47 protein-coding genes (1 of these 47 running past the window's edge) are annotated in these 45,292 nt (G+C 45.7%); 9 read left to right on the top strand and 38 right to left on the bottom strand.

Going from position 1 to position 45,292, the window contains the following annotated elements; all coding sequences use genetic code 11:
- The 4 genes from NYE70_RS25445 to NYE70_RS25460 form a co-directional block, all read right to left on the bottom strand.
- Positions 1-425: the 5' portion of a GNAT family N-acetyltransferase gene (locus NYE70_RS25445; RefSeq protein ID WP_341048883.1), read on the bottom strand. It extends 52 nt beyond the left edge of the window; 425 of the gene's 477 nt are visible here — the first part of the coding sequence; its start codon is at positions 423-425; its stop codon lies beyond the left edge, outside the window.
- Positions 426-484: 59 nt separating this feature from the next.
- The gene (locus NYE70_RS25450) at positions 485-1,750 is read right to left on the bottom strand and encodes a mechanosensitive ion channel family protein (RefSeq protein WP_341048884.1); all 1,266 of its coding nucleotides are present in this window, start codon (positions 1,748-1,750) and stop codon (positions 485-487) included.
- Positions 1,751-1,859: 109 nt separating this feature from the next.
- The gene (locus NYE70_RS25455) at positions 1,860-2,048 is read right to left on the bottom strand and encodes a hypothetical protein (protein ID WP_341048886.1); all 189 of its coding nucleotides are present in this window, start codon (positions 2,046-2,048) and stop codon (positions 1,860-1,862) included.
- A gap of 138 nt (positions 2,049-2,186) precedes the next feature.
- Positions 2,187-2,636: a MerR family transcriptional regulator gene (locus NYE70_RS25460; protein ID WP_341048888.1), complete on the bottom strand. Its 450-nt coding sequence runs from the start codon at positions 2,634-2,636 to the stop codon at positions 2,187-2,189.
- A 171-nt stretch (positions 2,637-2,807) separates the two neighbouring features.
- Here NYE70_RS25460 and NYE70_RS25465 point away from each other — a divergent pair, with 171 nt between their 5' ends.
- Positions 2,808-3,659, top strand: a complete 852-nt coding sequence (locus NYE70_RS25465; protein ID WP_341048889.1) for an aldo/keto reductase — start codon at positions 2,808-2,810, stop codon at positions 3,657-3,659.
- 135 nt (positions 3,660-3,794) lie between these two features.
- On the opposite strand, the gene NYE70_RS25470 is transcribed toward NYE70_RS25465, so the two are convergent.
- From NYE70_RS25470 to NYE70_RS25590, 25 genes are all read right to left on the bottom strand, one after another.
- Positions 3,795-4,553, bottom strand: a complete 759-nt coding sequence (locus NYE70_RS25470) for an ABC transporter ATP-binding protein (protein WP_341048892.1) — start codon at positions 4,551-4,553, stop codon at positions 3,795-3,797.
- Between the two features lie 5 nt (positions 4,554-4,558).
- A complete protein-coding gene (locus tag NYE70_RS25475) occupies positions 4,559-6,877 on the bottom strand; it encodes an ABC transporter permease (RefSeq protein WP_341048895.1) in 2,319 nt (772 codons plus the stop codon).
- Positions 6,878-6,901: 24 nt separating this feature from the next.
- Positions 6,902-7,534, bottom strand: coding sequence for a TetR/AcrR family transcriptional regulator (locus NYE70_RS25480; protein WP_341048897.1), 633 nt, complete (start codon positions 7,532-7,534; stop codon positions 6,902-6,904).
- Positions 7,535-7,783: 249 nt separating this feature from the next.
- Positions 7,784-9,253 (bottom strand): sucrose phosphorylase, encoded by a 1,470-nt coding sequence (gtfA, locus tag NYE70_RS25485; protein ID WP_341048899.1) that lies wholly within the window; start codon positions 9,251-9,253, stop codon positions 7,784-7,786.
- A gap of 28 nt (positions 9,254-9,281) precedes the next feature.
- A complete protein-coding gene (locus tag NYE70_RS25490) occupies positions 9,282-10,238 on the bottom strand; it encodes a carbohydrate kinase family protein (protein ID WP_341048991.1) in 957 nt (318 codons plus the stop codon).
- Positions 10,239-10,246: 8 nt separating this feature from the next.
- Complete coding sequence (locus tag NYE70_RS25495; RefSeq protein WP_341048901.1) at positions 10,247-10,669, bottom strand: DUF3237 domain-containing protein; 423 nt, start codon at positions 10,667-10,669, stop codon at positions 10,247-10,249.
- Positions 10,660-11,475: an alpha/beta hydrolase gene (locus tag NYE70_RS25500; protein WP_341048903.1), complete on the bottom strand. Its 816-nt coding sequence runs from the start codon at positions 11,473-11,475 to the stop codon at positions 10,660-10,662. The genes NYE70_RS25495 and NYE70_RS25500 overlap by 10 nt, the downstream gene beginning before the upstream one ends.
- 6 nt (positions 11,476-11,481) lie before the next feature.
- Positions 11,482-12,432, bottom strand: a complete 951-nt coding sequence (locus tag NYE70_RS25505; protein WP_341048905.1) for an alpha/beta hydrolase — start codon at positions 12,430-12,432, stop codon at positions 11,482-11,484.
- 17 nt (positions 12,433-12,449) lie between these two features.
- Positions 12,450-13,256, bottom strand: a complete 807-nt coding sequence (locus NYE70_RS25510; RefSeq protein ID WP_290408219.1) for a Nif3-like dinuclear metal center hexameric protein — start codon at positions 13,254-13,256, stop codon at positions 12,450-12,452.
- Between the two features lie 41 nt (positions 13,257-13,297).
- On the bottom strand, positions 13,298-14,197 hold the full coding sequence (locus tag NYE70_RS25515) for a carbohydrate ABC transporter permease (RefSeq protein WP_290408218.1): 900 nt from the start codon (positions 14,195-14,197) through the stop codon (positions 13,298-13,300).
- Between the two features lie 12 nt (positions 14,198-14,209).
- Entirely contained in the window at positions 14,210-15,133 is a 924-nt protein-coding gene (locus tag NYE70_RS25520; RefSeq protein ID WP_290408262.1) for an ABC transporter permease, read from the bottom strand.
- Between the two features lie 70 nt (positions 15,134-15,203).
- Entirely contained in the window at positions 15,204-16,715 is a 1,512-nt protein-coding gene (locus tag NYE70_RS25525; protein ID WP_290408217.1) for an ABC transporter substrate-binding protein, read from the bottom strand.
- Positions 16,716-16,842: 127 nt separating this feature from the next.
- Entirely contained in the window at positions 16,843-18,435 is a 1,593-nt protein-coding gene (locus tag NYE70_RS25530) for a response regulator transcription factor (RefSeq protein ID WP_341048909.1), read from the bottom strand.
- Complete coding sequence (locus NYE70_RS25535) at positions 18,432-20,003, bottom strand: sensor histidine kinase (protein WP_341048912.1); 1,572 nt, start codon at positions 20,001-20,003, stop codon at positions 18,432-18,434. Before NYE70_RS25535 ends, NYE70_RS25530 begins: the two co-directional genes overlap by 4 nt.
- A 359-nt stretch (positions 20,004-20,362) precedes the next feature.
- Positions 20,363-20,989: a polysaccharide deacetylase family protein gene (locus NYE70_RS25540; RefSeq protein ID WP_341048914.1), complete on the bottom strand. Its 627-nt coding sequence runs from the start codon at positions 20,987-20,989 to the stop codon at positions 20,363-20,365.
- A 34-nt stretch (positions 20,990-21,023) separates the two neighbouring features.
- Positions 21,024-21,998, bottom strand: coding sequence for an aldo/keto reductase family protein (locus tag NYE70_RS25545; RefSeq protein WP_341048916.1), 975 nt, complete (start codon positions 21,996-21,998; stop codon positions 21,024-21,026).
- Between the two features lie 36 nt (positions 21,999-22,034).
- Positions 22,035-23,522, bottom strand: coding sequence for an alpha-N-arabinofuranosidase (locus NYE70_RS25550; RefSeq protein ID WP_341048918.1), 1,488 nt, complete (start codon positions 23,520-23,522; stop codon positions 22,035-22,037).
- Between the two features lie 34 nt (positions 23,523-23,556).
- Positions 23,557-24,414, bottom strand: a complete 858-nt coding sequence (locus NYE70_RS25555; RefSeq protein WP_211022498.1) for a carbohydrate ABC transporter permease — start codon at positions 24,412-24,414, stop codon at positions 23,557-23,559.
- Between the two features lie 11 nt (positions 24,415-24,425).
- The gene (locus NYE70_RS25560; protein ID WP_290408211.1) at positions 24,426-25,295 is read right to left on the bottom strand and encodes a carbohydrate ABC transporter permease; all 870 of its coding nucleotides are present in this window, start codon (positions 25,293-25,295) and stop codon (positions 24,426-24,428) included.
- A 70-nt stretch (positions 25,296-25,365) separates the two neighbouring features.
- Positions 25,366-26,685 carry an extracellular solute-binding protein gene (locus tag NYE70_RS25565; protein WP_211022500.1) on the bottom strand — a complete coding sequence of 440 codons (1,320 nt, stop codon included), beginning with the start codon at positions 26,683-26,685 and terminating at the stop codon, positions 25,366-25,368.
- A 120-nt stretch (positions 26,686-26,805) separates the two neighbouring features.
- Positions 26,806-28,386 carry a response regulator gene (locus NYE70_RS25570; protein WP_341048920.1) on the bottom strand — a complete coding sequence of 527 codons (1,581 nt, stop codon included), beginning with the start codon at positions 28,384-28,386 and terminating at the stop codon, positions 26,806-26,808.
- Positions 28,374-30,191: a sensor histidine kinase gene (locus NYE70_RS25575; protein WP_341048921.1), complete on the bottom strand. Its 1,818-nt coding sequence runs from the start codon at positions 30,189-30,191 to the stop codon at positions 28,374-28,376. The genes NYE70_RS25570 and NYE70_RS25575 overlap by 13 nt, the downstream gene beginning before the upstream one ends.
- 183 nt (positions 30,192-30,374) lie before the next feature.
- Entirely contained in the window at positions 30,375-30,770 is a 396-nt protein-coding gene (locus NYE70_RS25580) for a type II toxin-antitoxin system death-on-curing family toxin (protein ID WP_290408208.1), read from the bottom strand.
- A gap of 1 nt (position 30,771) precedes the next feature.
- Positions 30,772-31,065 (bottom strand): AbrB/MazE/SpoVT family DNA-binding domain-containing protein, encoded by a 294-nt coding sequence (locus NYE70_RS25585; protein WP_341048922.1) that lies wholly within the window; start codon positions 31,063-31,065, stop codon positions 30,772-30,774.
- A gap of 148 nt (positions 31,066-31,213) precedes the next feature.
- Positions 31,214-32,914 (bottom strand): ABC transporter substrate-binding protein, encoded by a 1,701-nt coding sequence (locus tag NYE70_RS25590; RefSeq protein WP_341048992.1) that lies wholly within the window; start codon positions 32,912-32,914, stop codon positions 31,214-31,216.
- Between the two features lie 205 nt (positions 32,915-33,119).
- On the opposite strand from NYE70_RS25590, the gene NYE70_RS25595 reads away from it, so the two are divergent.
- Positions 33,120-33,980, top strand: coding sequence for a helix-turn-helix domain-containing protein (locus NYE70_RS25595; RefSeq protein WP_341048993.1), 861 nt, complete (start codon positions 33,120-33,122; stop codon positions 33,978-33,980).
- Between the two features lie 2 nt (positions 33,981-33,982).
- On the opposite strand, the gene NYE70_RS25600 is transcribed toward NYE70_RS25595, so the two are convergent.
- Entirely contained in the window at positions 33,983-35,482 is a 1,500-nt protein-coding gene (locus tag NYE70_RS25600) for a glycoside hydrolase family 43 protein (RefSeq protein ID WP_341048923.1), read from the bottom strand.
- Positions 35,483-35,647: 165 nt separating this feature from the next.
- Here NYE70_RS25600 and NYE70_RS25605 point away from each other — a divergent pair, with 165 nt between their 5' ends.
- On the top strand, positions 35,648-36,223 hold the full coding sequence (locus NYE70_RS25605; protein ID WP_341048925.1) for a hypothetical protein: 576 nt from the start codon (positions 35,648-35,650) through the stop codon (positions 36,221-36,223).
- A 21-nt stretch (positions 36,224-36,244) separates the two neighbouring features.
- On the opposite strand, the gene NYE70_RS25610 is transcribed toward NYE70_RS25605, so the two are convergent.
- Positions 36,245-36,745: a hypothetical protein gene (locus NYE70_RS25610; protein ID WP_341048926.1), complete on the bottom strand. Its 501-nt coding sequence runs from the start codon at positions 36,743-36,745 to the stop codon at positions 36,245-36,247.
- A gap of 51 nt (positions 36,746-36,796) precedes the next feature.
- A complete protein-coding gene (locus tag NYE70_RS25615) occupies positions 36,797-37,006 on the bottom strand; it encodes a hypothetical protein (RefSeq protein ID WP_341048927.1) in 210 nt (69 codons plus the stop codon).
- A 447-nt stretch (positions 37,007-37,453) separates the two neighbouring features.
- Here NYE70_RS25615 and NYE70_RS25620 point away from each other — a divergent pair, with 447 nt between their 5' ends.
- A complete protein-coding gene (locus NYE70_RS25620) occupies positions 37,454-38,092 on the top strand; it encodes a hypothetical protein (protein ID WP_445323893.1) in 639 nt (212 codons plus the stop codon).
- Between the two features lie 67 nt (positions 38,093-38,159).
- Here NYE70_RS25620 and NYE70_RS25625 read toward each other — a convergent pair whose 3' ends face one another.
- The 3 genes from NYE70_RS25625 to NYE70_RS25635 all read right to left on the bottom strand — a co-directional run bounded on the left by NYE70_RS25625 (position 38,160) and on the right by NYE70_RS25635 (position 39,960).
- Entirely contained in the window at positions 38,160-38,531 is a 372-nt protein-coding gene (locus NYE70_RS25625; protein ID WP_290408203.1) for a hypothetical protein, read from the bottom strand.
- The gene (locus NYE70_RS25630; RefSeq protein ID WP_213654299.1) at positions 38,518-39,351 is read right to left on the bottom strand and encodes an alpha/beta fold hydrolase; all 834 of its coding nucleotides are present in this window, start codon (positions 39,349-39,351) and stop codon (positions 38,518-38,520) included. The genes NYE70_RS25625 and NYE70_RS25630 overlap by 14 nt, the downstream gene beginning before the upstream one ends.
- Positions 39,352-39,459: 108 nt before the next feature.
- Positions 39,460-39,960: a MarR family transcriptional regulator gene (locus NYE70_RS25635; protein ID WP_213654298.1), complete on the bottom strand. Its 501-nt coding sequence runs from the start codon at positions 39,958-39,960 to the stop codon at positions 39,460-39,462.
- A gap of 161 nt (positions 39,961-40,121) precedes the next feature.
- On the opposite strand from NYE70_RS25635, the gene NYE70_RS25640 reads away from it, so the two are divergent.
- Together NYE70_RS25640 and NYE70_RS25645 are read left to right on the top strand one after the other, a co-directional pair.
- Positions 40,122-40,865 carry an NADPH-dependent oxidoreductase gene (locus tag NYE70_RS25640; protein ID WP_341048928.1) on the top strand — a complete coding sequence of 248 codons (744 nt, stop codon included), beginning with the start codon at positions 40,122-40,124 and terminating at the stop codon, positions 40,863-40,865.
- 166 nt (positions 40,866-41,031) lie between these two features.
- A complete protein-coding gene (locus NYE70_RS25645) occupies positions 41,032-41,337 on the top strand; it encodes a hypothetical protein (protein WP_341048929.1) in 306 nt (101 codons plus the stop codon).
- A 444-nt stretch (positions 41,338-41,781) separates the two neighbouring features.
- Here NYE70_RS25645 and NYE70_RS25650 read toward each other — a convergent pair whose 3' ends face one another.
- The 3 genes from NYE70_RS25650 to NYE70_RS25660 are packed head-to-tail and all read right to left on the bottom strand — an operon-like array spanning position 41,782 to position 43,138.
- Positions 41,782-42,141, bottom strand: coding sequence for a DMT family transporter (locus tag NYE70_RS25650; RefSeq protein ID WP_290408749.1), 360 nt, complete (start codon positions 42,139-42,141; stop codon positions 41,782-41,784).
- On the bottom strand, positions 42,138-42,731 hold the full coding sequence (locus tag NYE70_RS25655) for a TetR/AcrR family transcriptional regulator (RefSeq protein ID WP_341048931.1): 594 nt from the start codon (positions 42,729-42,731) through the stop codon (positions 42,138-42,140). The genes NYE70_RS25650 and NYE70_RS25655 overlap by 4 nt, the downstream gene beginning before the upstream one ends.
- A complete protein-coding gene (locus NYE70_RS25660; protein ID WP_290408747.1) occupies positions 42,728-43,138 on the bottom strand; it encodes a YvaD family protein in 411 nt (136 codons plus the stop codon). Before NYE70_RS25660 ends, NYE70_RS25655 begins: the two co-directional genes overlap by 4 nt.
- Before the next feature lie 198 nt (positions 43,139-43,336).
- Here NYE70_RS25660 and NYE70_RS25665 point away from each other — a divergent pair, with 198 nt between their 5' ends.
- From NYE70_RS25665 to NYE70_RS25675, 3 genes are read left to right on the top strand one after another with little or no spacing between them, the layout of a single operon-like run.
- Positions 43,337-43,789 (top strand): VOC family protein, encoded by a 453-nt coding sequence (locus tag NYE70_RS25665; protein ID WP_290408746.1) that lies wholly within the window; start codon positions 43,337-43,339, stop codon positions 43,787-43,789.
- Positions 43,786-44,565 carry a DNA alkylation repair protein gene (locus tag NYE70_RS25670; protein WP_290408745.1) on the top strand — a complete coding sequence of 260 codons (780 nt, stop codon included), beginning with the start codon at positions 43,786-43,788 and terminating at the stop codon, positions 44,563-44,565. The genes NYE70_RS25665 and NYE70_RS25670 overlap by 4 nt, the downstream gene beginning before the upstream one ends.
- Positions 44,566-44,616: 51 nt before the next feature.
- Positions 44,617-45,201, top strand: coding sequence for a TetR/AcrR family transcriptional regulator (locus tag NYE70_RS25675; RefSeq protein WP_341048933.1), 585 nt, complete (start codon positions 44,617-44,619; stop codon positions 45,199-45,201).
- Positions 45,202-45,292 lie beyond the last annotated feature (91 nt).

Here is a 45,292-nt window from a genome sequence, read left to right on the forward strand (position 1 = left end):
GCAAGCGGTGCATCCAAAGACTGAAAGCCGTGTTTCACATAAAAGCGGTTGGCCGCCTCCATCGTTTTTAGCGTCTCCAGATAGCAGGCGTCATAATGCCGCTGCGCAAACAGGAGTGCCGTCCGGAGCAGCTCCGCCGCCGCGCCTGTTCCTCTGGCTTCGGGAAGCAAATACATTTTCTGCAGCTCGCAAATCTTGTTCTCCGGAGAACCGAATTCGGCGATACCGCAGCCCCCCAGCATCTTGCCGCCGGAATCGAAGACCACCCAATATTTGCGACCCTCCTGATTATAGTAATCGGACAGATGACCCAGGCTCTCGTCTTCCCAAGCCAGCCCTTCGCGATTCCCGCCAAATTCGATCAGACATTGACGTATAATAATCTCGATCGTGCTGTTATCTTCTGCCTGAATGCTTCTTATCATCCTAATGCCTGCCCCCAAACTCTAGCTTCCAATTCTATATTCATTCTTCTCCCGGCGCCCTATCCATAATGGACCGATCCTCTGGAGAACTCTCCGCTTTCTTTTAATTGAGCGATATCGTGGCCCGTTGGATTCTGAAAGGCTCGAAGTCCGAATGTCGGAGCAACCGCAAAAATGTGGTCGAAAATATCCGCCTGAACCGATTCATACACTCCCCAGTTGATGTCGTTGCTGAAAGCATAGACTTCCAACGGCAGTCCGTTATCTCCCGGGGCCAGCTGTCGGACAATCAGCGTCATATCCTTATTGATTTTGTGATGATTTTTCAAATACTGATGAATGTATTCCCGGAATACTCCCACATTCGTGAGCTGCCTTCCGTTCACTTTGCTTTCCGTATTAATGCGGTGTTCCGTATTGTAAGCGTTGATTTCATTTATTTTTGTCGTGACATAATCGGTAAGATAGTGAATCTTCTTAAATTCCTCAAGCATTTCCTCGGTACAAAAGCTTATGCTGCTCGTATCGATAAAGACGCTTCTCTTAATCCTTCTGCCTCCGGATACTTGCATGCCCCTCCAATTCTTGAACGAATCCGAGATAAGTGCATAGCTGGGAATCATCGTGATCGTTTTGTCGAAATTCATGACCTTCACCGTGTTCAAGGTAATGTCGATCACGTCGCCGTCCGCGTTATATTTAGGCATTTCAATCCAGTCTCCGACGCGCACCATATCATTCGAGGATAATTGAACGCCGGCCACCAGACCTAAAATGGAGTCCTTAAAAATTAGCATCAGAACAGCCGATAAAGCACCAAGGCCGCTGAGAATAATCAATGGATTTTGGCCAATGAGATTCGCAATGACCACAATGCCCCCGATGATAAATAGAACGATCTTCGCCACCTGGATATATCCCTTAATCGGCCTTATCTTGGAAACCTCAAACGAACGATAAATGGCGTCAAAGGCATTGAGCAGCGCATTAAATACCATGATAGTTACGACAATCATATACGTTGATGCGGCCTTCTCAATCAAAGCCTCATAGGACGGAAAGATCGACGCAGAAGAATAGATGATGATCGCCGGCACGAGATGCGACAGCTTATGGAACACCTTTTTCTCCATAATGATATGGCCCCATGTAAACCTGTTGCTGCGAATAACGTAACTGCCGGTCTTCAGCACGATCCTTTTGGCTATATAATTGGCAAGGATGGAGACCAAGGCGATAAGGACAACCATGATCATATTCGATAAATAAACTATACTTTGATCGCTCATGCCGTATCCGTCTAGTTGATGTTTGATAAAGTCCATTACTTCCTCCTGACCCGATTTATATTAGCCTATTATTATAAATTAGATCCTAGTACGAAGCAAAATGAATGCAATTCCAATTTCTCTCATTAGCTACCGGCAGATTCGTTTATCTGTTGTCGGCTTTCAATTTATCAATATATTGTTTGCCTTCCAACAAGGAAAGGCCTAAAGTTTCCCTTGCCTTTTTAACGGCTTTAACGTCTTCGCCCTCCTGGATTAACTTGCGCAGCTCATCGTTTATTGGATTTTCCGGTAGTCCCGTTTGCCGGGTTAACCGGTCTATGGTATGTTGCATTCCTTTTATCCGGCCTTCCAATTTCCCCACCTTAGTCCATAAATTGATTATTGCAAGAAGAGATATAACTATAAGAAGGTATTCCAAGTATTGCATGGATCCACTCACTCTCCCTCTATACTTAATTAGTTCCTTCCCTCATGCCTTCCGAACGGAAGGCGAGTAAAATACGTCACTATGCATGTGCTGAATTTTGTCCCAGTTGCCGGGATTGGTCGTGTCTGGAGAGCGGTGCTCCAGAATGTCCTGATATAGGGCGGTTTTTTGTTCCAAATGGTCGATGTGCCGTTTGGCTTCCTCGAGCTTAACGAGCGCCGCTTCTTTATGCTCCATCATGAGCGTATAGCGTTGCGGAATGGTCGAATCACCTTCAAGACAAAGGTCGATGTACGTTTTAATGACTTCAATCGGCATCCCGGATTGCTTGAGACATTTGACGCCAAACAGCCAGTTGATCGATTCCTCGTCGAACATCCGAATGTTGTTTTGATTGCGCTGCACGCTCGGCACCAGACCTTTATCCGTGTAAAAGCGTACAGCATGCTCGGTGAGTCCTGTGATCAGAGCGGCTTCTTTAACCGTATGCATGTGAAACCTCCTTGAAAAAACATTTTTGGAAGCGGCTTGACTTCGTGTAACACGAAGGCTCTAGGCTTATTGTAATGCAAACCGGCCGTAAGCGAAATCCTCACACGGTGTCCGACACCAGGGATTCGCGGCCGTTGCAACTCAACAATTAAAGAAATGGGAGGAATTACAATGCAAACCGTAACACTAAACAACGGCGTGAAAATGCCGATCCTCGGCTTCGGAGTATACCAAGTTCCAGATGCTGAAGAATGCGAGAACGCGGTATATGAAGCGCTGATGGCCGGTTACCGCCTGATCGACACCGCCTCAGGTTATTTGAATGAGGAAGCGGTCGGACGTGCGATCAAACGCAGCGGCATACCGCGCGAGGAGCTGTTCATCACGACCAAGCTCTGGGTTCAGGATGCAAGCTACGAGAGTGCCAAGGTGGCGTTTGCCAAATCCTTAAAGAAGCTGAATCTCGACTATCTCGATCTATACCTGATTCACCAGCCGTTCGGCGATTACTACGGCGCTTGGCGCGCGATGGAAGACCTATACCGTGAGGGCAAAATCAGGGCGATCGGTGTCAGCAACTTCCTGCCCGACCGCCTGATGGATCTCATTGTGCATAACGAAATCGTACCCGCCGTCAACCAGGTGGAAACACACCCGTTCTATCAGCAGCTCGAGAGCGCCGCTTTTATGAAAGAGCAGGGAGTGCAGCACCAGTCCTGGGCACCGTTCGCCGAAGGACTTAACAACCTGTTTGGCAACGAAGTTTTGTCCATGATCGCAATGAAATACAACAAGTCCGTCGCTCAAGTCGTGTTGCGTTGGCTTATTCAGAAGGATATCGTTGCCATTCCAAAATCCGTACGCAAAGAGCGTATCGTCGAAAACTTCGATATTTTCAATTTCGAGCTACACCAAGAGGATATGGAGCAAATTACTGCCTTTGATACGGGGAAAAGCCTTTTCACATCGTACCACGATCCAGAACTCGCCAAGAAGATGGGTAACTGGAAGTTTGATTACTAGGATCAAACCGCGAACGGAAACAAACCGTAAACGTATCACGGCATCATCCTCATCTACGAAGAGAAGACAGGGCGGGCCCGCCCTGTCTTCTCTTTACTTAATTCGCATGGAAGCAAACAACCCTTAAGGGCATTATCATATTCCAATTTCCCTCATCTTCACCGTTACTTTCTCGATTCTGTTATCCGGATTACTCCCGTCAAACTTCGGAAGCGTCAGTTCGCTCGCGATGGTGCCGTCGTTCATAAACAGAATTCGCTCCGCCCGTGCGGCAACTTTGGCGTCATGGGTAACCAGCATAACCGAGGTCCCCTCCGCATTGATCTCGGAAAACAGGTCCATGATTTCCTGCGCGGTTTGTGAGTTGAGCGCCCCAGTAGGCTCGTCGCCGAATATAACTTTCGGGCTGTTCATCAGCGCCCGGCAGATTCCCGCACGCTGAAGCTGACCTCCCGAAACCTGGGTAATGTCGCGCTTTTCCAGCTCTGCGATTCCAACTCTTTTCATCAGTGCTCTTGCTGTTTCTGTCATTTTGGCTGCATTTTTACGGTTCCCCCGCATAGACGGAAGAATGATGTTGTCGAGGATATTCAGGTTCTTCAGCATCGTCGGCTGCTGGAACACGAAGCCCATCTTACTTCTCCGTAAATCCGACAACTCCGTTTCCCCAATCTCCGAAATATCCTTGCCGTCGATCATGACCTTGCCGCCATCAATGCCATCCGTCCCGCTTAGCGCAAATAGCAGCGTTGATTTCCCCGAGCCCGAGGGCCCCATCACCGCAACGAATTCGCCCTCGTTAATGCAGGCGGACACACCGCCCAGAACCTGACGCTTCTCTTCGCCCTCCCCGAAGGATTTAACGATCTGATCCCCGATAATGATCTTCTTCATAGTCCCTACCCCTTTATATTTTCGGAAATTTTGATTTGTCCCGCGCCCGATGTACCGATCAGAGTTGCAATCAGCACCGAGCCGATCATCATTAGTGGACTAAGCAGATACGCGGAGAACGGATTAACCGTAAATTGAAATGTCGACGCTCCAAAAGAGGAGATTACCGCGCCCGCAAGCCTCTCACCGAGCGTGTTGGACAGAAGCGTGCCGAGAACAATTCCGATGATCAGAACGAACGCCGAACGGGAAACGTATTGAGCCTGAATATCCGCTTTCGTGAAACCGAACGTCTTCATGACGCTAATGGAATATTTGTCTTTTGTGACAAGCAGCTTCATGAACAACAGTGTAACCAATACCATGATTACAAGTGCAACGACAATTGCGGATTTTGCAGCCTTTCCGACAGAGCCCATCGTCGAGCCGAAGGTCTGTGCAACAAATTCATCGATGTCCGAAACTTTTGCATAACTGAACCGGTCAGCATATTCCGCAACCTTACCGCCGATCAGAGCGGGGTCCGTAAGCTCCGCACAGATCACATACCACATCACATCCGCCGAATGATCGGTAAAAACAGCCTTTGCTGTCTTTCCTCCGTTGGTAATGTCGGAGTAAATGCCGCTTACCGTCAGGTTTTTGTCCTGCCCCTCAACCACCAGGGTGATGATCTCGCCGACCTTTGTTCCCAGTTCGTTGGCGTTCAGGGCTGAAAGAGCAATTTCGTCTGCCGCTGCAGGCGCCCGGCCCTCGGAATATTTGACGGGAAATATGGAGTGGTCGCCGAGCTCAACCTTTATCCGTTCCTCCGAGCCGTCCTTCGTCTTGGCCTGGAATGTTTTCGTGGCAAGCACGACATATTGTAAAATGTCCCTGTCGTCGTTCAACGTTTGTGCAATTTCAGCCGCCTTTTCGGTAATCCGATCGGTCTGTTGAAGGTCCATTCGCATTTCGGCATCGCCTATCCCCATATACTGAGAGAAGCCCTTCGAGGAAATCGTGTTATGTAAATTTTGCGGAACGATGATGATAAATGCCGAAATCATCAGTACTGCAAGCATAGTGGCGTAGAGCTTTTTCCTTGCGAGAACATCCTTCACGCCGAGAAAAATATTCGTGCTGAGCAGACGGTTCCCGCTCAGATTAAACCGCTTTGCTCCTGCAGCTTTTTCCTGGGAAGTGCCAAAACGGATCGCTTCGGCCGGAGATATTCTCCGGAAGCGTCTCAGCACCCCTCTTACATAGCCTATGATGGCAAGAAATACCGCCAGGATACCGATGATTCCGAAGGCTCCCGCCCAGGAAGAATGCTCGCTTTCCCCCATATAAAGCCGTATATTTTCAAGAAGCATTCCTTTGAATACGAAAGAGAGCCCGAACCCTAGAATGCTGCCAGCAGCCGCAACAGCCGCATATTTAGCGAGATAAATCTTCTTGATGTCCGAAATGCGCAGTCCGATGGCCTTCATGACCCCGATTTCACGGTAATCGTCTTCGATTTTGGCAAGCAGCGTAAATCGAATGCACATTAAAGCAATGGCAACGACAAGCAAGCTGACAAGCAGAATTACTCCAATCATCATGCCGTCGGAAATGGCGTTGATCATTTTGAACAAGGGGTATGTAATTGTTGGTCCGTTCGCTTCAAGTCCTGCGGAGGCATAAGCGGTTTCGAAGGCGCCGAGCGCCGACAAATCCTTTAATCTGAACTCAATCAGATACTCCGTACTTCCCAGGTCTTTCATTTCCGCATAATCCTTGCTGCTTACAAGAAATCTCTTTGAAGAGGAAAGCGTGGAGTTCATCTGCGAATCGCGGAGAAATCCCGCCACGATAAATTCTTTTCCGCTGATGACGGCCTGATCGCCGATCTTTGTGCTATTGTCCTTCATATAACTTAACGGCACATACAGCTCGCCGTCGGATACGTGGATGACGTTTCCGTTCAGATCAAGGAGATAGTCGAATTTTTCACTCTGGACGCTGAATCCGTTATCCTGAACACTATCCGCAAGCGAAGTATCGCCTAATCTGATCTGCGCACCGTCCATATTGAGAAATTCCAGCACCTGAAATTCATCGACATTCCCGTTCCGCTCCGCAAACTCCGTTAGGCGACCAGTATCGATATCCCCCGTATGCATCTGCATAAAATGCGGCGTTTCCGCCTTCATCATCAGCGTATTTATCGCACCTGAGAGATTTACGACGAGGATCACCGCCAGAGATACCAGCATCGCCGCCGCAGCCACAAATATCATCGTTGTCAACGTGATCAGCTTACTCCTGGCTATGTCATTGCGAATTAATCTGTAATACATGAGCCACCTCCGAATTCCAACTTTCTAACCGCCAAACATCCTCATGACGTCCATCAAACTTCCACTTTCGGCACCAAGCAGCCTTTCAACGTTGCATACAAAAGCCAGTATTCGCGATCCGCGCTCCTCCTCCGTCATAGGTACCATGTCATCATCAAATACCGTATTCGCATAAATCACGACCATTTCCATGCATTCGTACGGGTACGGGGTGTTGAAAATTCCCTGCTCGATCCCCTCGCGGATGATTCCCGTCAAAATCGGTGTAACGCCGGTAATGATGCTTTTCTGGATTTTCTGGTGCATCAGTGCATTCTGCGGTTTATGAATATGCTCCATAATCTCCTTACTGCTGCTTCCGCCGTGGCTGATGTTCATGGCCATTACGGTACGAATCACACGCTCGACGACGGGGATGCTCCTATCGGCGGCAACTTGCTGCGCCGCGCCTAAAATGGAGATATTATAGCGCTCAATCAGCGCGTCCATAATATCCTCCTTCGACTTGAAGTGATGATACAGCGTTCCCCGCGCAATGCCGACCTTGTCGAGCAAGTCGTTTGTGCTCGTACCGTCGAAGCCCTTCTGCCCGAAAAGCTCATCCGCCGCATCCAGGATTTCATTTCTGCGCTCTTCCGCCTCTTTTTTAATTCTCATTGATCTGGTGCCTCCTTCGTTACCGACCGACTGTCTGTCGGTTAGATAGTAACAAGGATGATTTGGGATGTCAAGAGGGGCCCATTCAAATTACAACTTATGGATAATAAAAAAGCCATTTCCGTCTCCTCGTTATTTGCTTATAGGTTTAGAAAAAAGATCCATGATCTTCGTTACCCTTAGCAAACAACAAAGAGTCGAGAAATAGCTGCGCATATCCCATAATAAACGCTATATGGAGCGAAGGATTCAGACTACGTACTCCTTTTCCATACCCTTGTCATCAATATACCTTATTAAAGTCTTATTCGTGTTCAGGTCGATGAATAACCCGCACCAGGTATTCTCCTTTTTCCAGGAAAGCCGGATTTCATTCTCAGGACTTTCCTCTATGCTGAATTCTCCCTGGAACGCCTCATATTCATTTCTGAAACGGATCAGCTTCAAGAGTCTTTGAACTACATCTTTCTGAAGCGATTCTTCAATCTCATCCACAGTAAAGTTATGTCGATTGATTTCGCGGCCTTCTCCGGACTTCTTGACCGCCTCTACATCATTCTCACCCGCTAACAGGCCTACGTAATAGACCTGAGGCACTCCCGGAACAAAGAATTGAACGGCGCGCGCGGCCAAGTAAGCATCATCATCGTTATTCAATACAGAATAATACGAGCAGCGAATTTGGTGAACATCAAAACCATCCTCAGACTTGTGCTCCTCCGACAGGATTAAGCTTAAGTTCGAGCCTCGCTCCAGACATACATCGACCAGCTTTCTGGCCTCGGGCGGATCAATCAGCCCGTCCATATCCGGCTTAACGGGAATCCCGTCATGGCAATCCAGCATTGTAAATTGTTTATCGGGCCTGTTAGTTAAGTATTGGTATAGCTTCTCATTGGATTTATTAATGAACGTGTCCAACAGGGTATACGGCAGGATAAAGTCGTAAATCCAGAAGCCATGTTCTGCCAGCTTATACTGGATGGAGTAATGGGCATGAACCTCCGGCAGGAGCTCAATGCCATGGGAGCTTGCAAGCTCCATGATCCAATCCAGAAAATCATAAATTTCCGGTTCTACAAAAAAGCAGCTTGTTCCAAGCTTTTTAATAATGTAGCCAACCGCATCCAGCCTTACGATTTTGACATTATGTTTGCTGAAGTTTTCGAAAAATTGCGTGAAGAGCTGCTTTACCTGATCGGAATGGATATCCAGATCAATCTGCTCGGAAGGATCCGTCTTGCCGAAAGTCGTCCATACCTTCTCTTCCTCGCCGGTTTCCTTAATCTTGTAGGTGGAGTAAGGAAGCGGTCTTCGCAAGAACATTTTGCTGATATCCTCTTCAACGGGTTGTCCGTCTGCCCATATCTTATCTAAAGTAATAAAAAGATCGGCGAATTCCGATTTCCGGCCCTTCTCTAGAAAGTCTTGAAAATACATGGACTGTCGGGAGATGTGATTGACCATCAAATCAACCAGTACATCGAACTTCTCGCCAATGGTGCGGATGTCCTCCCAGCTTCCGAAGGCCGGATCGATTTCCAGATAGGTCAGCGGGGCAAATCCGCGATCACCGGAGGACGGGAACGGAGGGAGAATATGAATGCCGCCTTGGAATATATCCGAAAAATAGTTCGTTAACACGTCATGAAGCGTCTTCAAATCCCCTCCCATAGAGTCGGGATAAGTGATAAGCTGTACCTGATTTTTTACCGCCATGTCAAATTCTCTCCTCCTGTGTATTCTGCTATAAGCTATACATTTGTCTTATTTCTTCCAGTTGCGGCAAGTCTATAACAGCTCCCAGAAACTTCAATTTATATGCACTCACAGCAAAGCCAAGATTCAAGGATTGTTGAAGAGTGTAGCCTTTCACCAAGCCAGAATAGAATCCTGACCAGAATGCATCCCCTGCACCGGTCGTGTCCACAATCTGCTCGGCCAACGTATCAAATTGTATCGTCTCCTGACCGTTGGAGACAATCGCCCCCTCTCGTCCCAACGTCATGATGACGAGTTTGGCACCCAGGCTAAGGAACTTATCGATTTGATTCAGGTGACTGTCCTTCCCGAACAATCTTTCCGCGTCATCTTCGGAAGGCTTTACGATGTCAACCTTACCGATCAGGGATTTGATATACTCAATACCGTCTTCATCCTTTTCCCAGAGCATGTGATGATAATTGGGATCAAAGCAGATCAGGCAATCATGGGCTCTCGCCTGCTTGATGACTTCCTCCATCGTATGACGAACCGGAGTTCTTGAGACGGGCCAGCAGGAGAAATGAATGATTTTGGAATTCTTCACGGCCTGATCCAGTTCAGCGGTATAAGATAAACGGTAGTCGGCGTCTCTATAAAAGATTGGAATCGGGGTGCCCTGACTCTTGGTTACTACGACCATACTCGTTGAATGTTCTACCTGCTGAATCAGGTCCGTATCTACGCCAGCGGAGCTCACACGATTCAGCAGAAAGCTTCCGAGACCATCAACGCCCACGGCCGAAGCGAGCCGGGAATTGATTCCTAACTTCTTCGTATTCATCACGATGTTTGCAGGCGAGCCGCCAAAAAATTTATGATACATACTGGATTCACTGTGGTCCCCGTACTCGGCAGAGATCATATCGATTAAGAGCTCGCCGATCGCCAGGAGGTCATTCTTTCTATTTGCCAAGGTGATGCTGTTGCCGAATTCGATCATTTTCACACCTATTTCAATTTATATATTTGAATGCATACGCTAGGCACATCTGTTCTTCCGCCCTGGAGGCTTCCTACGAAAACCCCGCTCCGCAGCCAGTCATACTTGCCATCCATCACTTGAAAGCGGGGTGTTGTCTTAATCATGCATGGATGAGCGCCGGAGTCCAGATTTCCTTCATTTTCAATGGAGATATAGACGCCGTCATCGGTTTGGAGTGCATATTTGGCAAATGCATGCGCTGTGCCGTCAGGGAGTGTCGTATTCCAATCGTATCCTCCGGAAAGAATCTTACCTCTCAGCTTCGGCCCCACAAAAGACCCGCCTGTAATCGGAATCAGCCTCAAGAGTCCCTTGGGAGTATGACCCACTTCCAGGTTTTCGCCTAATTCTACGATAAGCTCCATCACGAATTCCGCTTCTAACAGCATTCCCGACTCACATCCTCACTGAGCATCCACTTGAACGCCTTTTCAATATACTCATTCCAGAAATTCCAATCGTGCGTGCCCGGTCCTTCGACATAAGTATGTTCTATGCCTTGATCGATCAGGAAGGCGTGATACTCCCTGTTTTCCCTCAATAAAAAGTCTTCCGTTCCGCACGCCATATAGATGTGAGGGATCGCTGCGTTCTCCTGCTTCAGTTGAAGGAGCAAGGCCTCGGGATCCTTATCGCTTCCCAAGAGCTCATTCAAATCACCGAATACGCTTCTATAGTATTTATAGTCTGCAATCGGGTCTTTAAAATCGACAGGAATGCCAGCAATATTCCGTGTTATCAATGCGGAAGACAAAGCAATAATCCCGCTGAAATTGTCGGCATACTTCAATCCGTTACGTAATGCCCCATAGCCGCCCATGGATAAGCCGCCGATAAAGGTATCCTCTTTCTTCGTGGAAATGGGGAACGCATTTCGTGTAAATTCAAGGAGCTCATTTCCGATAAACTCAGCGTACAGTTGTCCTCTATCCGTATCATCCAGGTAAAAGTTGTTTTCACCGGAAGGCATGAATACAGCGATATGGTGTGTAAGCGACAATTCCTGAATCTTGGACCCGGTCACCCAATCCATATGATTCCCGGAATAGCCATGCAATAGATAGAGAGACTTCATGGGCCCCTGCTCCATCTTCTCCTGACCTGGAATTTCGGGCGCGTCCACCGGAATCAGGGCATTGAAGGAAACCAGTCTTTTCAACGTTTTCGAATAAAAATTCACTTGAAAAAACGCCACATTCATCTACTCCTTATTGGTTTGTTTAAAAGCATTTTTCAAGGCATTCACACATCCGCTTCTAGCTTGTTTACTGATGTCCTGCTCGTTGAAGATGGCGTCAAAGCCATGGAAGCATCCCGGATAAAGGTGGAATTCCACCGGCACTCCGGCCTGTGCCAATCTGGCGACATAATCCATGGTCTCATCTCTGAAAGGATCCAACTGACCGATAAACGTATATGTTGGCGGCAGACCGGACAAATCCTCGGCTCTGCCGGGGGCCGCATAAGGCGAAACCGCATCTGCGGCGGCAGCACCTAAATACATTTTCCATGCCAACAGATTATTCTCCCGATTCCAGGCGGTCGGCAGGTTCTGTTCATTAATTTCATAACTCGACGGCGTTTCATTCCGATCATCCAGCATCGGGTAGAGCGGCATTTGAAAGGCAATCTGCGGTCCTCCCCGGTCACGAGCCATTAAGGATAACGCCGCCGTCAATCCTCCACCGGCACTGGCTCCCGCAATAGCAATTCTTGAGGAGTCTATCTGCAGTTCTTCAACCTGATCCGCCGTCCATTTCAGCCCGGCATAGCAGTCCTCGATGGCTGCAGGATACGGATGTTCCGGTGCAAGCCGGTAGTCAATGGATACGACCACGCAGTGAACCTCATTGACGAAAAATTCACACAGCCCGTCGTCTCCATCCGGAGTCCCCAGAATATATCCGCCGCCATGAATCCAATACACGGCCGGCAATTTCGGGGTTTCCCTATTGACGGGTTCATAGATTTTTATCCGCAGCTCCGACTCCGGACCTTGAATGCTCCGGGTTGTTATCTTTACTTCGGGAGATGTATCCAAGGCAGGCGGCTTGAAGCTTCTGATCTTTTCTATGTCGTCGTTTAAATCAAGCTTCGGGGCTTGTTTTAAAATCCCTAATAGTTCAGGCAACACTCTTTTTTCATAGGACATCGCTCAAAACTCCTCGCTTACAGGTAAGTAAAAGGTTCTTTAGTATCCACAAAATGAACAGGAATTTGGCCGAGCATAGGGGCCAGCCATTCGGCCATATGTTTCATGCCTGCCTCTTCACTGCGCTCATGTCCCAAAACAAGCATGGCTTTGTTCATCCCGAGGGCAGCGGCATCTCGAACATACGGGCACAGGGTCCATTCGATAATGTCACCGCATACCAGTACATCCAGGTTCTTCTCTTTCATTAGAATCATCGGCATCTCTTCCGTACCCAGTCCGAGACTCCCGCCCCCTACCAGAATTCCTACTCTCTTGCACTTAGTCTCAGGCGATCCGACAATCTGAATGACTTTCATATCTAATTTTTCCTTGAAGAAGCGGCTTAGCTCCGCCAAAGACATCTCAGGAATCTCATAGCAATGCGGAAATGGATGATCTTTCTCCAAGTACGCTTCCCAGCCGATCTCTTTGATCAAACCGTCATAGATCAAGTCTGTAGGTGCGGCATGCATATGATCATGAAAACGCCAAATCGCAATGCCGTGATCATCCAGCAGCTTTTTCTTCTGCAAATATACAGGATCATCAGTTAGCCATTCTGTTGTATCGCGGCCGGTGTAATACGTAGGTTCATGTGTAATAATCATGTTTGCGCCGCATTGAATAGCCTGGTTAATCACATCGACTGTAGCCATAAACGTGGTTGCAATGCCTGTAACCTCTGTATCTAAGCTTCCGCTAACCAACTGATCACAGGTCTGTTCAAATTTGATTCCACCAAACCGGTCCAAAATAGTATCCATCACTTGTTTGACGTTCATAAATTTCTCCTCCAATGAATCGGTCTCGTTCCCGGGTTTCTTTATCCTTTAACAGCTCCGACAACTACACCCTTAATAAAGTATTTCTGCATGAACGGGAAGACAATGACAATGGGCAGGACTCCAATAACCGCAAGGGCCATCCGCACCGAATTGCTTGGCAGCTGTACGGCCACAGATCCAATCGCCGAGCTGGCAGCACCCGATTTCAGGAACTGAATGTTATCCATCATTCTTACAAGCAGATTTTGAATGCCAAAGAGCTGAGGTTTTGTAATATAGTAGAGGCCATTGATCCAGTCGTTCCAGTAAGCAAGCCCTGTGAAAATGCCGATTGTCGCTATAGCCGGTACGGACAGAGGGAGGATGATCTTAAAGAAAATCTTCAACTCTTTCGCTCCGTCGATCTGGGCCGATTCTACCAAGGCAGCCGGTATATTATTTCTATAGTAATTCGTCATTAGAAAGACATTAAAAGCATTCATCAGATAGTTGGGGAAAATCAAAGAAAGTATCGTGTTTTTGATATGAAAGACTCTAGTCCACATCAGATAGGCAGGGGCAATGCCGCCGCTGAATAACATGGTGAACAGTACCAGGAAAGCTATGACTTTCCCATATTTAAAATCACTTCTCGACAGCGGATAAGCCAGCATCGCGGTGATCAGCACGCCCAAGAAAGTACCTGCAGCCGTAACAAATATGGAAATGCCATAGGCTCTTGAAATCGATTTAAACTCGGCTACAAGATAGGTGTATGCATCCAGACTTAAGGCTTTTGGAAAAAAACTATATCCATTCGCGATAAGAGTATTCTCTTGTGTAATCGAAGCAATAAAGATCAATAGAATCGGCGCGATACTAAGTAATGCAAGAAGAATAATCATTGCTTCGGCAAAAAAGGCAAACCCTTTCTCTCCGCGAGTTTTCAGTTCTGTCATCTAATCTGCCTCCTAAAACAATGAGTTGTCTGAATCTATTTTTCGCACGATTCCGTTTGCTACCATGACTAATATAAAACCAACCAAGGATTGATATAGACCGGAAGCAGCAGCCATACCTGTATCATTCAGCTGCATCATAGCTCGGTATACGAATGTATCAATGGTTTGTGTTGTACTGTAAAGCGCCCCCGAGTTCATAGGCACCTGATAAAACAAGCCAAAATCGGAGTTCATGATTCTTCCTACAGCCATAAGCGTCAAAATAATGATGGTCGGTTTCAATAAGGGCAGCGTGATATCCTTGATTTGTCTGAGTTTGCCTGCACCATCGATTTTAGCGGCTTCATAGATACTCTTATCCATACCGGCAATACTTGCCATGTACACAATAGAAGAGTAACCTGCCATTTTCCATATATATACTATCGTTAGAATTACCGGCCAATACTTGGCCTGGGAATACCAGGAGATTTCAGACATCCCTAGCGCCGTGAGAATGGTTTTATTCAACAGCCCGGAGTCCGAATTCAAAAATGCAAACACAATATACGAGATGACTACCATGGATATGACACTCGGAAGGATCAGCGCATTTTGATAAAATTTCGAAAGGAACTTTTTCGTGAGTTCTGTCATTAGCAGCGCCAGGATAATGGCACAGATGGTGCCGATAATAATAAAGACCAGGTTATATAAAATTGTATTTCTGGTCATGATCCAGGCATCTTTGGTCTTGAATAAAAACGAAAAGTTATCAAAACCGACCCATTCTCCTCCAAAAATCCCTTTGGCATAATTTTGACTTTTAAACGCAATAATTACCCCTGCCATAGGTATGTAATTATTGATTAATAAATAGACCAGACCCGGGAGGGTAAGCATCAGTAATGGCCATGAATTTTTCCGGCTTTTCCGTCTAGTTATTTTCTCCATATCCATATCCTTCCCAGTGATAAATGAAGTGAAGATTTATATCTTCACTTCATTTACCGTGATGAAATATTTATTGTTGAGCGAGCCAGGCATCAAGCTGTTTCTGTTTCTCGGCGACAATCCGATCCATCCCGGCATCTTTGAGGGCCTTGATGAAGTTAGGGAGCTGGGTGTCCGGATCCAAACTGCCACAGTTCAGTCCAGGCAAATACTGGTTGATTACATTCATAACGGATGAGTATTCTGCCTTAAGACTTGAGCTGTCAAATGTAAATCCAAAAGCTTTCGACTTGGTGGAGGATTTATTCTCACTATCCATAAGCTTCAGATCTTCCATGCTTTGGCCTTCCAAAGCATACTGATTAAACATATTCCCTACAATGCCCGAACTAAGCTGAGCCGTATAAGGGACGGTATTTGCATCTGCACCGTCTGGAAAATTCACATGATCAGCATCAACCTTCTTATAACTGTCCCCTTCGATACCAAAAACAATCAAATTTACGATCTCTTTATCGGAGAAGGTTAAGTTCATAAACTTCATGGCTGCTTCGGGATTTTCACTGTTTACAGAAATGCCCCAGCTTACCGCGTTTACACTGGTCGTAGATAGATAAGGCTGCGCCAATCTGGCCATGCCTACAGGCTTCCCTGTCATAGCAGAAATCTGAGCGCCTGATTCCAATCCTGCATAACTTGCAATATAAGAGAATCCCCGGTCAGATGACATAAGTTCCGTAGCCAAAATATTGGATGTAGCTGCATCCTTGGAGATATAGCCCTTGTTGTACCAATCTCTGGCTATTTTAATTTTTTCTTTAAATTGTTCTGTTTCATAGAAGTTGACTACCTTCGTACTATCTCCAACTAAAACAGCCGTAGGTTTGAAAATATCATCCGTCAAATAGTCGATGTTATCCATGGTATTTAATACACCGGAAACCCCCTGGTTTGCAGGTGAAAGAGGAACCATATCGGGATATTTGGCCTTTACCTTGGCAAATAGTGCATCCAGATCTTCAATACTTTTTATACTGCTCGGCGAAACTCCAAGCTCTTGCATGATGTCTTCTCTATAAACCAGATTGGGCGCAATAGCATATCCCTTATATGCAGGAATCGCATAAGTTTTACCATTGGCTTGGGTAGACTTCAAGAAATCCTCTCCTACGATCTTCACGGTTTCCTGACCATATTCAGCAAGCAGATCATCGAGCGGCAGAGCCATATTTTTCGAAATGTACTGGTTCAAATCACCCAAAGTATGAAAGATATCCAGTTTTTCTCCGCTCGCAATGTCAAGACTCACTTGCTGTGCATAACTTGAAACGGACAACGGCTTCAGTCTTACTTTCACATTGATCTTCGGTACTGTAATCTCGTTGATGGCTGCCTCTACAGCACTGGTATTATCCGGAATTTTATTGAAAGTGACAAACGAATAAACAATTTCATCCGGATTGCTTGTCTTCTCCCCTGCCGATTCCTGTGAACCTGAATCCCCGCTACCGCAAGCCGCCAATAACGATGCGGATAGGGCCGTTGCCATAAATACACTTAGAAGACGTTTAAATCTTTTCAATTGAATCCCCCTCGGTTAGTTAGTTAGAACTATTTATAAGTTAATTATAGTCCTAAGTTCGATAAAGCGATTTCAAAAACAAGAGAGACATTTTTGTTTTTAAGCCATAAAAAAAGAAGGCGGAAATTTATTTTCCAGCCTCCTTACGGAAGACCTGCGGGCTGACACCCGTCAGTTTTTTAAACACCGTGGAAAAATAGGAGATGCTATCAAACCCTACCTGAGAGGCGATCATGCTTATACTGGTATCGCTGTTTATAAGCAAATCTTTAGCTCTTTCGATTCTGCAGTTGTTAATAAAATCCTTGATTACGATCCCTGTTTCCGCTTTAAACAACTTGGCAAAGTATTCCGGGGTAAGGAATACACTTGCGGCTACGTCATTTCTTGAAATATCATCCATGTAATGTTCGAATATAAACTGCTTGGCCTTATCGATAATACTCTCCGATTTTTTGACCTCTTCCGCATAATCCAGCGTTCTTGTCGAGATGAAATGCACCCATTTCATCATATCGAACACGGAATTGTTGGCGCTCTGGTTAAGCTGCTTCGATAAATGATCCGAGAACAACTTGTGTGCCTGTATTTCCTTTTTGTATAGAAAAGCATATACAATCTGCATGAAATCCTGATGAATAGAATACATGGTCGAGGAATCCAGGCTGTTCTTGGCGACCAGCAGTTCAAGCTCATTTTTCAGGAAGTTTACGATTTTGAGCTTCTCGCCTCGTTCAAACATTTCTCTCAGGACATCAATATCAAGAGTATATTGACCTGTGAAATTAAGCATTTCCGTATTGCCCTCGGAGAACACTTTACTTCGCAAGGTGAAATTATCCCGATCCATCTCCTCCAGTTTTTTTCGGCTGTCAGCCAGCGACTGAAGTGTGGTCCGGCCGGAGATATAGCAAGCTACCGTACATTTCAAGAATTTCTTGCAGGTTACGATAAACTCCTCACATTTCTCTTTAATCTCCTCGTCCGTTACCGTGCCCATCATAATTACGTTTACATAATGGTTTCTGTTCGTCACATCATATATGGCATTCTCAGAGTCCAATTCTCCGAGGATTACTTCTGAGGACATCTTGGTCAGGATATATTCAAAGGTTGCATCATCCCACGAAGACCCCTGATGGTCCGATTTGATGACGCTGACCAGGATTAAACGATACTGCCCCTTCAGGTCCAGTACCAGATTTCTTTTGTTCATTTCATATTCTATGCTCGACGGATCTTGCGCGATTTTGGCAAACAGTAGATCTCTCCAAAATTTCTCGAGAATTAATTTTTTATTTTCCAGCCAATATTGCCCATACTCGCTATACTCATGAAGCCGGTTTTTCAGATTGACTTTCTCTACGGCCTTTAAGACTGCCATTTCTATCTTTTCAATATTCAAGGGTTTGGTAATATAACTGATTGCCGTGTACTCCAAAGCTTGGGAGACAAAATGAAAATTCTCATGATTGGTCAAAAAAATAAACTCGCTGTCATAATTCTCCGTACGGACCCATTTTAATAGATCCAACCCGGACTCTTTAGGCATTTCAATATCGCAAATTACAACATCAGGTGCCTCTTCTTCGAATAATTTCTTTGCTCCGGCAGCATGATGGACCATCCCTGTCTCATGGATTCCAAGCCTGCTCCAATCTATAGAGTCGCGAACCACCTCAGCCGTCAGCAGGTCATCTTCAACAATGAGCAGTTTCAAAATGGATCCCCTTTCTCAATGGGAATAGTCAATTCAACTCTTCCCCCCAATGAATCGACATTGGATATTTTTAAAACCCCGCGCTCCCCATACAATAAAGATATGGTTCTTTTAATGTTCGAAAGTCCGATTCTATAACCATCGATCGTGTCCAACGCTTCTAATTTGTTCACCTTCTCCAGGACTTCCTCCGGGAATCCCTCCCCGCTGTCCTCAATTACAATCCGGATAGCCTCTTCGTCATCCATAGGAATCCGGTTTATCTTAATGAAGATCGACAGGGGTTCATCCAGGGTCATAGCATGTTTAAACGAATTTTCAATAAACGTGTGAATGATAAATTGAGGGATAAGCTTCTGCACAATGGAAGGCTCTATATCAAAAACGTAAAAAATACTATTCGGAAACCGGATTTCCTGCATATAGAAATAGTTTTTAATATACTCAATTTCTTCACTGATCGATACCTTGTTTAAACCTCCCTTAAACATATACCTCAGGTGATTGGATAGGGCATCGATAAATTTCCTGATATCCTCGTTCTTATCTTTGTAGGTCAGACTGTGTATCGTTGTAAGGGCATTCAAGAAGAAATGCGGCCGGATTTGCATTTGCAAATACTTTAACTCTGCCTTCTGCAGTTCAATCTTTTCTTCATATTGGCTTATTTTCAAGCTCTTGATCTCCATGACCATCGAATTAAAGGAATGGTTCAGCGTCTGAAACTCCAGAGATCTCCCCTTTTCCTCCACTTGATAGTCGAGATTCCCCTGTTCAAGCCTTTTAGTTCCCACAACGAGCGCCTTGATGGGGATGATGATTTCTTTTCTCAAATAAAAAATAACAAATGGCATTAAGACTAGGGATATAATTCCAAGAACAGCGATGATCCACTGAATATATCCAAGACCCAGCAACACATTCTTTTCCCTGATGATCGTCGAGAGCCTCGTGCGGCTCGTCTCTTGATCCGTTGAAATCATGAGATATTTGCCGTTAAGTTTATTTACTACCTGGCTCCCATTTGGTAAAGGGTAGGAAATTTCGGAAAGATCCTTATTCCCTGCGGTAAACAAAGGATTTCCTTCCATATCCGTTAAAACGACCAGTTGATCCAGGTTATAGTCCATGATATTAACAAACGACATCAATGTATCTGCCTTGACTAAAGAAATAATAATCGTACCCGAGAAATCATACCCCTTAACAAAATACATTTTTTCATTAATCCATACAGTAGACCACAAATCATGAAGGGCATATTCTTGTTTTGCCAGTGAGGTCCTGATGATGTCGGACACGTACACCTTCTCTTGAGCCGACACTCTACTGCTTCCGCTCAATATCAGATTGTCATATTGTCTGTTATATACTGCCAGGACATCGGTTTTTGAACTTGAACTTATCCTTTCAGCTAGAACGTTGGCTAATCGAATAGCGGCAAAATACCTTTCCGACTCATTCCCATTGTTTAAATCCGAAATATCATTCACATTTAAAGCGGCATCGTTTAAATCCTTTAACGCATTATTTAAAGTATAATTGATATCCCGATTATGAATTTTCATTTCATTTAAAGCCGAATTGACAGTATTCGTTCGTATTACATGCAAAGAATAAAGATTGCTGGTAATGATCACTGAAAAGAGCACGATCATAACAACTGAAGTACCGGCAGTAATTTTAAAAACCAAAGAATTTTTGTGCATGACCGTGTTCTCCTCATATTATCCCGCTCTTCACATCTTAAGATGCTTGGTCAACTTTTGACAAGAACCAGAAATATCATACATTCATACATCATTATTCTTTATCACTCGGGTTCGGGTTCCATTGAAAGACAAAAGGAGTGATTCTTACCCATGTAAGAAATCGCTCCTCTGATATTACCGGCACAACTATGAATAACCTTCGGCCCCTACTTCATTCAGGCTTGGTCAGCAAACTCCAACAGCTCGCTCACCGTCAAGAACCGATACCCTTCGGCAGCAAGCTCTTCCAGCAAAACTTGTACAGCTTCAATCGTCTGGGCCCGTTCGCCATACCCGTCATGGAACATAAAAATGCTGCCATTCTCAATCGTAGGCCTCGTGTGATCCAAAATAAACTCTACTCCGGGTTGTTCCCAATCCTTCGCCTCGCCGTTGACGGTGCCGATCGAGGTGTATCCAAACTCTGCGGCAAGTGAAAGAAGTTCCTCATTCACGCCAAAATATGGAGGTCTAAAACTCAATACAGGTTTCCCCGTCACCCGACGAATTCTTTCATCCGCCTGCTGAATTTCAGCCCTCGCTTCCTCCAGCGTCAGTCTGGTCAAATCAGGGTGCGAGTAAGTATGATTGCCAATTTCATGGCCGGCGTGATGAACTTCCGCCGCGATGTCTTCGAACGCATCGATTTCCTGACCGATCATAAAAAATGTCGCTTTCCCGTTCGCCTTGCGAAAGATATCCAGCAACTGCCGAGTATACAAGGGATGCGGCCCGTCGTCGAATGTAAAAGCGACAGCCTTGTCTCGGGTTGGAACTCTATGAACCAGCGATAGTGTGGTCATTAGGCTACTCCTTTCGATTCATCATGAATCGTCATTAACCTATTTTACGAACCGTGGGTTTATAATCCAGAATGTGCTCGATTTCAGTTAATATTTCTTCCGAAAGTTCAAATCCGCTTGCAGCAATATTGTTTTCTATCTGTTCCGGTCTTGAAGCACCGGTGATCAGACTGCTGATTTGAGGTTTTTTAAGACACCATGCCAGTGCAAGTACGGAAAGGTTTGTACCCAATCCTTCCGCTACTTGAATTAACCTTTCCACCTTATCCAAATGATCCTCGGTAAGAAGATTGTTAATTTGCCTGTCCGCCTGATGCGTTGCCCGGGAACCCTCGGGGATGACCTGACCTTTCCGGTATTTGCCGGTAAGAAGCCCTTGGGACAGCGGACTGAACGGAACAATTCCCAATCCATGCTTCTGGCAGATCCCCATGATTTCGTCCTCAATATATCTGTCCATCATATTATATTGCGGCTGTATGACCGACATGGGGCGAAGCCCCATCTCCTTGATAAGATACAATGCTTCCGTAAGTTGTACGGGCGTCCATTCGCTTACGCCGTAATACAGCACCTTCCCTTGCGCGACTAAATCACTCATGGCTTGCAGAGTTTCTTCCAAAGGGGTGCTCTCATCATACCGATGACAAAAATACAGATCTAAATAGTCCACTTGAAGATTTGTAAGAGACTTGTCTATTTGTTCGATGATGTGCTTCCTGGACAGTCCTCTGTCGTTGACTCCGTTTCCGGTCGGAAAGAACACTTTACTTGAAACTGCAAAGGAGCTCCGTTCGAATTCCTTTAATATTTTTCCGAGAAAAATTTCTGCTTGTCCGCCGCTATAGGCATCTGCGCAATCAAAAAAATTCACTCCAAGATCATAAGCGCGTCTAACGCTCTTCTTCGCCGTGTCCACGGCTTCCGGGGTTTGAACATCAGTCATCCAGCTTCCCAGAGCAATTTCACTCACTTTTAGTCCCCACTTGCCAAGGCTTCGGTATTTCATAGCAACACCCTCCTCTATTCATGTCAAAAGATCCACTTATGAGTGTAATGTCAGAACTACCACGGACATGGGTGGCAGCGTTGCCGACAAACCGTCGGCGCTTAGGCTCGTGACGCCGTTGAACACCTGAGGCTTCACGGTCTCCGGTTGATCGAAGGTGTTATGAGCATTCATATCTTCATGACTCAGCACCCGGGCGCTGACATTCATTTCTCCGCCCAGGCCGCGCATCCGCAGAGATACGTCCGCCTGACGAATCGGATCGACGTTACACAGGCTGATGTCGATCGTTCCGTCCGGCCGCTTCGATGCCGAGGCGCTCACCTGAGGAATCGACTCGCTGCCCACTTGGTATTCGCCCGTCTCAAGATGAAGAGCAAGCGCTTCGGCATCCTGGTGCACCTTGAACATCTCGAATACGTGATACGTCGGCGTCAGCAACATTTTGTCGCCTTCCGTTAAAATCATCGCCTGCAACACATTGACGGTTTGGGCAATGTTCGCCATATGGACGCGATCACAATGACGATGGAACACGTGGAAATGCAGACCTGCAACAAGCGCATCCCGCAGGGAGTTCTGCTGATACAAGAAGCCCGGATTCGTACCCGGCTCCACCTGGAACCAGGTTCCCCACTCGTCGACGATTAGGCCGACCCGTTTCTTCGGATCGTATTGGTCCATGATCGCCGAATGCCGCGCAATGAGTTCGTCCATATGGAGCGCCAACTGCATCGTCTCGAACCATTCCGCTTCATCGAATCCCAGCGCCGGACGTTTTACCTCAAATCCACCGGGTACCGTATAGTTATGCAGGCTGAGGCCATCCATATGCCCGGCGGCTTCACGCATCAGCGTCTCCGTCCAGTGATAGTCGTCGACGTTGGCTCCGCCGGCAATTTTATAAACGCGATTCTCGCCGTAATTTCGCACATAGGTCTGGAACCGGCGGTATTCATCCGCGTAATACTCTGCCCGCATGTTGCCGCCACAACCCCAGTTCTCATTTCCTACCCCGAAATATTTCAGCTTCCAGGGCTTCTCCCGGCCGTTCGCCTTCCTCCAGTCCGCCATCGGTGATTCACCGTCAAAGGTCATATACTCGACCCATTCCTGCATCTCTTGAACCGTACCGCTGCCGACATTCCCGCAGATATACGGCTCTGTATCCAGCAGCTCGCACAGATCGAAAAACTCATGCGTGCCAAAGTGGTTGTTCTCCACGACACCGCCCCAGTTTGTATTCACCATGCGTTTGCGCTGTTCCCTCGGGCCGACGCCGTCCTTCCAGTGATACTCATCGGCAAAGCACCCGCCCGGCCAGCGAAGCACCGGGATGCTGAGGTTGCGCAAAGCCTCCAGAACATCGTTCCGGATACCGCGGGTATTCGGGATCGGTGAGTCTTCGCCCACCCAGATGCCTTCGTAGATGCAGCGGCCGAGATGCTCGGCGAAATGCCCGTAAATATGACGGCTGATCGTACCCGAAGTCTGATCGGTATTGACCGTAATCGTTGCTTTCATCTTAATAACTCCCTTCTAGTCTTTCTTTCGGCCCTTATCCTTTGACAGCGCCTGCGATCATACTCTTCTGCACCTGTTTGTTGAGCAGCAAATAGATAATTATCGTTGGGATTGTAGCGATCATGAGTCCCGCTCCAATAATTCCCCATTGCGTAATATAGGTCCCGACCATCGACATCATCCCTACCGTCAAAGTCTGATAGGATTCATTATTGATGAAGGTCGTCGCAAACATCAACTCATTCCAACAAGCCAGGAATGTAAATATCGCCACCGTCGCTATAGCTGGACTGACCAGCGGCAACATAATCGAAAAAAAGGTTTTGTAAATCCCGCATCCGTCCATCACCGCCGACTCTTCCATTTCGCGAGGCACTCCCTTAAAGAAACTGCTAAGGATGAATACCGCGAGCGGGATACCAAAAGCGACATAAGGAATAATCAGGGACCAATAGGTATTCAATAAGTGTAAATTCTTCAAAACCATAAACAGCGGTAACAAAGCCGCGTGAATCGGGACCATCATCCCGAGGAGGATCAGCGTCATCGTTAAGTTGCTTAACTTCCAATTCATTCTCGAAATGGCATACCCCGTCATTGCGGACAAAATCAATACAAGGATGATAGAAGCGGCAGTTACTAACACGCTGTTAAAAAAATAATTTAATACATGACCGTCCGATAATGCCTTGGCATAGTTGCTCCAGAGGAATTTCTTCGGAAGCCCCACGACATCGCCGCTGAATATTTCACTATTGTCTTTCAGTGAGAAAAATGCCAACCAGATAAGGGGGTAAATTTGTATGATCGTTACAATGATTAAAAACCCTTGCAGTAGTATTTTCCCAATGAAGTTTGGCCTTCTTTGCAACAGCCCTTTTGCAGTACTCACTTTGCTCCCCCCTATTCTGTTTTGAAAAACTTATTAATGATGACTGTAAATATTAAGCATTCCAATATAATAAAGACGGATATCGCACTGCCATAGCCATATCTGTAAGTATCAAATATGGTGGTATACATCAACGTGCTCGGCACCTCCGTGGTAAATAAAGGTCCTCCGCCAGTCAATACATAAATCAGGTCGAATACCTTAAATGCACCGATTACCGAGAAGACAAGACACACTTTGAGAATAGGGCGCATTAAGGGAATTGTAATGGAGAATGCAATCCGTATACGGGAAGCCCCGTCAATTTTAGCCGCTTCAAAAATATCCTGCGAAATCGATTTGGCGCCGGCATACATCAGCAACATATGGTAACCCACGTACTGCCAAAGCGTCGGAATAAAAGAAGCGACAAGCGCAGTATCCTTTTGTCCAAGCCAGTCTTGTGCCAAATTTGCAAGACCTATATTCTCGAGCAACCAGTTTAAAAGGCCATAATCCGCATTATAGATTTTGGACCACAGTTGAGCGATTACAACGGTCGAAATCAACACCGGAATGAAATATACCGTACGGTAAAACCCTTCACCCTTGATCGTGGATGCCAGTATAAGGGCAAGTACAAGAGAGATCGGCAACTGAATGAAAATAGACGCTGCCGCAAACAGCATGGAATTTTTGATGGAGTTTAATGCCCGTGTATCCGTGAACATCTCTTTATAATTATCCAGTCCAATAAACGCACCTTTGCCGACGCCATTCCAATCCAATAAACTATAATAGCTGGAAACGAAGATCGGAACTAATACAATTCCACAGAATATGAGGAGGGTAGGCAGGACAAATATAGCAATAGCCTTCTTGTTGGAAAATACAGAATTCATTATGGTTCTCCTCTCAAAGATGTGGTCAGGGACAGTCCCTGACCACATCTCGTTTGGGTTTATTCAAGGATTAGAGACTTAGTTCCGTCGGTTTAAGCTGTGCCATTTGTTTGCAGAATTCCTCTGGAGTGATATCGTCCGCCAAGAGTTGTGCAATTAAGTTTTTGTGTGTTTCCGCAGATTCGGCCGGAAGAATATTATCCCACCATGCGATAAACGAGGTAGCTGTTTTCATAATGTCTGCAGCAGATTTGTCGAGTTCGGAAAGGCCTGAAGTATCAAGGCCGTCAATGTTCCAGCTAGGAAGACCCGCTCCGGCAAGAAAACCCTGCGTACCAAGCTGCTCGCTTAAATACATAAGAAACTCAACGGCTTCCTTCGGATGCTTTGTGGTGCTGCTAACATAGAAGCCATCGACCGCCCCGCCGAAGATTTCAGTGTTCTTCCCTTTACCGTCTTCAAAAACCGGGAAAGGAATTACTTTTACCTTGCCTTTAACGGCCGAGGAGTCATCTTCGATGCCGGCATTCACCCAGTTCGCCTGGAACATCATGGCTCCGTTACCCGCATTAAACGCACCCAGCATTTCATCATAGCTCATGCTGAACATACTGCTGTTGAAGGCGCCTGCCTTTGCCAGCTCCTGCATTTTGGTAGCCGCAGCAATGAAATCCGGCGAATTCCATTTGGATGGATCCTTAAACGCTTCGATGACCGCTTCATTTCCTGCTTGCCGCATAGCAATAATGTCGTACCAGTACATGCCAGGCCACCGGTCTTTCTCTCCAATGAGAGCCGGAGTAATGTTCGCTGCCTTCAATTTCTCTACGGCATCCAGCAATTCTGTATAAGTCGTCGGGATTTGGGCTCCCGCTTTATCGAACAACTCGGTATTCACAAAAAGATTTGCAATGTGGGTGTAAACGGGCAGTGTATAGATTTTCCCATCCACTTCAATGGCTTCCGACATACCTGGGGCCATTCTCGACTTAACGTCGTCCGTTAAATAGTTGGTGATTTCAAGGACATTCCCGGATTCAATATAAGGCTGCATGAAGCTGCCGCCACCCATACCATAAAACAGGTCAGGCGCTTCACTTGCGGCTAATGAGGTCTTGATTTTAGTTTTATACTGTTCGCCGGTTGTGCCTGTGCGTTCAATTTGGATATTTGGATGCTCACTATTCCATTTCTCAATAATTTGCGGCAACAATTTAGCCGATGGATCCGTATTGCCAACCGACTGATCCCATAGTGTCAACTTAATGGAACCGCTTCCATCCTTGCCCGAAGATTTCCCGCCGGACGAATCCGAGGAGCATGCGGCCAGGCTTCCTGCAATCCCTACCGCCAGAATAATGCTCAATGATTTTTTTAATAACGCTTTCATCTCTTTGACCTCCCTATTTGTGAAATCGCTGCTTCTAGTAGTCATTTTAGGGAAGTACCCTTAATAACTCCATTCAAAATCCGCACATCGTCTTTTAAAATTCGAACATCTCTTTATCACTCATTTTCCGTTCCGATACTCATTCATAGACCTGCCGGTCGTTTTCTTAAAGAGAACACTGAAATAGTGCGGGTCCGGGATTCCTACCTGTTCACCAACCTCGTATCCTTTTAAATCGGTCGTTTTCAGAAGGTTTTCAGCTCTTTTCATGCGAACATGGGTAAGATACTCCACAAAGGTCTGCCCCGTCTCCTTCTTCATAAGCCGTCCCAAATGGCCTGGACTGATAAAGAATGCGGCAGCGGTACTGGCCAATCCGACTTGGGTATCGCTCATATGATTCTCCAGATACTCTTTCACCTGACTGATCAGATTGCCTTCCTTGGCTTGGAATTTCGAATGAATCGTTTGGCAAACGTAAAGGACATACCTTTCCAGTATGTTCATCAATTCCGGAAGATTGTCTGCCGTGAGAATCGAGACCAGGGTTTCCGCATTCTGCGCTTGTTCATCTTCGATCTGCTGCTCCATCGCCGCCCGCTGACATTCGGTAATGACATCCATCGCCGCCATCCGGAAATGTGATACACCGGAGAACGAAACATTGAATATTTGCTCAAGAATCTCCGTCGCCCGCTCGGACGAACCGACACTGATGCAGAACTGCAGTTGCTGAAGAAGCTCCGGATTAGACCGATAGTACTCTTCCCGGTTGTCCACGATATCCTCGAAGCAAACTACCTGATTATGTCCGACGAACGCTTTGTAGTGAATTGCACGACAGGCTTCCTGATACCCCAGGTGCGCTTCTTGCATTTTATCGCGTCTTCGCCCGATCCCGATGTTCACCAAGCATTTGTACGATTTGAGCAAAGTGGCCTGAATCGATTCGCAATCGCTGACAAGATGCGTTGTCTGGTTGAATGAAATGATCACCATTTGATTTCGGGTATCCGGAATAATCATCACCCGGGAATCATCTCTATAGAACGTTTCTATCTTGTTCCTGCACTCCATTCCCAACAGAATCAACTGTTCCTCTGTCTGCTTCTCTGATATCGGAGAGATTTCTATCACGGCAATTTGATAGGTACCACCGCTGAAAAACACAGGCAGTTTGAAATACTCCGCCTTTTCATGGATTTCCTCTTTTGAAAGAGCACCTTCTAACCATTGATAGAGGAATTTCTCCCTTAGGTACGGGAAATTCCGCTCCAGGTCTTTCTTCAGCCTCTCCAGTTCTTGATTTCGCGTCCGTTCCTCATAAATCTTCTGCGTTAACTTGGCGGTCACATGGAGCAGATCTGAAGCATGAATCGGTTTTAGAATGAAATCCGAAATACCAATTTTGATACTCTGTTGGGCATACTCAAACTCATCGTGGCCGGTAACGACCACTATTTTGATATCCGGGTATTTCTCCAGTACCTTACCGCTAAACTCAATTCCGTTAATGTACGGCATATAAATGTCTGTGAAAATGATATCGGGTCTAAGCTCATCCACCATATCCATCGCTTCATGTGCATTGGAAGCTTCCCCTACGATTATCAGACCTTGGCTTTCCCAATCAATTCGCATTCTAATCAGATTACGTATCAGATGTTCATCGTCAACGATCAGAACCTTCAATTTTCCCATGATGCATCAACTCCATTCGGTATGATTAACGTTATAATCGTTCCCTTTCCAGGTTCGCTCTCAATGGTTACACAGTCTTTATCCCCATAAAAAATTCGCAAGCGTTCCATGGTTCCCCACAGTCCAAAGCTTTTGATTTCACCTTTTCTTTCGGTATATAGAATTTGCGTAATCTCTTCCTCTGACATGCCGACGCCGTCGTCAGCTATGGATAAGATCACTGCGCCTTCCGTATTTCGTGCGCTGATCCGTATCGTTCCTTTAACACCTTTGGGTCGTATGCCATGATAAAGACAATTCTCAACCAATGGCTGCAGCACCAGTTTGGGAATCGGAGACTGATAACAATCTTCGTCTACGTCAAACTGAGCCTCAAAAACATCCTGGTAACGTACATTCTGGATTTTTAAATAGTTACGGACGATCTCGATTTCTTCACCGACCGTGATTACGTCTTTTCCTTTGCTGACGCTCATCCGATAATAACTTCCCAATGCTTCAATCAAGTAACAAACCTGATCGTTTAACCCGGACAGCGCCAAGGAAGTAATGGAATCCAGCGTGTTATATAGGAAGTGCGGTTTAATCTGGGATTGCAGTGTACTCAATTCCGCCTTACGAATGGTTCTCTGCTCCTCAATAACGCGCTTCAACAATTGATCGATTTGTTCAATCATCTGATTATAGCCGTTGTAGAGCTGTTCAAATTCATAACTGTTCAACTCCACATTAACTTTCATAAAGTTGCCGCTCGGGGCCTTGTTCATGGAACGCAAAAGCTTATGGATCGGATTGATAATACTGCGCGAAATGACGAATGAGCTTACAAAGAAGATCGTCCCGTTAATCACCAGCAGGATCAGCGCCAACAGCACGATCGATTTGTTTCGTGACTCAATGGAGTTATGCGGCATGATACTCACGAATTTCCAATGGTCCTGTCCGTCCGAAAGATAAGAAACACTATATTTCTGCGAATCCGAGCTCATTGTAAGAACCCCTGAATTTCCTTGCTGAAATTGTTGCTCCAGCGTATCTTTGTTCGTTGTCAGGAGCTCTTTAAAGACTGCATCACTTTGATCTTCCGTGGAATCGGCTACGATAATTTGATTGTTTTCATCCAAAATCGCAATTTCCAATGAATTCTGATCGAGCAAACTGGAATAAGCCTGGACAAATGCATCGTCTTTGATATTAATAACGAGGATTCCGAGGCGGGAGGTATCATCAATGTCCCGGATCAAACGAATGAAGGATACGAAATTATCATCCGTGGTCCCCTTCTGAAAGGTTCCACTGCCGTTTAGTCTCAAGATATACTTCCCTTTATTCTGTACCACTTGCTCATACCAGGGAGCATCCTCTATGTTCGCATCCATAAAAGTCGGCAATTCCTCTGTTCCAACCGAAAACCGATGACCCGAATTATCGAAAATATTGACCGAGTCAATAATAGGAACCGCTTGCATAAGATTATACAAGTAAGCGCTGACCTTGGACTGGGTTTGAAGGTTGGCATACACGTCCCCCTGTCTTAGCAGGTTTTGCAGATTATGATCCGAAAAGATCATTTTAGAATAGTTATTAACGTTTTCGATCATTAAATCCACGTTGGTCTGTATAGAGGTTATGGTCTGTAATGACGCCTCATTAATTTTCTTCTGCGCTGTATTCGTGGCTATTTGATTCATGACCAGATAGCTGAACCCCACCGTAAACAAGATGACTAAAAAATAGGCGAAGGGTATTTTGAATGCCAGTTTTCTCGGTTTGCCATAAAATATTGATTTTACGCTTCTTGTCATCCGTTCTATCACTTTTCGCTCCTCCGCCACTTATGTCATATTCAATCCCAAATAATTAAATCCCATTATAGCCATAACTCTTAATTTCGGACAATGAGAATTCGACATGAACATGAAGAGCACGGACCGTCGGGTCCGTGCTCTTCATGTCTTAAACCATATATTCTATCACTTAAATCAGCATTAACTTCTCTCTTCAGAATGCTCTTCAAGAATATCAACGATCGTCTTTAATGTATGTAACCCCATTGCAATATCTACTATGAATTCTACTGCATATCTACGTTCCATTCGCAGATGGTACCCATTCAACATCAAAAATGACTTTGTAACCAGATAAGCCGTTCGCTTATTACCGTTGTGAAAACAATGGTTTTTCACCAGAGATTCCAATAACGCTGCGGCCTTATCAAACAAAGTTGGATAAGCATCTTCTCCGAAGACACTTTGCTCCGGTCTATGTACCGCAGATTCCAGCAAACCGCGATCCTTCACGCCTGCTTGATCTGCATCATTCATTCTTTTCATCATAAAATAGTGTGCTGCGATAACTTCTTCTTTGGTCAGAAAATTAGTCATATCATCGGTCCCTTAAATCCTCAAGAATTCCAGTGTCCTCTTCAAATACATCAAAGAAAGCTTCCAGTACTTCAGGACGGACATGATCGGGCAGCCTGTTCTGGCGAACCTTTTTCAATACCACTTCACCACGATCATTCTCGATGAATTCAATCTCATCCCCTTGCGAAACATCCAGCTTTGCAGCAAGACTTTTAGGTAAGCTTACGCCTAAACTGTTTCCCATTCTTCCTATTTTGCGAGAGTAACGCATAGAATTCCGTTTATCATTCGTCATTTTTTCCACACCATTCATTTAACATTCTCCTTTCTATAATATGATCAGCACCCAATATGTTATACCTTATAACGTAATAACTTTTATAATATATGTACATTTTATCAAACTTCTTTAAGTACTTAAAGCAAAAATCCACAACCTTATTCGGTTGTGGATTCTCTCTTTATTTTATTTCCTTGCCCGTAAAAAGCGAAACTCTCGCTTTTACCAATTCCGTATATTCCTTCTCCATCTTCTCGGCTCCGACTTTATCCAACTCGGCGAGGAAGTCGTCATAAACCTGGTCGAATTTATCCGCTTTGGCCAAAATCGCCTCCGGAATTCTTTTTTGGATGATATCCTGAGTCTTTTGATAAATGACCTGGTAGTCTCCGTCCGTTGGAACCTGCATATTGTACAAGGCGCCCCATTCTTTGACAGGAAGCTCATCTTCGCTAGGGAACAGATCCTTCCATGTCGTTGCTTTATAAGCGGCTAATGTCTCTTTTTCAACATCCGAATATTTGGCGATGATTTGCTCCGGGAAATTAGTTGTATAGTAATTGCCTGTGGCATCTTTGACCCCATCCCCGTAACGTGGAGCGAGGGTCGTATACAAATCGACACCCGTTTCTTTGGTGAAAGTACTGGCGTCGTTGACTTTTTTGTTGAGAACATCGTCAGGAATGACGCGGGTACCGTTTTCTACGTTATATTGCTTACCCTCGATCCCCCAGTTTCTAAGCACTTGACCCTCATCCGAGGCGAGCCAGTCGAGGAACTTGATCGCACGGACCGGATCCTTACAAGCGGTCGTAATGCTAATGCCGTAACCGTCAACTCCGAAAGATTGCATGGCATGATCCTTGTATTCTTCGCTCAGCGTAACCGGAAAATGCGCATACGTGTATTCGTATTTGCCCGCAGCTTTCAAGGCATTCTCGGCTTCGCCGTATTCCCAGTCCACCGAAGTTAAGCCCAGCACACGCCCGCTGGCGATTTTCGCCTTATATTGATCTTCCTTTTGCACAAAAGAGTCTTTATCTAGCAATCCATCATTGTACAACTTGTTCAACCAGCGAAAATATTCCCTTTCTACCGGTCGCTTATAGTGAAGCATTGCCTCATAAGTTTCGGGATCTACATGATATTCGCCGTCATTCATCCCGCCTGTCGTATTATTGGCCTGATTGGTGACCGTAATCAGCATTTTCCAGCCATCCGCATTCAGAGTGAGCGGAATCGTAGGTTGTCCGTCTGTGGTCGGGTGCTTCTCCGTATATTCTCTTAACACCTTTTCAAAATCATCGATCGTTCTGATTTCCGGATAACCCAGTTCCTTCAAGACGCGATGCTGAACTTGAAAGCCATTCGTAGCGTCAAAATATTGCTGACCCACTCCGATATTAGTCGGGATCGCATAAATCGCCTGGTCTTCATTGCTGTATTTCAGGCGATTCATATTTTCGCTCATGATCTTCTTGATATTCGGGGCATGCTCCTCGATCAGATCCGTAAGATCTATAATGGCATCGGCATCCACCAGCTTACCGAGCTCGCCCTTGGCGTAAATGAGATCGGGATAATCGCCGCTTGCCGCCATCAAAGAGATTTTGTCCTGACCGCCGCCACTGCCGACATCAAACTCCGCTTCGAGGGTGACTCCGGTTTTGGCTGTTATTTCCTTGCCCACATCATCTTTCATGTTGTTCCAGCTCGGGTTCGCATCGGCCCCAAAAAAGGTAAATGAGATCGGGCTATTATCGTCTCCACCGGTTGAATTCCCTGGATTCACAGCTTTATCTCCCGAATTGCCGCAGCCTGCCGTAACGAGCAGCATACTTGCCAATAACAGAACTCCAAATTTCTTGTTCAAGCTTCGCATCAAATCATCCTTTCCCCCTGTATATTTCTCGGTACAAACCTTGATGAATACGCTTTCTTTAGTAGCTATAAGCCATTACTCTCAGCGAATTCGGCCCTGCTTACATTCCTCATTCTATCGCATCATTTATGAGCAAACCTTGATTTTCAAGTCATTCAATAGCATGATATAGACATAAACATAGCCACAACAGGCGGTGATCATTTTGACGGATGTATATTTGAACTGGTTTACGAGGGATGAGCATTTCCCTTTTTTCATTCAATACGGAGGACATGAGGAAGACACCTTTGATCATAGTCATGTGGACTTCTCCGAACTAGTCATTGTCCTGAACGGGCACGCTACTCATATCGTCAATAACGAAGAATCATTTATCAAAAAAGGCAACGTATTTGTTATTAATGGCAGTACTTCTCATGCTTATAAAGAGCCTCAGGATTTTAAGATTTGCAACATTATGTACAAACCGGAAATGCTTGAATCCGCCGGCCCGGATCTTCGGACTTTGAACGGATTTCAGGCGTTGTTCATCTTGGAGCCGTTTTATCGGAACATCACTACCTATAAAAGCAAATTAAATTTATCGATATCAAGTCTGGAGTATGTTGCGTCCCTCATCTCCTTCATGGTCGGAGAATACGAGGCCAAGCTTCCCGGTCATCAAACCTTGCTCGCTTCGCGCTTTATGGAACTCGTTGTCTATTTGTCCAGACACTATGACAATGGGGAACGCGGCTTGGACAACGGTCTGATCCACCTGGCGAATGCGGTCTCCTATATTGAAGACCACTATCTCGAGCCGATCGCCTTGGAGGACGTTGCTGCGAAATCGAATATTTCCATAAGACACTTAAACCGGATTTTTAAAGCCTATTATCAGACGACACCGATTGCTTATCTTCAACGGCTTCGGCTTGAAAGAGCCTGCATGCTCTTGAAACAGACCCATCTTTCAGTAACGGACATCTCCTACGCATGCGGTTTTAACGACAGTAACTATCTGGCGCGCCAATTCAAAAAGGCTTACGGGATGTCCCCGCAAGCCTACCGAAAGAACCGGTGAATTTAATTCACCGGTTCATAATCAAACCAATCAAAATACGCAGGGGTTGCTTGCTCCGATTCACTCACGGCATACATCGCCATAAACACGCCGGTAAAACCGCTCGCTACTTCTGTCGAGAGTAAATGAGTTTCGCCCCATCCTATCTCAACACTCTTCGAATCCATCGTTCGGAGTGACAACTCGAACCTCTCGGGAAGAGCTTTAATTTGAAGCTCGATCACTCCCTCTGGGCAGTCGAGCCTCTCCTCTACTTTCATCGAGCCGACCGTCCGGCGAAAAACGACTACTTTCCGTCCTCCGTCGCGCCTTACGGCAAGATCGTAATGATATTTCTCATTCATATACGCGGTTAACCCCGCCTCTTCCCCATCATGCAACGGCTCAAACTCCATCGCCGCCCTAATATGGCTGGTAAAGTGACAAAGTCGTCGCCCTACAAAGGCGGGGGAACCGGCATCATTCAAAGACGTTGGATTGCCACGCAAAGCAAGATAACCCGGACGTTCTTCCAATGACCAACAGCTTGGATGAGGATTTCGCAAAAAAGTCCACTCCATTCCCAGCCGGGTTTGGTCGAAGTCGTCTCTGACCGGTTTTTCCGGCCAATGAACTTCCGGTAAATTAGGACCCTCCATGAGGGGGTGAATATGTCCGGAGTCCCCAATGATCGGCCATCCATCCGCTGTCCAGGTTACATTCGCGAGGAATACCTCTCTTCCCAAGTGGTGCCGATATGGATAGGAAACGGGTCTTATTCCCAAGCAAACTGCCCACCAGCTGCCGTCCTCGGCTTGGACCAGATCCGCATGCCCCGTTGCATGTATCTTGCTATCCATGCTCCGGTTTGAAAGAATAGGATTATGGGGACAAGACTCATACGGCCCAAACGGATCATCGCTTCTGGCCATAGTCTCCATATGACCATATTCGGTACCGCCTTCGGCGATCATCAAATAATACAGACCATTGATTTTGAATAAATGTGGCGCTTCGGGATGTGCCCCGCCCGATCCTTTCCAGATCAAGCGACTCTCGGTCAACATGCTTCCGGTTTCAATATCGATCTCGCATTGATATATACCGCCATTACGTGCAGACTGAAAATACACGCGTCCGTCATCGTCGAACAAAAGGGAAGGATCTATGCCGTCCTGAGCAACCTGAATCGGCTTCGACCAGGGTCCTTCCGGATTCATCGTTTTCACATAGAAGTTCCCGATTCCGCCTACATTGGTGGTCGCCATATAAAACCAGCCCTTATGATAACGGAGGGTCGGAGCATATATGCCCCCGGAACTTCTTACATTCCCAAGCGACAGCTGGTCTTCGGTTGTTAAACAATGGCCGATCTGCCGCCAATGAACCAGATCCTTGCTATGAAAAATAGGCACTCCGGGAAAATATTCAAATGAGCTCGTAACCAAGTAATAGTCGTCACCGACCCGGCAAATACTGGGGTCAGGGTGAAAGCCAGGGATCACGGGATTGATAAACTGCATCCATTGCACTCCTGTCTAATCTATTTTTGCAGAATGGAACACATACTCAATCCCATTATATTTTACGCCATAAAATAAAACCTTCACTTTAGAGTCATGCAACTAGCATGATCTAGACATGGGGGCGGACTGCCATTTACTTTCTAAAAGAGGGAGTTGGAGAGCTTGAAAAGAATCATAATTTGCGCTTGCTTAATTGCTGTCTTTCTACTGAATAGCGGATGCGAAATGGGCAAACAAAATGAGGCTCCACCTATGTCTGAAGTTTCAAATGTGGACCAACCCCCTCCCAACTATGCAGGATTAACAATCGTAAACGATGGAGTAGAATGGGATCCTGGTTCGGAAGATGGTACAACTTTTGATGAAACCCTGCTTGAAATGCCTTTTGAGGTTCGGATTCCTGAGGTTCCTTTTCAGATTACCCATCAGGCTGCCGAAGTGGTTCCGGCCTCCTTCCAGATCATTCGTCTGACTTTTGCAAATGTCGATCAAGGTGAACAACTTATGTTGTCTATCACCAATTCAACGGATAAATCGAAGCCGGAAGGGGAAAAAGGCCCTCCATTGGACAACGGGACACCAACCTGGATTCAAAGCAATCCGCACTTTAGCGGGTTATATTGGAGGGAAGATGGATTGACTTACGCCTTAGCGTCAAGCAAGGTGGAGAATCGAGACTTTGATCTTTTGTATGATGTTTCTGAATTAGTTCAGATAGCAAACTCTATGAAAAAGTGATCCCGCTAAAGGGATGAATTTTTATCTTTTCAAACCTATCCGACGAATCTCATTAAGCTCTTCAGGTGTCATCAAACCGGATTTATAAAGATTCATATATTCCTGAGAAACAGTTTGGTTAAAGATCAGTAAATCGTCGGTATTTATAGTCACCGGGATTCCATGTTCATATAGCTTACGAATGGGATGGGTGCCATAACTCTCAGCCACGCCGAGCATAATATTGCTTGTCGGACACACATTCAGTTGAATCTGATTCCGAGATAACCAACTCATGATTTGAGGCGAACTGACTGCCGCAATCCCATGATGGACTTCCTGAAGCTCCAACTCCTCGACGGCCTCCATGACATGATCGGCGGTGCCAAACTCCCCCACGTGAGCTTTTAGAGTTAGTCCCGCAGCTTTTGCTGCTCTGTAAATAGATTTGAAGTGCGCAATAGGCTGTGCAAATTCATCACCGCAGATATCGATCGACCGGAACCATTGGCAAGCCAATACAGTATCCAGTCGTCCAAGCACCTCTTCTACATGACAGGCTCGATCCAAGGCCAGCTCGGGTAGAAATTTCGTTTAAGGAGCATAACGACGATGAAAATCATCCATGATCCGCGAAAAAGAATCCATCCCTCCCAAATTATCAATCTCATCGAGCCCGAAGCTTAACGCCAATATTTCGATATGGTCTTCTGCTGCCTGCACAAAAGAAGCCTCAATCCGTTTTAAATAGCCTTGCATGCCGGGGCAATGCCGTTTCACATGTTCATCAAACCAGCTCTGCATGTCGTGTAACGATTGAAAAGGCTCTGTTGGCGGTTGAATGCTAACGTTGGCCCACTCGCTTATATGATATTTCCGCCGCGACCGGCGTGGTTGTGCAAATCGCTCTTTGGTATGGCCTGCAATCCCTTAAGTGACTCATTCACCAGGCTATAAATAAAGTCACGTCGGATAGAGGATTCCTCAAAATAAAGTGACACTCCCAACACCCCCTTCAAAGTATGGAAATCGAGTTAAATCCATAGACCTTCGAGAATATTACCGGATATGTAATGTAGATGTCTATCATGTAACACACATGGGCTAATGCGCATAGACTGGGGTTGAAAATAACCAGATTCTTATGCATTGGAGATGTGACAATTGAGCAATACGAAAACTAAGGATAAAGCTGGGCAAATCCCCTTGAAAAAGCTTTCTCCCGTAAGCATTGTAAGAGAGCTTCCCCAGGTGCGCGGTAATGTAAGAACCTCCTCTTCAAATCCTAAGCCCACCGATATTGAAAAGGGCACATCATCGGCTATCGATGCATGCGTGGATCGCGCTTTTCGAATTCCTATATTTTTGAGTACAACAAACACAGTGAACGACGTTCAAGGACAATTTCTAAACCGGCTTGTTTCGGAAATCGAAGAGGCCTTGCTTTTTCCCCGCACCTTGCCCGTAAGCGAGCAGTATCCGGAGACTGTCTTGACGAATATACGGCGTCTGGTCTTTTCAAGCTATGGTTTGCTCGCCATTAACTTCCGCAGGTTTCTGGTTGAAATTCTTCAATCCAATGTGGGGCAGCCGCCTACGACCACTCCGTTCTGGGAAGGATCAACCTTTTCTCAAATCGAGCCTTCCATGGCTTTTCAATTCGGCATTCCCCTATTATTAGTCAGAGAGAAAGGGACTGACGTCAATAACGGAATTTGGACTGGAGGAATCACACCGCTCAACATCTTTGTTGATTGGGATTCCGACAACCAATCCATAGACGATTTCTTCAACAGTGTTCAATGGAGAGAGGTCTTTGCCAATTGGACAGCTGAGGTAAGAGGCAACTATTTGCTTCGAACGGAGCCCCTGTTCAGTAATCAGCATTAATTAAAACCCACAGCCTGAGTGCTGTGGGTTTTTTATGAACCGGGTTCGGGTTAAACTGAGTTTCTCATTAACCTTCGCCGTTATTATTATCGAATTTCTGTTGTAATGGGGCAAGAAAAACGTCGTATATCTCTTGACCCTCGCTTACCCTGGAAACCATATCCACCATCATCGGCACGCTCTCACCAATGTTTGACTTAAAAGACAACTGCATTCCGCTGATCTCTCCATTCAATTTTATCAGCGGCAAGAAATAAATTTGATAAAAAATGCGGCTGGAACGAGTGAGCAAGGATTCGAGCTTGGCGCCCTGGAGTCCGTTGATAGTATAACCAAGGGTTTGTCTAAAAGCTTCGTTTATACTGGAAATACACTGATCCTGATCCATTGAAAGAGACGCTAAGCGGGTACGGCCAGGTCGTTCATCAAAATAGTCCATGAACAGTAACGCGACCTTTTAACTCCAAATATTCTGATATAAGGGAGATCGTCTCCTCCGGATGGCTCATATGCGGGCAGTGCCCGGTGGCATCCATAATTTTAAGCACGCTGTCTTGAATTTTATCATGCATGTAAGCCCCTACTTCCAGAGGCGCTATCGCATCTTCGGAACACTGCAAAATCAAGGAAGGAGCAGAGACGCTTGGCAGTTCATTTCTGTGGTTGGATAGAAAGGTAGCTCTGGCGAACTGGCGGGCAATTTCCGGCTCCATGGAGCAGAAGCTGTCTTTCAATTCTCCCGACAAATGAGGACGTTCACCATTGGCCATAATGATCGGGGCGAAAACTTCAGCCCATTGTACAAAATTCTGATCCATGATACCCAAAAGTTCCTCAATATCTTCTCTTTCAAATCCTCCGACATAATCAGGTAAATCATTAATATAACAAGGAGAGGCGCCGATGAGAATCAAGTCTTTGAAGTACTCCGGCTTACGGATGGACGCAAGCATGCCGATCGTGGCACCAACGGAATGACCTACATAGATCGGATTCTTCAGATCCAGCGCCTCGCAAATTTCCAGCGTATCTTCCGCATAGCCATAAAGATCGCTGTACTTTACCGGATCATATGCCGTAATATCCGAATTGCCGGCACCGGTGAAATCAAATAAGATAACTCTAAAGTTCTCTTCAAACGCCGGGGAAACATAGCGCCACATATTCTGATCACAGCCAAAACCATGTCCAAAAATAAGCGGCTGTTCCCCATTTCCTTTTATCTTTACTTGATTACGCGTCATAATATCCTTGGCCAAAATGAGAAACCTCCTTTTCTAGATGTACTATGAAACCTCTTCCTGTAGGATAAGTATAACATAGATGAAAATCCCGCAACCGGCGGGCAGCGTAACGATCAACAGTTGTTATGAAGATGTATGATGCATACCCGCCAGCTTCTCGAGAAAATCCGCCACGATCTCGAGCGACGCCGTATCGAAACTGGCCAACAGCTTCGTCACTTTTTGATCCTTCTCCTCGTGAAATAGCCGATGCAGTCCGGCCAATTCGTCACCCAGCGGGGTCACGGAAAAATAAACTTCCTTCTGATTGTCCGGCAGCTGAGTTTTTCGAATTAGACCCTGATCCAGCAGTTTGCGGGTGATTTTCGAAACAGCGCCTTTCGTTATGCCCATATCGCGGGCGATGTCGATCCCTTTAATGCTGTCATGCAAATGAATAACATCCAGCACGTGAAGGCTTGACACGGACAGGTGGGGTAGCAGCCCTTTTAGCCTTTCGTCGGAGATCCGTTCCATAAGCCAAAGACGATCCTGGTCCTCCTCGCTTTCGCTAATGAGAATCCGGTACATTGAATTTTCGATGCGGTTTTTGAGCTCGAGCATATCATCATTCTTATATGGCATAAGGCAGGCCTACCTTTTTTCTTTTTATTATAACATGGTTTCCTAAGAAACCATTTGACGCGATATCCTTTTCTTGTTATTATGGTTTCCAAGGAAACCATAAGGCATAAGAGAGTCTTGCTGCGGCTTCTATGAAAACCATGAATATGGAGGGAAACGAAATGAATGAGGTTTTACAAGTAATCCGCCAGCATCGCTCTATCCGCAAGTTTAAAAATATTCCGTTGACCGGCGAACAGATCGAAGCCATTGTCGATGCGGCGCAAATGGCACCCACTTCCGCGCATCTGCAGCCGTTCTCAATGATCGGCATCACAGATCGGGAGCTGCGGAAGAAGATTGCGGTCCATTCAAATAATCCTTGGATTGAGGAATGCGGGTACTTCTATATTTTTTGCACCGATCTTCACCGCTTAATGCTGGCCGCCAACCCGGATCAACAAGAAAAGGTTAGCTCCAACCTGGGCTATTCGTATTTTTATCAAACCGCAGTACTGAGTGCCGCACTGGCCCTACAAAATGCCAACCTGGCGGCCGAATCGATGGGGCTCGGGGCCGTGATCATCGGCGGGATTAACGAGGCCCTGCCCGCGCTAGACGGATGGCTTGATCTGCCCGACTTCGTCATTCCTTTGGCCGGTCTTGCGGTAGGTGTCCCCGACGAGCTCCCCGAGCAGAAGCCGCGGCTGCCTCGGTCCGCCGTATTTTTTGAAAACCAGTATAATCGCGATCTTAAATCACAGGTCGAACAATATGATCGGGAAGTCGAGGAATATTACAGCGCGCGAACCAATAACAAGCGGAAGGTAAGCTGGTCCGGAAAATTCATATCCATGCTAGAGAAGGATTTACCGCTCAGCGGATATACGGAATACGTGAAGAGCAAAGGGTTTGATTTGAAGTAGCCGAAACGAAAATTTCACGCAAGCCAATGCCTGAAACGAAAAGCCACAATCTCATAGGTTGTGGCTTTTTATTCTGTAGAGGCGAACTTACAGGGGGGATGTCACTCCCCTATGGGCTCCTGCATACGATGGAGAAACTGACGAATCGAAGATGGAGGTCATGATTATGAGCTTGCAGCAAATGGGGCAGCAAGAGCAAACACTGTACAGAATGGACGCACCTACGATGCAAACCTTAAAATCCGTTCAGAATCACATAGGCAATATAAGCAAAAATCATGTTAATAAGTATGTCCGGGTGGAAACCGTCGATGGCGATGTTTTTGAAGGGTTACTTACCCACTGCGAAAGAGGCATATTATACTTAAAACTTCCAAGCCATGGGACTAGTCGCGGCTTTTTTCCCGGTTACCAAAGTGATGTCATTTTACCTCTGGTACTGTTCAATCTACTGGCCATTTCATTAATATAGGCCTGATCAAACCTTCATTTTTAACAATAAGGAGTGTTATCTTATGGCATTTACACCGCCTCAAGGACCACAAGGAGCTCAGCAGCCGCCATCTTCCCCTCCACCGCAATTTACACCACCGCAACCCGAGGCTACAACGTTCGCCGTCGACCCCGGAGCTATTTCCGGCTGCCTATTCCGCAACACATTCGTGTGGCTGAGAAATGGGAACTCGTTCTGGTTCTTCCCGACCTTTGTAGGCTTAACATCCGTTGCAGGTTTTAGATGGACCGGTAGAATGTGGGTGTATACGGGGGTCGATCTAAAGAGTATTGTGTCATTTACATGTTTTTAAACGGTTTACCTGATTTATTTGCATACGAACAAACAAAAACGGACACCAAGGGTGCCCGTTTTTTTGTACTGCATATGGAGACGAATCGTGCCTGTATCACGTATCACTCACTACGTAGAGGATATGTTCTGCACAGCCTCTTTTTCCATAGTAGAAGATCCAAGGTTGACCAATACAACGCCTGCAATAATGAACGCAATGCCAAATACCGTGATTAACCCGACTTTTTCTTTCCATATCAGAATCCCGATTATGACCGTAGCCATAGTTCCAACCCCCGACCATATCGCGTAAGCAATGCCTAAGGGGATCTTTTGCAGACTCAGAGAGAGCATATAGAACGCCAACCCAAAACAGAGAACCGTCGCGATGCTCGGATATAATTTCGTAAATCCATTCGATAGCTTCAGCATTGATGTACCTAGCAGTTCACCAATAATCGCTACCAGCAAAAAAAGGTACGGCTTCATTCCGATCCGCTCCTTTCTCCGCTTTTCACTTCGGGCCCTCCATCCAGGACTCCCTGCATCAAGAACTCAACCATTTGCACCAACACCTTATCCAAAGACAATTCGATCTTGTTCGCAACATGTATATTCATAAGCTGATTCAAAGCTCCGATATAAGTCTGGATGAACAGCTCGACATGAAACGGCCGCAGGATGCCTGCCGCGACTCCTTCCTGGATCAAGATCCGGATGTTATCCCATCCATGGTTTATATATGCATCCACCTCACGCCACAGTTGCGGATACCGTTGTTTCAAATCACGAAGAACATGAACGTCTTTAAATACAAATCCGCGAGGTAAAATAACTAGAGCCATTTTCAATTTCTGGGCGGTAGTCAACGACGTATCGTTCATCACTTCCTGCTCGGCTTCCCTCATATCCGCGATGCATTGATCGATGATATAGCTAATCATTTGCTCTTTTGACTCAAAGAATTGGTATATCGTCTTTGTACTCATCCCTAGACTTGCAGCGATATCCCGAAGCGAAAATTTCAACCCCCGCTTCATGATTTCTTCCCTTACAACTTCCGTGATTCTTTCCTTCATGTGTTCACGTCCAATCGTGGCGTAGTTTTGCAAACGAATCGAGGCAGGAAGAACAGAGGGTATATCATTAAAAACAAATTCGGTATCCACCACGACGCATCAAAATCATGCCGCAGACCCCAGAACGCGATTGCTTGCAAACCTGAACAAAACGTAAGCGATAACGAAATGATACATAAAGAGATTCCAAATTGCGGCCGTTTCCGATAAAAATAAATGCTCATCAACCCGGTAAAAGAAATCAACAGATCCAGAGGAATAAACGATAGATTCCAGGCCACCATCATTTCATTGTCGTAATCCTTGTAGAGATAGTCCTTCGGCAGCAGATTAAGAAATACGATAAGCCAGTACACCACAAATCCCACATCCGTGACGAGCATGGCGGTCTTTAATGTTCTTCCCATCGCTTTATTCTCCTCCCACGCACATAGCTTGGAAAACAATTAATAAATTATGTTTTCCCTGTTTTCCATTATACATTCCGAGTTTCAGCTAATCAACCTCACTATCGACCAACCGGAAACTAACCCCGAATGTATTTACATACATACTGTATGTATGTTAATATGAGTCCATATTAAGAATAAAGGGGATGTTTACCAATGACCACTACAAGCTTCTACCCTGTTATATTGACGGAGAAGGTTGCCTCGAGTTCAACATTTTACTCCACCTATTTTCAATTCGAAAAGGTTTATGAAGCCGACTGGTACGTGAGTCTTAGAATGACTAACGGTAAAGTCCCTTATGAATTAGCTCTCTTGGATGCATCTCACCCTACCATCCCCCCTGTTTACCAAAAAAGGGTCCAAGGCTTGATTCTAAACTTTGAAGTAGATGATGTGGATTCAGAGTATAAGAGACTTATTCTGGATGAGAAGCTGCCTTTACAGCTCGATATTCGCAACGAAGAATTTGGGCAGAGACATTTCATAACCAGCGATCCTAATGGTGTATTAATTGATATCATACAAATTATCCCTCCCTCGGAAACGGAGAGTACTAATTATGCAGAGCAGGTATGGTTGAGTAATAACGATGGTGAAATAGAATGAGTACTACGGTACAATTAAAGCATTATTTTGCTGGAGAATTAGCCGTTCGTCTATCCAAATTGATTAGCCCGCACTATCCTGATTTCCCTACGGAAATATTCGTCGGGTCCGTTAGAAATAGGGTAGAACCACTTGAATTAAAAGACCGGGTCGCCGTCATTGCCGATCAATTAAGACAAGCGTTACCCTCTGATTATTCGGTAGCACTGAGCATTCTATTGAATATCGTTGGACCGGAGAATGAAACCGAAGAGGGAATGTTCAATAATGGATATTTTCTGATGCCTGTTGCCTTTTTTGTCGAAAAATATGGGTTAGAGCACTTCGAGCTTTCCATGCATGCTATGTATGAGATCACAAAAAGACATACTTCAGAATATGCCATCCGTCCTTTTCTTGAAGTTCATCTTGAGGATACTTTAGATCAGCTAAGTCAATGGTCGCGTGATGCTAACCCTCATGTCCGCCGATTAGTCAGTGAAGGAACACGTCCACGTCTTCCCTGGGCAAAACGAATCCAAGTCATCAAGGGGGACCCTGCTAATAATCTTGCCTTGCTGGAGCCCTTGTGGGAGGATCCTTCCTTTTATGTAAGAAAGTCAGTGGCTAACCATTTGAACGATTTAACGAAAGACTATAAGGAAATTACAATTAACTGGTTGAATGATCGATTGAAATTTGAGGGGGAGCATCGCACCTGGATGATTCGTCATTCACTGCGATCCTTAAAGAAGTCGGAAGATCCGGCGGCAATAGAAATTTTGGAGAAGCTTTGAAAGCAGTCTGATTCATGGGAAGTAGAGATCGAGACAGGAGACAAACCGTGTATGAGAAGAAACAAAGAAGAAACGAATGAAACCATTAACCGGTTGATAGAGGTGGCCAGAGGTTATTTTACCGAACACGGGTATGCGGACTCTTCGTTGGAGGAGATTGCCAAGGAGTCCGGGCTAACGCGAGGGGCACTCTATCATCATTTTAAAAATAAAAAAGGCCTCTTTCACGTGGTACTGGAATCGGTTCAGAAATATGTTGCAGAACGAATAGAGACCGAAGCGGCAAAAAGTGAGGATGTCTGGGAACAGCTGCTTCTTGGGTGCATTGCCTTTGTAGCTGCCGCAGTTGAACCTCAGAACAAACGCATTATGCTCGTGGACGGACCTGCTGTATTGGGGTGGGAGACTTGGCGGAGTATGGACGAGCATAATTCCATGCGCTTACTACACGGGCAACTGCAAATTATGGAGGAACAAGGATGCCTCAAACCGGGGTCGATTGAAGCAATGACGCATTGTCTTTCTGGAGCATTGAATGAATCCGCACTCTGGATTGCACAGATGCCGGATTATGAGCAAGCATTGGCGGACACCAAAATCATCATCTCCAATATGTTGAATGGTTTCAGGAGTTAAGTTGAATGGAATGTAATAGAAAGCAAAAAAACACACTTCCCACTGATATTTTCAAAGGGAAGTGTGTTTTCTTGCTTGTCATAAGCGGGTG

The organism is Paenibacillus sp. FSL R5-0407, assembly GCF_038009185.1.
Lineage (GTDB): Bacteria > Bacillota > Bacilli > Paenibacillales > Paenibacillaceae > Fontibacillus > Fontibacillus vini.

Coding starts and splice junctions, on each gene's coding strand:
- NYE70_RS25450 (WP_341048884.1), bottom strand. CDS start 1,750: ATGGACTTTATCAAACATCAACTAGACGGATACGGCATGAGCGATCAA.
- NYE70_RS25455 (WP_341048886.1), bottom strand. CDS start 2,048: ATGCAACATACCATAGACCGGTTAACCCGGCAAACGGGACTACCGGAA.
- NYE70_RS25460 (WP_341048888.1), bottom strand. CDS start 2,636: ATGCATACGGTTAAAGAAGCCGCTCTGATCACAGGACTCACCGAGCAT.
- NYE70_RS25465 (WP_341048889.1), top strand. CDS start 2,808: ATGCAAACCGTAACACTAAACAACGGCGTGAAAATGCCGATCCTCGGC.
- NYE70_RS25470 (WP_341048892.1), bottom strand. CDS start 4,553: ATGAAGAAGATCATTATCGGGGATCAGATCGTTAAATCCTTCGGGGAG.
- NYE70_RS25475 (WP_341048895.1), bottom strand. CDS start 6,877: ATGTATTACAGATTAATTCGCAATGACATAGCCAGGAGTAAGCTGATC.
- NYE70_RS25480 (WP_341048897.1), bottom strand. CDS start 7,534: ATGAGAATTAAAAAAGAGGCGGAAGAGCGCAGAAATGAAATCCTGGAT.
- gtfA (WP_341048899.1), bottom strand. CDS start 9,253: ATGGCGGTAAAAAATCAGGTACAGCTTATCACTTATCCCGACTCTATG.
- NYE70_RS25490 (WP_341048991.1), bottom strand. CDS start 10,238: ATGATCGAATTCGGCAACAGCATCACCTTGGCAAATAGAAAGAATGAC.
- NYE70_RS25495 (WP_341048901.1), bottom strand. CDS start 10,669: ATGCTGTTAGAAGCGGAATTCGTGATGGAGCTTATCGTAGAATTAGGC.
- NYE70_RS25505 (WP_341048905.1), bottom strand. CDS start 12,432: ATGTCCTATGAAAAAAGAGTGTTGCCTGAACTATTAGGGATTTTAAAA.
- NYE70_RS25510 (WP_290408219.1), bottom strand. CDS start 13,256: ATGAACGTCAAACAAGTGATGGATACTATTTTGGACCGGTTTGGTGGA.
- NYE70_RS25515 (WP_290408218.1), bottom strand. CDS start 14,197: ATGACAGAACTGAAAACTCGCGGAGAGAAAGGGTTTGCCTTTTTTGCC.
- NYE70_RS25520 (WP_290408262.1), bottom strand. CDS start 15,133: ATGGAGAAAATAACTAGACGGAAAAGCCGGAAAAATTCATGGCCATTA.
- NYE70_RS25535 (WP_341048912.1), bottom strand. CDS start 20,003: ATGAAAATTCATAATCGGGATATCAATTATACTTTAAATAATGCGTTA.
- NYE70_RS25540 (WP_341048914.1), bottom strand. CDS start 20,989: ATGACCACACTATCGCTGGTTCATAGAGTTCCAACCCGAGACAAGGCT.
- NYE70_RS25545 (WP_341048916.1), bottom strand. CDS start 21,998: ATGAAATACCGAAGCCTTGGCAAGTGGGGACTAAAAGTGAGTGAAATT.
- NYE70_RS25550 (WP_341048918.1), bottom strand. CDS start 23,522: ATGAAAGCAACGATTACGGTCAATACCGATCAGACTTCGGGTACGATC.
- NYE70_RS25560 (WP_290408211.1), bottom strand. CDS start 25,295: ATGAATTCTGTATTTTCCAACAAGAAGGCTATTGCTATATTTGTCCTG.
- NYE70_RS25565 (WP_211022500.1), bottom strand. CDS start 26,685: ATGAAAGCGTTATTAAAAAAATCATTGAGCATTATTCTGGCGGTAGGG.
- NYE70_RS25570 (WP_341048920.1), bottom strand. CDS start 28,386: ATGGGAAAATTGAAGGTTCTGATCGTTGACGATGAACATCTGATACGT.
- NYE70_RS25575 (WP_341048921.1), bottom strand. CDS start 30,191: ATGACAAGAAGCGTAAAATCAATATTTTATGGCAAACCGAGAAAACTG.
- NYE70_RS25580 (WP_290408208.1), bottom strand. CDS start 30,770: ATGACTAATTTTCTGACCAAAGAAGAAGTTATCGCAGCACACTATTTT.
- NYE70_RS25585 (WP_341048922.1), bottom strand. CDS start 31,065: ATGAATGGTGTGGAAAAAATGACGAATGATAAACGGAATTCTATGCGT.
- NYE70_RS25590 (WP_341048992.1), bottom strand. CDS start 32,914: ATGCGAAGCTTGAACAAGAAATTTGGAGTTCTGTTATTGGCAAGTATG.
- NYE70_RS25600 (WP_341048923.1), bottom strand. CDS start 35,482: ATGCAGTTTATCAATCCCGTGATCCCTGGCTTTCACCCTGACCCCAGT.
- NYE70_RS25615 (WP_341048927.1), bottom strand. CDS start 37,006: ATGCAGAGCTGGTTTGATGAACATGTGAAACGGCATTGCCCCGGCATG.
- NYE70_RS25625 (WP_290408203.1), bottom strand. CDS start 38,531: ATGGACTATTTTGATGAACGACCTGGCCGTACCCGCTTAGCGTCTCTT.
- NYE70_RS25635 (WP_213654298.1), bottom strand. CDS start 39,960: ATGCCATATAAGAATGATGATATGCTCGAGCTCAAAAACCGCATCGAA.
- NYE70_RS25640 (WP_341048928.1), top strand. CDS start 40,122: ATGAATGAGGTTTTACAAGTAATCCGCCAGCATCGCTCTATCCGCAAG.
- NYE70_RS25645 (WP_341048929.1), top strand. CDS start 41,032: ATGAGCTTGCAGCAAATGGGGCAGCAAGAGCAAACACTGTACAGAATG.
- NYE70_RS25650 (WP_290408749.1), bottom strand. CDS start 42,141: ATGAAGCCGTACCTTTTTTTGCTGGTAGCGATTATTGGTGAACTGCTA.
- NYE70_RS25655 (WP_341048931.1), bottom strand. CDS start 42,731: ATGAAGGAAAGAATCACGGAAGTTGTAAGGGAAGAAATCATGAAGCGG.
- NYE70_RS25660 (WP_290408747.1), bottom strand. CDS start 43,138: ATGGGAAGAACATTAAAGACCGCCATGCTCGTCACGGATGTGGGATTT.
- NYE70_RS25665 (WP_290408746.1), top strand. CDS start 43,337: ATGACCACTACAAGCTTCTACCCTGTTATATTGACGGAGAAGGTTGCC.
- NYE70_RS25670 (WP_290408745.1), top strand. CDS start 43,786: ATGAGTACTACGGTACAATTAAAGCATTATTTTGCTGGAGAATTAGCC.
- NYE70_RS25675 (WP_341048933.1), top strand. CDS start 44,617: ATGAGAAGAAACAAAGAAGAAACGAATGAAACCATTAACCGGTTGATA.